Source organism: Salipiger sp. 1_MG-2023, assembly GCF_030547555.1.
In the GTDB taxonomy this organism is placed as follows: domain Bacteria; phylum Pseudomonadota; class Alphaproteobacteria; order Rhodobacterales; family Rhodobacteraceae; genus Salipiger.
Map to the genome: position 1 here is coordinate 1 of NZ_JAUOQN010000041.1, position 42,658 is coordinate 42,658.

The following is a 42,658-nucleotide window of genomic DNA, read 5'->3' on the forward strand; positions in this document are numbered from 1 at the left end:
CCAGACATCCCACATTGCAGGCGCTCCGGGGAGACGTTCCGCGAACGGGGACGTCCTACCGGGAAAGATAAGAGGGGACGTCCGTTCACACCCTGATGTGTGCAGCAGAGCCGCTTAGCTGCCTGGGGCTTAGCTGCGCGGTGCTAGTGGCCGGAGACGACATGCTCAACGGCATAGCGGCGCTGATGATGGGGCTTCTGATTGCCAGCGTGGGCATGGATTACACCACCGGCTATCCGCGTTTTACCTTCGGATCCTGGGCGCTTCTCGAGGGCATCTCCTTCATCCCGGCGCTGATCGGTATGTTCGCGCTGCCCGAAATCCTGCGGTTGCTGTCGCAGAAGGACTGCGCGCGCAGGCTTCCCGACGCCGCGCCCGGGTCTGCGATTTCGAAGATCGCGGCGGCAGGCCGGCGCCACTGGTGGCCTGCGCTGCGCGGATCGGTGATGGGAACAGGGCTCGGGGCGTTGCCCGGCGCCGGGGCGGATATTGCCGCGTGGATTTCGGTTGCGGTGACGCGGCGGGCCACGCGCGAGCCCGAACGTTGGGGCAAGGGCCATATCGAGCCGATCGTGGCCGGTGGAGCGGCCAACAATGCCGCTCTCGCCGGGGCGTGGATCCCGGCGCTGGTGTTTGCCATTCCGGGCGATACGATCACGGCGATCGCCATCGGCGTACTATATCTCAAGGGGGTCAACCCCGGCCCAATGGTTTTCATCAAGAACGGCCAGATGGTCTACGCGGTGTTCCTTGTGTTCTTCCTCGCCAACCTGATGTTGATCCCCTTTGGCTGGCTTGGCATCCGCATGGCGGGGCTGGTTCTGCGGGTTCCGACCGGGATCATTGCACCAAGTCTGCTGATCCTTGCCTGTCTAAGAGCTTTTGCCATCAACAATGACATGTCCGGTCTGCTGGTGATGCTGGGGCTTGGCGTGCTGGCGACGATCATGAATGTCGCTGGCGCCGGTGGTTCTGGGCATCGTCATGGGCAAGATCGTCGAACAGACGCTGATGCAATCGCTGATCAGCACGCAGGGCGATCTTCTGGCCTTTTTCGACCGCCCCGCGTCGATGGTGCTGGGCTGCCTGACACTGGCGCTGTGGGGGGGTGCTGATCAAGGCGGCGCTGCGGTTGTGGGTGAGGGCGGCGCCGCGTCAGGCGCAGTGATCCGCTGCCCGGGGGGGATGTGTGCTGCCTTTGACAGAGCGCAGCGGGCAGGCGCCTTGGCGATACGCATGGCATTGCCCCTGATGCAAAGGGCGCGGCGGTTCTGGCCGAATACTCTGGCCAAAGCGCCGTGCCTGGCTAGGATGAAGGTCATGAAATCAATCTCGACCCCCTCGCCCCTCCCTTGGCCTTTGCCGCGCGCCATGCCGGGATGGCTCCCCGGCGGCGGCGGTCAGGACATTGAAGCAGCGGGTTTTTCCAGCGGTGCGGCGCTTATACTGCTGCATCTTGCCTTGCAGGTCGAGGCCTTGCCCGACGCGCTCTTGCGCGAACGCCTGTCCCTGCGCGCGGCGCAGCTTGGGGCCGCGATGACGGGCCGCCGGGAACAGGCAGCAGAGATTCGCGACGAGATCATGCTGCTCAGGCCCGGAGATACGCCCGGCCCGGCAGGCGCGCTTTTGCTGGACTGGCGCCGGGCCACGTCGCGCCCCGTCAGGCTGATGACGCTCGCCAAGCTGCCAACGGATCGGGCCGCACGCGAGGCCACACCGGTGGGCCGGGCCGCCCGGGCGCTCGAGGCGGCGATCGCCGAGGCGCCCAAAGCCGAGACCGCCGCATTGATCCGGGCAGATGCCGAGCTGGCGCGCGCCATGGGCTGGCAGCATGTGGTGCCGATCCTGGGGGCCAGCCTCTCTGGGCGGGCCCTGCGCCAGAGCGGCGCTGATCTTTTGCTGCGCTGCCACATAGCGGTTCGCCAGGGGGCGGGCGAAGCGTACCGGCAGGCGCAGGAGCTCACGCGCGCCGCCCAGGCTCTGCGCGCTGTGGCGCCGAGGCTGCGCTCCCGGGCCTCGGCTCAGGCGGTCGAGCTTTTCCTGTCGCGCGATGCGGTCTCGCCCGGCGGAACCCTTTCGGGCCTGATGAGCGATCGCGCCGCAAGGCGGTTCTGTGATCGTCTCGTCGAGCTTGGCGTTGCCCGCGAGCTGACTGGCCGCAGCACTTTCCGACTCTACGGGATCTGAGCATGCCGAAATCCACAACCGCAGCGTTTGACCGCAATCTCGATGCGCTGCCCGAGGCTTTGCGCTGGCGTGAATGGATGCGCCGGATCGAGGCGGTGCTCTTTGCCTCGGCGTCGCCGGTGCCGCGCGCCGATCTGGCGCGGGTTGTGGGGCAGGGGGTCGCGGTGGATCTGCTGATCGACGATCTTGCCGCCGAGCTCGAAGGGCGTCCCTACGAACTGGCGCGCGTCGCCGATGGCTGGATGTTGCGCACCCGCCCGGCCTATGCCGCGGTGATCCGCGAGGCGGCTGATGTGGCCGCTCAGGAGATTGACCTGCGCGCGTTCGATCTCGCGGTGCTCGCGGCCATCGCCTACCATCAGCCGGTGACCCGGGACGGGCTGAGGGAGATTTTCGGCAAGGAGGTCAGTCGTGATCTGATCGGCCGGCTGCACGACCGGGGGCTGATCGGCACCGGGCCGCGCAGCCCCCAACGCGGCGCGCCCTACACCTATGTGACGACCAACAAGTTCCTGGTGAGCTTCGATCTGGAGACCTTGCGCGATCTGCCGGATATGGAGCAGTTGCAGGATGCCGGTCTGACCGGCGGGGCAGGGGGGGCGTAGAAATCGCCCCGTTGCTCCCCGAGCAACGCCAGAGGCATGGTCGCGCAAGGGGCCTGCCGCCGCGCCGGGCCGCGTTGCAGGGTCGCGCGATCCTTTGCGGCGCGGCGAGGCACTTACCAATTGCGCGTTCAGCGCATAGACCGGCACAAACCGCGTGCATGCGCCTCATATCGCAGGAGCCTCCATTGTCCGATCTCTTCGACGCCGCGCCCGTGCAGGGCCATGTCCCGCTTGCCGCCGCGCTGCGGCCGCAGACGCTGGAAGATGTGATCGGGCAGGGGGCGATCACCGGGCAAGGCTCTATCCTGCGCCGCCGGATCAGCGCTGGCGCCCTTGGGAGCCTGATCCTCTATGGTCCTCCGGGTGTCGGCAAGACCACGATCGCGCGCGCGGTGGGCAACATGCTTGGCAAGGAGTTTCGCCCCCTGCATGCCACCCGCGACGGGGTGAAGGAATTGCGCAAGATCGCCGACGAGGCACGGATTCGCCCGCTGCTGATCTTCGTCGACGAGGTGCATCGGTTTTCGGCCACCCAGGCCGATGACCTGCTGTCGATCTGCGAGGAGGGCACGGCGGATTTTGTCGGCGCCACCACGGGGAATCCCTATCACGCCCTGCCGCCGGCGCTTGTCTCGCGCTCGACGATCCTCAAGCTCGAGCCGATGTCGATCGATGATATGGAGGAGGTGGTGCGGCGCGGCCTTGCCCATCTGCGCAAACAGGGCAGCGATGTCGAGATGTCCGATGCGCATATTCGCCTTGTTGCCGGGCGTTCGGGGGGCGATGCGCGGCGCGCGCTGACAACGCTTGAAAGCCTGTGCCTGGGCCACCCCGGCGGCCGGGTGACGATCACCGAAGCCATGCTCGAGGAAGCCTATGCTTCTGCCGCGGTCAACCATGACCGCTCGGGGGATCAGCACTATGATGTGGTTTCGAGCTTCGTCAAAAGCATGCGCGGCTCGGATGCGGATGCCACGCTCTACTGGCTGGCGCGGCTGATCCACGCCGGGGAGGATCCGCGCTACATCGCGCGCCGCATCATGATCCACGCCTCCGAAGACGTCGGCCTTGCCGACAACAGCGCCTTGCAGACCGCGGTTGCGGCCTCGACGGCCGTGGAGCGGATCGGCTACCCCGAGGCAAGGATCATTCTGGCCCATGCGGCGCTGCACGTGGCGCGCGCGCCAAAGTCCAACTCAGCCTGCCGTGGGATCGGCGCCGCCCTAGAGCTGGTCGAGGGCTCCGCCCCGGTGGTGGTGCCAAAGCATTTGCGCGACACCCATTACGCCGGTGCGGCGAAGCTCGGCCATGAAGGCTACCGCTTCCCGCATGACGACCCGCGGGGCTGGGTCGAGCAGGACTATGTGCCGGGTCTGCGTCCGGGCAGTCTCTACCAGAGCGACGCGCGCGGCAGCGCCAGCTTCGAGGCCCGGGCCGACCGGTTCTGGGAGGAGCTTACCGGGCGCCGCGTGGCGAAGACATTTTCTTGAGGGCTTCGGGCGACAACCCGCAAGCCGCAGCGCTGCCGTCTGGACCGATCCCGACCAGCCCGGCCTTCAGCCGGATCTGGCGGCCTGTCGCGATGAGCCGGCAGAATTTGCACATGGCCACATGGATTGCGCTGCAGCTGTCGGCCCGGACCAAGGCGAGATGACCGGGGCCTGTTGATAGGCTTTGATGCACAAATCGGGTGAAGGACGTTCTTCCTCTTACCCCAGACGGATTGAGCCTACGGGCACAGTGACGAGTATGCCAAGCGCAGTGTCGCGGGGATCGCGCAAATCGGGGTGATGGCGGGGGGAAAATCATCCTCCTCTGGGTCGTGATGGGCCGATGCCGAGCATGGTCGCCCCTGCATTTTCTTCGAACCTGAACGGAGACTTGGGGCCCGTTCTCAGCGGTGGGCCCGCATGACAGGACAAGGTGGGGAATAACCATGCAAGATGTAGGGATCGACGTATCGAAAGCAACGCTGGATGCCTGCTGCTCGACCGAAGGTGAGGCTCATCAGTTTGAGAACGCAGCTGGTGGATTGGCCTCGTTCTTCGGATGGGCCTCTGGCAGCGGCGCGCGGATCGTTTTCGACGCGCCTGGCGCCTGACATTGCGATCTTGAGCGCATGCTGATGCGCCGTGGATCCACCGATCCGAAGGTCAATCCACGGCAGGTCAGGCGGTTCGCTGAGGCGACAGGGCGTGTCGCCTGGACGGATCGCCTAGAGGCCGAGAGGTCGGCCAGGATGGGATGCGCGTTGCAGCTCAAACCCACACAAACGCATTCTGAAGCCCTTGGCGACCTTCGCGAATTGCGCGTGTTCCGCCGGGGTTTGATCAAGGATCGCACCGCGGCCAGGACGAGGATCAAAACGACGCGACAATCGATGCTGCGGCGTCTGCTTCCCCGGCGATTGGGACAGATCGAACGACCGCCGGCAAAGGTGGACGCCGCAATGAAAGCGATCGTGGCCTCTGATCCCGATCTGGCCGAGCGTTCAGAGATCCGGGTCAGCATTCCGGGCCTTTCGACGAGCTCGGCGACGGCATTGCACGCCGACATGCCCGAGCTGGGTGCGCTCAGCGCAAAGCAGGCGGCGGCGCTTGCCGGACTGGCCCTCATCTCGCGCCAATCGGGCCAATGGCACGGGCATGAAAGGATACAGGGCGGCGGGCACTCTGTCCGGCAGGCGCTGTTCATGTCGACGCTTTGCGCGATGCAGCACAACCCGGCAGCGCGCAGCAAATTCGACGACCTGATCCGAGCCGACAAGCCGCGCAAGGTCGCCATTACTGCCGTGATGAGGAAACGTGTCGACCTTGCGAACGCTTTGATCAGAGACGACCGGAAATGGGTTCCGGAACCCTCTTGATCATCACGGATACTCGGCAGATTGCTGCGCAATCGCCTGCCGGGCAATGGGTGGCGACGCCGAACGGCGCGCTGTCGGTCCCCTGAAAGCTGGCCATCGAACCGGGCGCGGCTGTGAAGCTCCGCCCAAGCCCGCCACCAGACCCAAATCCCGCTTCGCAAAACCGGTTTCACAAGCCTGCTCTCATGATCGCTGCCAACTCTTTGTTTCACGGCAAATCATCCGGCGATGCGGGGCGCAGCGTAGTGTAGATGCGCAGGGTAGGAGACGGAACTGAGACGATGGTTGAGCAAGCTCTCATGCGCGGGTTGGGTACCGCATGACCGTGGTTTCGTCCTGAAGCTGCCTTGCTCTAAGGATCGGGCATCGACAGTGTCGGCCCCTAACAGGCGACGAGGGTTCCCCACCTTGTTCCGCCCCCAACCCTGCGCATCGGGCTCGTCAGGGCTAGGTTATTACCTCAGGCCGACACTGTGATCCCTCCTGCCGGTGGAGCTGTCACAGCTTTGGCGATGGCCCAGATGAAGCCCACCATCTCACGCGCGATGGCCGTGATGACCAGGACCTTCGGCTTTCCGGCGGCGACCAGATGACGGTAGCGCTGGCACATCCTGAGCGGCCCCTTCCATGCGATGTCGCAGGCCACCTTCGGCAGTGCCTCCGGTCGGGAATGGAGCTTCGGGTTAACACGCGCCTGCATGCGGTAGCCCACAGGCGCCCTCGACCAGTGCCCTCCGCTCCAGGCTGCTGCCAGCCTTGGTGATTCTGCCGCGCCGGACGCTGGCAGCGCTGGAATGCTCGGATGGCGTCAGACCGAGCTAGGCCCTGAGTTGCCGGGGATTATCAAAGCGCTGAAGTCCCCAACCACGGCCACCACCGTCACCGCGATAATGAACCCGACGCTGCGCATCACACGGATCGCCTCAACAACCGGCGCGAGGCTTCAGGCAGGCAGCAGGTCCGCGATCTGGCCGGTCAGCCGCTCCACCCGCGCTTCGGTGTCCGAAACGGCGTCGATATAGTCTTGAAGGACGATCTGCTGCGTCGGATGCGAAAAGCGCACCATCGCAAGCCAGCGCCGATAGGCTCCCGTGCAACGCTTCTTCCCGGGATAGATCCGGCCATTGTGCAACAGAAACCCTTGAAGGTGCTGGCGCGCCTTGCCCACCACCGGCATGGCCGTCGCTCGCGCCCGGACCAAGTGGCGCATCGCCTCATGCGCTTCGTCAGGCATCCAGACCGCCGTCAGTTCGCCGGCCCGGTGCAGCTTTGCCAGCATCACCGCATCACGGCGGTCGGTCTTTACCCGACCACCGGCCTCGTTAGGTATCAACGATGGGGCCACTACGGTGCAGTCATGACCTATCTCGGACAAGCTGTCGATGGACAGCCATAGCCGCAGGGGCCTGCATTATAGCAAAAATGCAGCCGCGCCCCACCAGCCGCGAGCTTGTCGAGTAGTTTGCGCACATGATCAGACCGATGCAGGTGACGTACCTCGCCGCCGCGTCCTCCTTGCGCCAAGGCAACCGAAATCATTGCCTTATGGCGATCCAGCCCGATGAAAGTGCTACCCTGCTTTTGGTCTCTGCCCCATTCTTGAGGCTCGGCGCCCGCCAACCGGGCGCAACCCTCGAACGGAAAATGCCGCGGGAGAGGCCACTGGACCAGTCAGGCTCATACAGAGATCATGGGGTCTAAAGCGGGGTCAGCAGCGCTGGCGTTGCCTGACGACCCGCTGTCGCACCAATGGTCTAACTCGCCCGCAGCAACGGCACCTGCGCCGTCAGGCCGATGCCGAAACCATCGCCTTTCGCGGCAGCCCGAACGGCGGCGCTCTTGGAACCATGCGGCTTGCTCGGAGCCTTTACGGGCGGTTGAACACACAGGCGGCAATGAGGGGGAGGGGGCCTCCCGACTGCTCGATGGATCATAAGCCTGCTACAGGATGCAAGGCGCGTTGAGGAGACCGCCATGGCGGGCGTCGAGAGAATGGCCCTCACCAATCCTTCGGTCTTGGCCGATGCCTCGATCTGCGAGGCGCTGCGGCACTGGGCGCGCAAAGGGCCGCCTGCGGTGCAGCGGCCCTTCGATCTGTGGAACCGGGAGCCTGCCGCTGCGTCGGTGCAGCAGGCGGGGGGCCTAGATTTCGCCGCTTTCGGTGCGCGGCATGGCTCTCTTGGGCTTGCGGATCAGGATGGCCCAGACGAACAGCGCGGTCAGCGCAAGGAAGAACAGGCTGTCGGGATTGGTCAGGAACACCACCGGGTTGCCATCATTCAGCGACAGGGCGCGCCTGAGATATTCCTCGAGGTCAGGGCCCAGAATGAAGCCCAGCAGCATCGACACGGTGGAATAGTTCTGCTTGCGCATGAAATAGGCCAAAATGCCGAAAAGCACCGCCAGCGACATCTGGAAGATCGAGTAGGTCGCGACATAGCTGCCGACAAGCGCCACCACGGCGATGCCAGTGTAGAGCAGGCCCTTGGGGATCGACACGATCTTGATGAACCACGGCCCGAACAGCCAAAGCGTCAGCGGGATCAGGACCAGCGCCGAGAAGAACAGCGAGCCCAGCATCGGCCCCAGCAGCTCGGCCTGGTTTTCGAGCAGGCGCGGGCCGGGCTGCAGGCCGTTGATCACCAGAACCCCCAGCACGATGGCGGTGGTCGGATCGCCCGGGATGCCGAACATCAGCATAGGCACGAAGGCGCCGCCGCACATCGAATTGTTGGCGGCCTCGGCGGAGGCGATGCCTTCGCGCGAGCCGCTGCCGTACTGCTCCGGGGTCTTGGACGAAGAGCGCGCCATGGCGTAGGACACAAAGGCCGCCATCGAGCCGCCGGCACCGGGCAGTATGCCGATGCCATAGCCGATGAAGGACGCGCGCAGGTAGGCCAGCAGGCCGATCTCGCGGATCTCGGCGCGCGGCGGCAGGAAATCGCGGCGGCGGATCTTCAGGTCTCTGGCCTGTTCCAGTGTCGAGCTGAGGTTGCTCTTCCAGTTTTCCGACTGCATCAGCACTTCGGAGATTGCGAAGGCGCCGATGACGAGAGGCATGATGTCGATGCCCTCGACCAGCGTCTCGGTGCCGAAGCTGAAGCGCGGGATGGGTTGCAGTACGTCGATGCCGACGGTGGCGATCATCACCCCCAGCAGCGTGGCGACAAAGCCCTTGGCGATGTTGCCCTTGTCGACGATCACGATGACCACCAGCGCGAAGAGCACCAGTGAGAACTTGCCCGGCGTGCGGATCAGCAGCGACAGCTCGGCCGCGATCGGCATGAAGGCCATGAGCAACACCGCGCCGATGGCCCCGCCGATCATCGAACCCAGCGCCGCGTGACCCAGCGCGTTGGCGCCGAAGCCTTTCTTCATCAGGGCGTTGCCCTCGATCGCCGTCATCATCGACGAGGGCGCACCGGGGATGTTGATGGTGGTCGCGGTGATCGACCCGGAATACATCCCGGCCATGAAGATCGAGGCGCACATCACCAGCGCCGGCACCACGTCGATGGTGTAGGTGATCGGCAGCAGCAGCGCGATGGCCAGCACCGAGGTCAGGCCGGGCATGGCACCAAAGAAGGTTCCAACAAGGAAGCCGCCGATCATGAAAGCGATGACGTAAGGATCGGCGAGGGCGGACATGCCGCCGAGAATGTCGATGAAGATGTCCATCAGAACACCCCTGCGGTGAGGGTCGGCAAGCGGACCCCGAAGATGCCGGCAAACAGGCCGTAGAACAGCGCCGTCACGGCGATGGCGTAAAACGCGAAGATCAGCGGGCGGCGCAGCTGGAAGTGAAAGATAGCGAACAGCGCCGAGGTGAAGACGAGGGTCGCCAGCCAGTAGCCCAGCGGGCGGAACAGGGCGATGTAGCCGGCGGTCGCCACGATCACCAGAAGCGGGCGCAGCAATTCGCGCACCGGTCCGTCTTGGGTGGGGCTGCGGAACTCGGCGATGAAGACCACCGCGAGGGCGACATACATCAGGCAGGCCATGAGGATCGGCACCGAGCGCGGACTCATCTCGCCGGCCCCCGCGAATTGCGAGCGGATGTCGAACGCGGCGGCAAGGTAGACGGTGGTGACGATCAGGAAAAAGAGGGGCAGCAGGACACCTGTCCTGAGAAGGGGCGCGCGGTCGGCCATCGTGGTCTCCGGGTTGGGGCGGCACCGGAGAATGCTCCGATGCCGCCTGTCATGGCACTGGGATGGTGGGGGCGGTTATTTCGACAGAACGCCGTTTTCGACGAGCATATCCATCTGGGTGAACAGGCCTTGCGCCGTCTCGTCCGCCCAATCGTCAAGCGCATCGCCGGCAAGCCAGTTGGGGGTCACGCCCATGGTGGCGAGCCAGTCCTGAAACTCGTCGGTGTTGTAGGCCTGCTCATAGGCGGCCTCGAGCGCGGCGACCACGTCATCGGGGGTTCCGGCGGGGGCGGCCAGCACGATGAACGAGCCGTTGAGCAGGTCGATGCCGGCTTCCTCGGCGGTGGGCACGTCGTAGGTCGGGTTCTTGGCGTCCGAGAATTCGACGATGCCGCGGGCGCTGCCGTCTTCGATCAGGTTGGCGAAATCGCCCAGCGAGGTCAGCACCACGTTCACCTCGCCGGACAGCAGCGCCTCTTTCTGCGGGGCAGCGCCTCCGGGGTAGGAAACGATGCGGAATTCGGCCCCGGTGATCTGTTGAAGCTGCAGCAGAGTCAGATGCACCCGCCCGCCAAGGTTCTGCACACCGACGCGCAGGTTACCGGGATCGGCCTTGGCGGCGGCGATCAGATCGTCAAGCGACTGGTAGTCGGAATCGGCATCGACGATGATCGCGTCGGCTTCGCTGGTGATGCGGGCGATCAGGTCGAGCTTGTCCATCTTGTAGCTTGGCAGCATGCCCTGCCACGGCACGGTGACGATGCTGTCATAGGTCAGCGCGCCCAGCGTGTAGCCATCGGGTTTTGCGCTCATCAGCTGGCCGACGCCGGTGGCCGAGTTGCCGCCTTCGATGTTCTCGACGTAGATGGTGCCGTCCAGCGCGTCTTCGGCAAGCGTGGTTACCTTGCGCACGATGCCGTCGGTGCCCCCGCCTGCGCCCCACGGCACCACCATACGCACGTCGCGCTCGGGGTATTCGGCCAGTGCGGCAAGCGGCACGAGGGCCGTGGTGATGGCGGCAAGAGTGCCGATGAAGCTGGGTGTCATGATGTGTCTCCTCCTAAGACCGTTCGGAAGCGGCCGCAGGCCGTCCCGTCGTTTTCCGTGTTCTGCTTTCCGGCCCGTGCCACGGCGCTTGCGCGCTCTGTGCTCCCCCTCCGTCGGCCTGGGCCCCACGGGCCGGAATCGCTGGTGGTGCTTGCGCCCCAACCAACTAATACATTACTATATGAATTGACGCGAAGCTGGCAAGCCTCCTTGAGGTTCCCCGGAGAGATCGGGTCAAGTTTCTGAAATAGATGGAGGAACAGAAATGCTTTATGATCACCGGACCTATTGTTGCCGTCCGGGCACCATCAAGAAACACCTCGCGCTTTATGGCGAACACGGGTTCGACGTGCAGCGTCGGCATCTGGGCGATCCCGTGGTTTACGGCGCGGTCGAGACCGGGGACGTGAATTCCTACGTGCATATCTGGTGTTATGCCGATGCCGCCGACCGGGCGGCAAAGCGGGCGGCGCTGGCGGCGGACCCCGAGTGGCAAGCCTATCTGAAGATCAGCGCCGACGCCGGGTACCTTGTCTCGCAGGTCAACCAACTGCTGGGGCCGGTGCCCTTCTTTACGCCGAAGGGCTGAGCGGTGGGCGCGGCCAACGGGCCGCGCCTCTCCCTGCGGGGGCGCGGCGCTCAGCCCTGCGGCAGGTCCATGCGCCCGACAAGAAAGTCGAGCTCGGCAAGGTCGGCCTCGGTCAGCCGTGGCCCCGGCCCGCGCAGCGCATTCGAGCGCAGCGCGCCGCGCCGACGCATCATCTCCTTGCGCAGGGCGATGCCCCATTGTCCTTGCGCCTCGTGTTTCAAAAGCGGCAGGTAGCGGTTGAAGAGGTCATGCGCCTCGGCCCGTTTGCCCGCCGTCATCAGCCCGTACACCCCCGACAGCATTTCGGGATACGAGAACCCCGCCATCGGGCCATCGGCGCCGCGCTCCATCTCCTGCACGAGGAACTGGCCGTTGTTGCCAGTGAGAATCCGCACCGGGCGCGACAGCTCGTTGCGCATCCGGGTGATCTTGGGGAGCGAGGGGAAATCCTCTTCCTTGATCACGCCGATCTGCGGGAAGGCGGTGATCAGCCGGTCGATGGCGGGCACCGACATCACCACGCCCGAGGCGGCGGGGAAATCCTGCAACACCGTGGGCACGTCGCCGATGCGCTCGAACACCGCGTCGAAATAGCGCAAAAGGTCTTCGTCGGTGCGGATGCCAGCGGGCGGGCAGATCATCACCGCGTCGGCGCCCTCGGCGATGACTTCTCTGGTGACCTCGACCAGCGTGGCAAGGTTGGGGTGCGAAACGCCAGCGATGATGCGATGCCCGTCCGCCGCCGCGACGTAATGGGCGGCGACAGCGATGGTTTCGTCCACGGTCAGCTTCTGTGCCTCGCCCGAGACGCCCAGCACGGTCAGCCCCTGCGCACCGTGGCGGTAGTAGAACGCCGACAGCGTGTCGATGCTGGCAAGATCAAGCGCGCCGTCCTCAAGGAACGGCGTCTGCGCGACAACGTGAAGGCCGCAGGTTTCGGCAAGTGCTTTGGACATGAACTCTCCCTTCGCGGGCCGGGGTGGTCCGCGCTGTCTGGTGATGATCCTGCTGAGGCCCTGTCGGGCCGGGTGTCAGGTGAAGTAATCCTCGTGCCGGGCGCGATATTCATCGGCCCAGTCGTCGGGTTTGTGGGTATGGCGGCGGATCTTGCGCACCGCGTCATCGACATCGCCGGATTCGATCGCGGCCACGATGCGTTCGTGCCCTTGCAGGATCAGGTCGAGCCTGTCGCTGGAATGGGTTTGCAGGCGCCGCACCCTGTCCAGATCGCCGGTCTGGGCGCGCAGCAGCGCATGCAGGTTCGGATGCCCGGCACCTTCGAACATGACGTAGTGGAAGAACTCGTCAAGCTCTTGAAAGCGGCGCAGCTTGGTCTTGTCGGGGGCGACGGCGCGCTGCAGGGCGATGACCTCGCGCAGCCGCGCCAAAGTCTCGGGGGGCGGATCGCGCGTGAGCTTTTTCGTCACCTCAGTTTCAAGCGCCTGACGCAGGAACAGGGCCTCGCGGATCTGCGCAAGGTTGATGCGTGTCACCAGCGTCTTGGATTGCGGATAGATCCGGATCAGCCCGTCCTGATCGAGCCGCTGCATCGCATCGCGCAGGGGCGTCTGGCTGACATCGTATTCCCGCGCCAGATCGGCGCGGGTCAGCGCGGTGCCCGGCGGCAGATCCAGCGACAGGATTCGCTGCCGCAGATCGTCATAGATTCGCGACGAGGCCATGGGGCGCCCCATCGGCGTGTCCTGCCGCATCATGTCAAAAGCGAGTGTCATCGTCGGTGTCTTCATGCCGCTCTCCAAGTCTTCTCCCTGCTGACGGACAATTAACCGCATCTGCGGACCGGTTGACCATACTGATAAACTAAAATATTAGTACATGACAAGTCCCGTGACACGGCGGCTGCGGCCCGATTCCGCCCGCGCTTTGCGGTGGCGGCGCGCGAAACAGGCGTGGCAGGGCAGGCCACCCAGCCGCGCAGCAACAGGAGGTTCAGACAATGGACGGCACGACAAACGGCTTTGTTCCGCACGGCAGGCACTTGATCGCAGGAGAGTGGGTTGCGGCAGAGGCAACCTTCCGTTCGGACCCCGCTCAGGGCATGGCGCATGAGTTTGCCATCGGCACACCGGCGCTGGTGAACGCGGCGGTCGAGGCCGCCGAAGCGGCGTTCTGGAGCTATGGCTACAGCGATGTCGAGACCCGCGCCCGTTTCCTTGAGACCATCGCCGAGCAGATCGACGCCCGCGGCGCCGAGATCACCCAGATCGGTACGCAGGAAACCGGCCTGCCCGAAGCGCGGCTTCAGGGCGAGCGTGGCCGTACCACCGGCCAGCTTCGGCTGTTTGCCAGCCATATCCGCGCTGGCGATTGCCTTGACCGTCGCCATGACGCGGCGCTGCCCGACCGTGCGCCGCTGCCGCGCCCCGACATCAAGCTGATGCAGCGCCCGATCGGCCCGGTGGCGGTGTTTGGCGCCTCGAACTTCCCGCTGGCCTTTTCCACCGCCGGGGGTGACACCGCCTCGGCGCTGGCGGCGGGCTGCCCTGTCGTGGTCAAGGGCCACTCGGCCCACCCCGGCACCGGCGAGATCGTGGCCGAGGCGATCAAGGCCGCCATCGAGATCTGCGGCCTGCCGGGCGGCGTCTTCAGCCTTGTGCAGGGCGGCAAACGTGACGTGGGCACCGCGCTGGTGCAGCACCCGCTGATCAAGGCGGTGGGCTTTACCGGCTCGCTCGGCGGAGGGCGCGCGCTGTTCGATCTGTGCGCGCAGCGGCCAGAGCCGATTCCGTTCTTTGGTGAGCTGGGCTCGGTCAATCCGATGTTCATCCTGCCGCAGGCTGCCAAGGCCCGCGGCGCCGAGATCGGCAAGGGCTGGGCGGGCTCGCTGACCATGGGGGCTGGCCAGTTCTGCACCAACCCCGGCATCGCGGTGATCGCAACTGGCCCCGACGGCGACGCCTTTGTTGCTGCGGCGGTCGAGGCGCTGACGGATGCCCCCGCGCAGGTGATGCTGACCGATGGCATCGCCAAGGCTTACCGCGATGGCAAGGCGCGCTTTGACGGGCGCAACACCGTCACGCCGCTGCTCACCACCGCGCAGGACGGGCGCAGCGCCAGACCCAACCTCTATCAGACCGACGCCGCCAGCTACCTGCAGGACCACACGCTTGGCGCGGAAGTCTTTGGCCCGCTTGGACTGGTGATCCGGGTCAGCGGCCCTGAACAGATGGTGGCGCTTGCCAAGGGGTTCGAAGGTCAGCTTACCGCGACGCTGCACATGGACGCGGGCGACAGCGCCGATGCGCGCGCGCTGCTGCCGGTGCTGGAACGCAAGGCGGGCCGGGTGCTGGCCAATGGCTTCCCCACCGGGGTCGAGGTTTGCGACACCATGGTGCACGGCGGGCCCTACCCGGCCTCGACCAATTTCGGCGCCACCTCGGTTGGCACCATGGCGATCCGCCGCTTCCAGCGCCCGGTGAGCTACCAGAACCTGCCGGACGCGCTGATGCCTGCCGGCTGGCAATAGCGGGCCGGGGGCGGCCCTTGCACGGACCCGCCCGGCACCCGCCAGACAAGATCCCGCGACATGCGGACACGACACAAAGAGTGAGGAGACACACACCATGATCGCACCCGACGCGCTGCGCGAGATCATCCGCCACGGGCTTTTGTCCTTTCCGGTGACCCCCTTCGATGCCGAGGACCGCTTTGCGCCCAAGCCGTTTCAGTCGCATCTGGAATGGCTCAAGCCGCATAAGGTGGCCGGGCTGATCGTCGCTGGCGGCACCGGCGAGATGTTCTCGCTCACGCCAGAAGAGATCGTCGACGTGGTGCGCGTTGCCCGCGCGGTTGCCGGGGACGCGCCGGTCATCGCGGGCTGCGGCTACGGGGTGCGCATGGCCTGCGATCTCGCCCGCGAGATCGAGGCTGCCGGGGGCGACGGTATTCTGCTGCTGCCGCATTACCTGACCGAGGGGCCACAGGACGGCGTGGCCAACCGCATCCGCGCGGTCTGCAAATCCACCAACATGGGGGTCATTGTTTACAACCGCGGGCAGGCACAGGTGTCGGCCGAGACGCTGGAACAGCTCGCCGAAGACTGCCCTAACCTCATCGGCTTCAAGGATGGCACCGGCGACATCGACATCGTGCGCCGCGTCACCGTGCGGCTTGGCGACCGGCTGTCCTATATCGGCGGTATGCCGACGCATGAGCTGTTCGCGCAGGCCTATCGCGGCGCGGGCATGCCGACCTATTCCTCGGCGGTGTTCAACTTCGTGCCCGAGACCGCGCTGGAATTCCACGGTGCGTTTCTGGCCGGGGATGACGCGAAATGCGAGCAGCTGCTGCGCGAATTCTACTATCCCTTTGCCGCCATCCGCGACCGCAAGTCGGGCTATGCAGTTTCGGCCATCAAGGCCGGCGTCGCGCTGCGCGGTTTCGAGACCGGCCATGTGCGCGCACCGCTCACCGACCTGAGCGGCGAAGAGGTCGAGATGATGCGCGCGCTGATCAAGGGCCGTAGCTGATGCCAATTGGTCCCGTTGCCCTGTCTAGGCCCGCACGCCCCGACATGCGGGCCCGGACAGAGACGTTCGCTCTGCGGCGCGTCCGTCGCAACGAGGCCGATGACAGGCGCGCGGCACCGGCCCGGCACGATCCGCGCCTTCGCCGAGGGCCTGACCGCATCGCCTTGCCCTGAGAGCAACCAAAACGGCACATTCTGGGAGGACAACCATGACAAAGATCGCAAAGCGCACCGGCGGACAGGTGCTTGTGGACCAGCTGCTGATCCACGGCGCCGACTGCGCCTATTGCGTGCCGGGCGAGAGCTACCTAGAGGTGCTCGACGCGCTGCATGACGTGCGCGAGCGTTTCACGCTGTATAATGCGCGGCACGAGGCAGGCGCCGCCGACATGGCCGAGGCCTATGGCAAGCTCACCGGCACGCCCGGCATCTGCATGGTCACCCGGGGCCCCGGCGCCTGTCAGGCGGCGGTCGGCGTGCATATCGCCTATCAGGATTCGACCCCGATGATCTTGCTGGTGGGGCAGGTCGGGCGCCAAACCATGGACCGCGAAAGCTTTCAGGAAATCGACTATCGCCAGATGTTCGCGCCCGTCGCCAAGTGGGCGGCGCAGATCGACAGCGCCGCGCGCATCCCCGAATACATCGCCCGCGCCTTTCGCGTTGCCACCTCGGGGCGGCCCGGCCCGGTGGTTCTGGCGCTGCCCGAGGACATGCTGACCGATGTGGTCGAGGTGCCCGACGCCCGCCCCTACGCGCCAAGCGTTCCGGCCTTGTCGCCGCAGGACGCCGCCGCCGTGATGGCCGCGCTGTCGCAGGCGCAGCGCCCGTTGCTGCTGGCCGGTGGGTCTGGCTGGAGCGATGCGGGCGCCGCAGCGTTGCAGCGCTTTGCCACGGCCAACAACCTGCCGGTCGCCACAAGCTTTCGGCGGCAGGATCTGATCGACAACCACGCGGGCGCCTATGTCGGCGATTTTGGCACCGGGGTGGCGCCGTCCTTGGTCAAGCGGCTGGCCGAGGCCGACCTGCTGCTGGTCATCGGCGCAAGGCTGGGTGAGATCACCACCAAGACCTATGCCACGCTGTCGGTGCCGACCCCGGCGCAGACGCTGGTGCATATCCACGTCGATGCGAACGAGATTGGCCGGGTCTATTCGCCGACGCTCTCGGCGGTGTCCGGCCCCGATGCCGCGCTTGAGGCGCTGTGTGCGCAGCCGACGGCCCCTTCGGATGCGGATTGGGCGGCGGCGCTGCGGGCGGACTATCTGGCGGATTGCGAACCGCCGCCGCATGACTACCCGCTGGACATGGGGCAAGCCATGGCCGAGATGCGCGAACTGGTCCCCGCCGATGCGGTGATCACGCTGGATGCGGGCAACCACACCGGCTGGGCGCAGCGTTTTCTGCGCTACGCGCGGCCCGGACGGCAGATCGGCTCGACCTGCGGGTCGATGGGCTATGCGGTGCCCGCGGCGGTTGCCGCCTCGTTGCAGGTTCCGGCGCGTCAGGCCATCGCCTTTGTCGGCGACGGCGGCTTCATGATGTCGGGCATGGAGATCGCGACAGCCGTGCAGCATGGCGGGCGGCCCGTCGTGCTGGTGTTCAACAACGGCACCTATGGCACCATCCGCATGCATCAGGAGCGCGAGCACCCGGAGCGGATCTCGGGCACCGACATCGTCACCATGGATATTGGCCGTATCAGCGAAGGTCTGGGCGCGGTGCATATCCGCGTGACGCAAACCGCGCAGTTCAAGCCCGCGCTGCTGCGCGCCTTTGACCATGACGGGCCGACGGTGATCGAGCTGATGACTGATCCCGAACAGATCTCCACCCGCACGACGGTTAGCCGGTTGCGCGGCGATTAGGCGTTACGGAGGGGCCGATGACCAAGGCCTCCGACAGGCGGCGCTCTGCGCGCCGGTGCTGATGGGCGGCTGCGACAAGGCCACGCCCGGCCTTGTCATGGGGGCGATCACCGCCGGGGGGACCGCTGCCGCCCCAGCCGCGCGAGTGGCTCGGCTGATCCAGATCTACCGTGCGGCGGAGCGAAGATTGACAGGTTTGCAGAGGGGCGGTTTCCGGGGTATCACTCCGCGCTGAAACCTGTTGCACGACGGAACGCCTCTGGCCCGTGAGCGTTGCCCTTGCGCAGCCAATTTGCGCAGCCAGAGGTTCATTCATGCAGATCCGCATCGACGTCGACATGCACTACCGCTTTGCCAAGCCCGACACGCTGTTGCTTGCCTTCGAGGCCGCGAAAAGCCCCGGTCAGCGGGTGCTCGAGGCGCATCTTGATCTGGGCGATGCCGAGCTGCACCGGTTCGACGGCGATTCCGGCATTGGCGAGCGGATCTGGGCGCGCATCCCCGGCAAGGACATGACCCTTAGCTACAAGGCGCTGGTTGCGATCGACCGCCCGCCGCTTGATCCATCTGCACTGGAACAGGTGCCGCTGCACCGCATTCCCGGCGATGTCGCGCCCTACCTGCGCCCGTCGCGCTATTGTCAGTCGGACAAATTCACCGCCTTTGTTGCCAAGCGCTTTGGTGACCGTTCGGGCGGTGCCAAGGTGGCGGCGATCCGCGAGTGGATCGAGGCAGAGCTGACCTATGTGCCCGGCGCCTCGGATGCGGACACCAATGTGCTGGAAACCTTTGCCGGGCGCGAGGGCGTGTGCCGGGATTACGCGCATCTGATGTGTTCGATGGTGCGGGCCGCCGGGATTCCGGCGCGGATGGCGGCGGTCTACAGCCCCGGCGTGACGCCTTCGGATTTTCACGCCGTGGCCGAGGTCTGGCTCAGCGACGGCTGGCATCTCGTCGATGCGACCGGCATGGCCTCGGCCGATGATACCGCGCTGATCGCCGTGGGCCGTGACGCTTATGACATCGCCTTCATGGATTCCGTCGGGCCTGCCGAGCTGGTCTCGCTCTCGGTTAAGGTCAAGGCGGCGTAGAAAGACACGCGGCACCCAAAGGCGGGATGTCGCCGAGCGCCGCCTCCGTGAGCGGTGGAATCGTTGACCTGTTAACCATTTCGTCGCAGCATCCAAGGTACGGAATGGCTCGCGCCAGTCTTGGGGTGCAGGTTGCGCCGTGGCGGTGGCCTCTGCATTCGAACCGGGTAGGAGTACAGGCATGTACGGTACCGGGCGCCTGCGTGGTTTTTTTCTAGGTGCCGCAACACGACCGCCGACAACAGGCCCCGCGCCGTGGCGCGCCGGCAAAGAGATCCTTGCGCGATGATGGCGCCGGATCGCGGTCGCTTGCGCAGTGACATTCAGGGGCTACGCGCGCTTGCGGTGGTTCTGGTGGTGCTCGACCATGTCTTCGGCTTTCCGTCCGGTGGGTTTGTCGGCGTCGATGTCTTCTTTGTCATATCGGGATACCTGATCACCGCGCATCTTCTGCGCGAGATCGAGGCGACCGGCACGGTGTCGATCCTTGGCTTTTACGCCAAGCGGGTGCGGCGGATCCTGCCGGTGGCGCTTTTGGTGGCGGCGGTGACGGTGCTGGCGGCCTTCGTGCTGTGGTTTCCGCCGCGCGCCGTGCAGGTGTTGCTGGACGGGCTGAGCGCCATCGGCTTCGTCGCCAATATCCATTTCATGGCGCTGGGGACCGATTACCTGTCGCATGATGCGGCGGTCTCGCCGTTTCAGCATTACTGGTCGCTGTCGATCGAAGAACAGTTCTATGCGCTCTGGCCGATCCTGCTGCTTGGGGTGATGCTGCTGCCGGGCGGGCGGGGCCTGCGCATCGGGCTTGTGGCGCTGTTGGCGGCGGCGAGCCTTGGCTGGGGGCTGTATCGGTCCATCGGCGCGCCCGCCATGGCCTATTTCGACACCGGCGTGCGCGCGTGGGAACTGCTGGCCGGGGCGCTGCTGGCGATGGCCGGGCCGTGGCGGCTTGGCCCGCGCCTGCGTCGCTGGGGGAGGTATTGCGGTCTGGGGCTGATCCTTGGCTCTGCCATCCTGCTCGGCGCATCGTGGATCATCCCGGTGCCGGCGGTGCTGCCGGCGGTGATTGGCGCGGTGCTGGTTCTGGGCGCTGACGCCCCGGCGGGGCCGCGTTCGGTGCTGGGCAACCCGCTGTCGCGCTGGCTGGGCGATATCTCTTACAGCCTGTATCTGTGGCATTTCCCGGTTCTGGTGCTGGCGCAGGCGCAGTTCGGCACGGGGCTGGTCGTGGCGCTGGTCACGCTGCCGCTGATGCTTGGGCTGTCGTGGCTCAGCTATCGCTACGTCGAGCGCGCGGTGCTCGACAGCCGCTTCCTGAGGCCGGGGCAGGGGCGCTGGACGCGCCCCGCCGAGCTGGCGCTGGGGGTCGCGGTGCTGGGAGCCATTGCGGGGCTGTCCATCGTTCAGCTGCAGGGCCACGCCGCTGTGCGCTCGGCGGGGCCGTGGATGAAGCTGCTGGATCGACCGGTCGACTTCGCTACGGTGGACAAGGCGATGTCGCAGGAAGAACGCCAGCAGGATATCGGCGACGCGCTGGCCGCGCAGCGCTGGCCCGGAGGCATCACGCCGCAGCTCGCGCAGCTGTCCGACGCGGATTTCGCCGATGCGATGTTCGCCTGTCGCCAGAACCCGCTGTGGAAGGCACCGCGGCGGGTCTGTCGTTATACCCATGGCGACACCCCCGTGGCGGTGATCGGCGATTCCATCGCCGCCAGCTGGGTGCCGGCGATTTCCGCCATCGGGCAGGACAGGGGCTGGGACGTGGCGGCGCTGGCCTATTCCAATTGCTCGCTGTTTGATACCGACGTGACCGACGCCCACGCGACCCCCGGCTTTCGCGAGGCCTGCAAACAGCGGCGCGCCGAAATGTTCGCCTTTCTCGACGCGCTGAAACCCTCGATCGTCTTCTTGTCGGCCTCGGAATCGGCGCTGACCTTTACGGGGCAGGAACTCGACACCGCCGCCGAACTCTGGAAGCTCGGGGCAGAGCGGACCTTTTCCCGCCTCGCAGAGGTCGAGCAGCTGGTTGTGCTGCAAGACCCGCCCTGGGGCGCCAGCCCCGCCGACTGCGCCACGCGCTTCTCGCCGCCCGAAAGCTGCGTGGTGCCGGTTTCGGCGCGCCACAAGGCCAAGGCAGAGGCGGAATCGGCGGTGGCGGACACCTTCGACAACGTCACCTATGTCCCGACGCGCGACTGGTTCTGCGCGCATGGCAAATGCCCGCTGTTTGCCTCGCGCCAACTGACGCGGGTGGACCGGATGCACCTGACAGCCGCCACGGCCTACGCGCTGTCCGACCTGATCGCAGAGGGGCTGGATCACGATCCGTAAGCAACGGAGCCCCGATCCGGCAGAAGATCGCGCGTTGGAGGCTGGCGAAGATGCTCTGCGGACTGCAGCGCCTGAACGCGACGATCCACCGCGAGACCAAACCGAACGGGTTCGTTGACGAAAGTCTGCCCGGATGTGATGGCTATGACGGGTCGGCGAGCCATCTTGAGGCCGCCAGCCTCGGGGCAGCGCAAGAGCCAAACGCCGAAATTCGACCGCGATGTCCGTCTCCAGTTCCGCCCTGACGACGCTACCCTTCGCCGGGAGTTTAGCACGCGGGAGGGGCTTTGTCGCACAAATCGGGTGAAGGGTGTTCTTTCCCTTTCTTCAGAGGGATTTAGCCCGCGGGCACGGCGACAGCTATGCCAAGCGCAGAATAGCGCTTGAGCGCGGCGATACGGATCTGGATGTCCGCTGCCTAGCGGTTGAAGTCCCGTGCCCTGAGGCGTTATCCCATCCGTTCCCGGCAGAGCCTCCACTGAGGGACTAGGACGCAGGACGCGCATTGCAAAGCAATGTCACGACAGGTTTGGTCTCGACGCGGCTTCGGCGTGGGCATCGGCTCCAACGTCGCCAGAGTGCGCGCCTCAGGTATCGTGAGGCATTGATGGTTTCCTTTCGAGCGATCGCTGCTAATAGGCTGCCACGGCTTGGCAGTCTTGCGCGGCGGAAGGGCCGCGTGAGCGCCGCATGCGCCGATTTCATCATGGCATTTACCGCCTGTCGTCACTGATGAGGTGCGATCTTGGCCAGGAACTCGGGTAACATCGCGGCGTCACAACCGTTGCCCGTTGTGATCTCCCCTATCGGCAGATTTGCCATGCAAATCTCCTGCCGGGCCGTGGACAGCCCGAACCTCAGGCGTTTCTTCATCCGCTCTCGGGACATTCCTTTGGAATACCCTGTCGGGCAGTGGTCAGAAAGCTCTGGATCGCGGCATCGCTGAACTTGCATTGGCGAGCACGCCTGCCGGTCGGCGGCGGTGGCCAAGGTCATCTCAGGCTCAAAGCAACCTCTCACACATGTAAGCAAGTGCTGCCGGTCAAGGGATCGCCAACGAACCGCGCTGCTTCAAGCGGTGATTGCAAGACGCCCACTGCGTGGTTCTGTATGCCGTGAGGGGCCAACGGCTCATGCCTTCCAGCTGTCTTGCTGGCTTCACGCAGTGACTCCCTGACGGGATTTATGCAAAACGGCCAATCTGCCTTCCCACCGGAAGGGCGCTGACAGCCGACTCGACGCGCCGGTCCCACGGGAAGCGGCGGCGAGGCGCTACACAGATCCCGAAGGCGCTGCCCCCCCCCTGAGACCGGCTGCGGCGGAGGCAGGCGCCATCCCTGAACCTGCTCGGGCGGAGATCTGCCCGGGCAGGGGCGGGAATCTGCGATATAGTTTCATTTTCCACCTTCTCCCATCTTGCTCAGAGCCGCCAGCTTGCCCATGGTTCGCGCACGTCGCGTCAGGATCGGTCAGACCTCTGGCGCGCAACTGATGTCTGGGAGGACAACCATGATCAGAACCTTCGGGCTCGGCGCATTGATCGCCGGCAGCCTCGCCGTCACCGCACCCGCTGCGATGGCTACCGAATTTGTCAACGTGCTCACCGGCGGCACCTCGGGCGTGTACTACCCGCTCGGCGTTGCAATTGCCGACATCTATGCCAAGAATATCCCTGACGCGCGCGCGCAGGTGCAATCGACCAAGGCGTCGGTCGAGAACCTGAACCTGCTACAGCAGGGCCGCGGCGAAATCGGCTTCGCGCTCGGCGACTCTGTAAAGGACGCCTATGAGGGCAACGCCGAAGTTGGCTTCTCCAAGCCCCTCGACAAGCTGCGCAGCATCGCCGCGATCTACCCGAACTACATCCAGATCGCTGCCTCGGCCGACGCCGGCGTGATCACCGCGGCGGAACTGGCTGGTAAGTCGGTCTCGGTCGGCGCCGCAAAGTCCGGCACCGAGGTCAACGCCCGCAAGATCCTCGGCGCGCTCGACATGACCTACGACGATCTGGGAAAGGTCGAATACCTGCCCTTCGCGGAATCGGTCGAACTGATGAAGAACCGCCAGCTTGACGCCACCCTGCAAAGCTCGGGCCTCGGCTCGGCGGCTCTGAAGGACCTGTCGTCGACGCAGGACGTCACCTACGTGTCGATCCCCGAGGACGTGGCCGGTAAACTTGGTGCGCCCTACGCGGCAGGCATCATCCCGGCAGGCACCTACCCGGGTCAGGACGAGGACATCTCGACGCTGACGATCACCAACATTCTGGTGACCAGCAGCGACGTGTCCGACGAGCTGGCCTACCAGATGACCAAGCTGCTGTTCGAAAACCTCGACCAGCTCAAGGCGGCGCATGCGGCTGCGGGCGCCATCGACATTCAGAACGCGATCAAGAACTCGCCGATTCCGATGCATCCGGGCGCCGAGAAGTACTACAAGGAACAGGGCCTGCTTTAAGCAGCCCAGTGCGGCGGCCCGGCTTCGGCCGGGCGGCTTGCACGACAGGAGGACGACATGACCGGACAAAATGCGGCTGAGCACGGCCGGGCCGAGGAACTGGCCGAACTGCACGACCCGCTGGCCTCGAGCTTTCCGCAGAGCCTGACCGGGCGCTTTCTCTTCTGGTTGGCAGTGGCCTTCTCACTCTATCAGATTTCCATCGCCGCCCACGTCATCGACCTGCCCAGCCAGGTGATGCGCGCGGTGCACGTCGGCTTCCTGCTGGCGCTCGGCTTCCCGCTGCTGGCGCTCGGCCGCGGCTTTAAGACACCGCTGCGGACGTTTTGCTGGTTGCTCGCCGCCGCCGGTGTCGCCGTCGCCGCCTACCAGTGGATCGAATACACGCCGCTGCTGTTCCGCGCCGGTGACCCCAACACCGCCGACCTCGTCTTTGGCTGTGTTGCGATCTTTACGGTCTTCGTCGCCGCCTGGATGCTCATGGGCCCGGCCCTGCCGATCATCTGCGGCCTGTTCCTAGCCTATGCGCTGTTCGGGCAGTATCTGCCTTCGCCGTTCAACCACCGTGGCTACGCCTTTGAACAGGTGGTGGAACAGATCGCCTATGGCACCGAGGGGATCTACGGCATCCCCACCTATGTCTCGGCGACCTATATCTTTCTCTTCATCCTGTTCGGCTCGTTCCTCGAGAAGGCGGGGATGATCAAGCTTTTCACCGACGTCTCGCTTGGGCTCGTCGGGCACCGCATGGGCGGCGCCGCCAAGGTGTCGGTTCTGTCCTCGGGACTGATGGGCACGATCTCGGGCTCGGGCGTGGCCAACGTCGTCACCACCGGCCAGTTCACCATCCCGCTGATGAAGCGCTTCGGCTACCGATCCGCCTTTGCTGGCGGCGTCGAGGCGACAGCGTCGATGGGCGGACAGATCATGCCGCCGGTGATGGGGGCCGTCGCCTTCATCATGGCCGAGACGCTTGGCGTGCAATACATCGAAGTGGTCAGGGCTGCGCTGGTTCCGGCGATCCTCTACTTCGCCGGTGCCTTCTGGATGGTGCACCTCGAGGCAGGCAAGCGTGACCTGCGCGGTCTCTCGGCCGAAGAGATGCCTTCGGCGCGCAAGGCCCTGAAGGAAGGCTGGTACCTGATCCTACCGCTGGCCGTGCTGGTCTGGCTGCTGTTCTCGGGGTATACGCCGCTCTTTGCGGGCACCATCGGGCTTGCCCTTACCGGCATGCTGATCCTTGGGACGGCCATCGCCATGGGCCTGCCGTCGATGGCGGTGCGGGTGGTCTTCTGGATCGTCCTCGGCCTTTGCGCCTCGGCCTTCTTCAAGTTCGGCATCCACGCCATCCTGCTGGTTGTCGCCCTGCTCATCGCCGCCTGCGCCGCGTTCAAGGGCGGCCGCGCGACGCTTGCGGTCTGCCGCGACAGCCTCGCCGATGGCGCCAAGACGGCTGTGCCGGTCGGCATCGCCTGCGCCCTCGTTGGCGTAATCATCGGCGTCATGACCCTGACCGGCGGGGCCAACGCCTTTGGCCAGTTCATCGTTTCGGTGGGCCAGAACAGCCTGTTCCTGAGCCTCGTGCTGACCATGTTCACCTGCATCATCCTTGGCATGGGCATCCCGACGATCCCGAACTACATCATCACCTCGTCGATCGCCGGCCCGGCGCTGCTGGAACTCGGCGTGCCGCTGATCGTCAGCCACATGTTCGTGTTCTACTTCGGCATTCTCGCCGACCTGACGCCGCCGGTCGCGCTGGCCTGCTTTGCCGCCGCGCCCATTGCCAAGGAAAGCGGGCTCAGGATCAGCTTCGAAGCCATCAAGGTCGCGGCGGCCGGTTTCGTGGTGCCCTTCATGGCGGTCTACACCCCCGCCCTGATGCTGCAGGACGGCGGCGCGCTGGCGGAAGCCATCGGCTACTGGCCTGCGGTTGCCTACATCGTGCTGAAGGCGCTGATCGCGCTTGCGCTCTGGGGTGCCTGCGTCATCGGCTGGCTGGGTCGTCCGCTGGCGATCTGGGAGCGGATCATTGCCGTGGTCGCTGCCTTCACGCTCGTCGCGGCGCTGCCGATCACCGACGAGATCGGCTTTGCCCTTGTGGTGGTCTTCGGACTGCTGCTGTGGCGGCGCAAGGCCCCGGTGTCGGCATGACCGGCTGCCTGATGGCGGGGGCGATGATGCTCGCCCTTGCCGAGGGCAGCAGCTTCACGCTGGAGTGGACCCACTCAGTCGAGCGCGAGCAATGGCGCGAGACATGGGAAGTTACCGAAGACCGTCGCCTCCACCTCACCGAGGCGGCGGTCAAAGGCTCGGGCGCGGGCATGGAGCCCGGCGCAGGCGGCCATTTCGAGAACGGCTGGTGGGTCTGGGCGCCGGATCTGCCGCCGGTGCCGACGCTGAGCCTTGCCGCATCCGGCAAGACCCCCTCGGCATGGACCGTTTGCGCCAAGGAGTGCACCGAACTTGGCGCAAGCCCGAGACAGCCGGTGCAACTTGCCCCTTGCCCTGACGCAGGCTGATGTCCCCGCACCGCGCCCTTTTGCCCCGCATCCGCGCTGTCTGGCGGCTGCGTCTGTTGCTGGTGAGCCTCGGGGCGCTGCTCTGTGGCGCGCTGGCCTGGCAACTGGTGATGGCCGAACTGCGGCACGGGCTGGAACAGGGGCTTCTGGTCAGCCACCGCGCCCTGCAAGCCGAATTCGACCGTTTCCGCTACCTGCCGCGCGTCGCCGGCGAGGATGCACGCATCCACAGCGCCCTCGACAATCCGGCGGACCCGGTGGCGATCGACGCCGCCAACCGCTATCTCGAGAAGATCGCCACGCAGACCGGCTCGGGGCGGCTTTATCTGCTGAACGATGCCGGGGTGACCATCGCCTCGTCGAATTGGAACGAGCCTGACAGCTACGTTGGCCACGACTACAGCTTTCGCCCCTATTTCACCGATGCCCGCGTCACCGGCAATGGCGCTGTCTACGCCATCGGCGTGACGACCGGCGAGCCGGGCTACTTCATCTCGGCCCGCGTCGATGACCCCGGCCTTGGGGTGCAAGGGGTGATGGTGGTGAAGATCGATCTGCGACCGCTGGAACGGGCCTGGGCCGAGACTGGCCAACATATCGCCGTCACCGACAAGGACGAGGTGGTGTTTCTCTCCTCGATCGCGGGCTGGCGCTACAGGCCGCTGAGGCCGCTGCCCGAAGACGCCCTTGCCCGGATCGCATCCTCGCAGCTTTATGTCGCGGCCGATCTCAGGGCTGCCGAGCCACTTCTGCCCAAGGGCTCGGAGCTGCCGATCGACGGCGGGCGCCGCGCCACCACGCTGCGCGGCACGCCGTTCGAGAACGGCTGGCGGCTGCTTGCTGCCACGCCGATCTGGCCGGCGCGCGGGGCCGCCATGGCCACCACTGCGCTGGTGCTGCTGGCCGGGCTGCTCGGACTCGGACTGGCCGAGATGCGACGTCACCGCCAGCGGCTCATCGCGCTGCGCCTGCGCCAGACCGAAGTGATGGAGCGCAAGGTGCGCCAGCGTACCGCTGAGCTTGCGCGCGAGATAGATGCGCGCCGTCAGGTCGAGGACGATCTGCGCGCCACGCAGGCGACGCTGGTGCATTCCGAGAAGATGGCCGCGCTTGGGCGCATGTCCGCCGCCATCGTCCACGAGGTGAGCCAGCCGCTTGCCGCGATGGAGGCGACGCTGACCGCCGCCGAGTTCGGGCTATCACGTGCGCCGGAGCAGACCGCCGCACGGCTGCAATCGGCGCGCGGACTGATCCGCCGGATGCAGCGGATGACCAAGCATCTGAAGAATTTCTCGCGCCGTGAAGCGGCGCCGCTATCGTCGGTTGCGGTGGCCAGTGTCGCCCGCTCGGCGCTGGCGCTGGCCGAGCCGCGCGCCGATGCGGTGGGCGTGCAATTGCGCTTTGTGTCGCCGGGAATCGACCCGGTGGTAAAAGCCGGTCAGGCCCGGCTCGAACAGGTGCTGGTGAATCTGCTGCACAATGCCATCGAGGCTGTCGAGCCGGGCCACGGCGAGGTGACGCTGTCGATCGAGAGCCGCAGCGATGAGGTTGTCCTGCTGGTAAGCGACAACGGCCCCGGCATTGCCCCCGACGTGCTGCCGCGGATCACAGAGCCCTTCTTCTCGACCAAGGTCGGCGGCGAGAAACTCGGCCTCGGGCTTGCGATCAGCTTCGAGGTGGTCCAGCAGTTCGGCGGGCGGCTCGACATCCGCTCGGCCCCCGGCAAGGGAGCCGAGGTGTCGGTGATCCTGCCGCAGCTGGCAAGTGACGACACGCAGGAGGCCGCCGAATGATCCCGCTGATCCACGTGGTCGAGGACGACCGGGACCACCGTCTTGCGCTTTGCGATCTGATCGAGGCCGCCGGCTACCGCGCCGAGCCCTTCGCTGGCGGCAGCGAGGCGCTGGCGGCAACCAGCCGTCCCGACCTTATCCTGACCGACCTGCGCATGCCCGGAATGGATGGCCAAGCGCTGCTTGAGGCGGCGCGCGAGCGCGATCCAGACTGCCCGGTGGTGCTGATCTCGGGTCATGGCGATCTGGCGCAAGCGGTACAGGCGATGCGCGGCGGGGCCGAGGATTTCCTCGAAAAGCCCTATGACGGCATGCACCTTCTGAGCGTGATCGAGCGCAGCCTGCGCAGCCGCGCCGCGCGCGCAGAGATCGGCCGGTTGCAGGACCGCATCGCCCGCCGCGACGAGGGCGGGCTGCTGGGGCAATCGGCTGCGATGTCTGCCCTGCGCGCGCGCATCGCCGCCATCGGCCCTACCGATCTTGACGTGGTGATCACCGGCGAGACCGGCACCGGCAAGGAGCTCGTCGCCCACGCGCTGCACGAGGCCAGCGCCCGCGCCGCCGGACCCTTCGTCGCGGTGAACTGCGCCGCGCTGCCCGAGAGCCTGTTCGAGATCGAGATCTTCGGCCATGTTGCGGGCGCCTTTCCGGGCGCGCAGGACAAGCCGGGCAAGCTCGAGGCAGCCTCGGGCGGGACGCTGATGCTCGACGAGGTCGAGGCCATGCCACCCGCCATCCAGCCCAAGCTGCTGCGCGCGCTGCAGGAGCGCATGGTGGAACGGCTGGGCGAGAACCGGCTGCGCCCGCTCGATCTGCGCATCATCGCCACGTCCAAGGCCGACCTGCGCCCGCTTACCCTTGACGGCAGCTTCCGCGCCGATCTCTTTTACCGCCTCGCCGGGACCGAGATCGCGGTCGAGCCGCTGCGCGCGCTCGGCGACGACATCGTGCTGCTGTTCAGCCATTACGCCGGGCTTGCCGCAGCACGCTACGGGCGCGAGATGCCGCAGCCGTCCTACGCGCTGAAACAGCGCCTGCTGCGCCGTCCCTGGCCCGGCAACGTGCGCGAGCTCAAGGCTTTGGCCGAGCGCTTTGCCCTTGGGATTGACATCCCCGAGGACACCGCCGCCCCGCTCACCGAGCCGGAAGGCCTCGCTGAGCGGGTCGCTGCCTTTGAGGCGCGCGAGATCCGCCTCACGCTCGAGCGCTGCCGCGGCAATACCGAGCGCACCGCAAAGGCGCTCGGTATTGCCCGGCGCACGCTGAACGACAAGATCAGCCGCTACGGGATCCGCGTCTGAGCCCTGCGCGCTGAAGGCTTGCCGTTGGGCCCTTTCATTGGCGCTGCCCGCAGCGTAACCGAATGAGGCTTTCAGCATCGTTTCAAACGCATTGCCACGATATGGCGGGTGTGACCCGGAAAAGACCTGATCACGCACATACCGCAGACAGCGACACGATCTTTCGTTGATAGCAGCGCGAAAGGGTCAATCGCGTCGGTCAAGCTGGTGTAACCTGCGAGATGTCCCGAGGGCAGGATGTGGCGGCTTTCAGGGTCGTCTATCGTCTTACCCATCGCTACGTTTCCCTTGTAGCATGAGCAGGTTTTCACTGGGTCGGTGCACTCAAGCGCTCCTCCAGCTCAGTGCCGCGGCGCTGGTCTGGCCGAACTTGTCGGTGATCAATGGGGTCGCCGTCGCGGCCGGAATGATTTTCGTGATACAGCCAACGGTGGCGCGATAGCCGCGCGCCTTAGCGGGCGATGATCGGTTGGTGTCCGCGCGCGCGCCATCTCTGGATGGCCCGCATGGTCCAGTCCGCGGTTTCGCCCGAACCTGCGAAGATCATCTCATCCGCAAGATCGAGCAGCCTGTCCTGCGCGCGCGCGATATTGGCGAGATAGGCCGCCGGATCCGCCTGCAGCTCCGTATCCGAAACATCGAGCGGGCGCAGGTCCATCCTGCGCACACTGTGACCTTTGTCGCGCAGGGCTTCGAGGGCTGCCGTCTGCCGCTTGAGCGATGCGCAGGCGGTGTTTACGTCAGCGCCCTTCGCCGCGAGCTGCTTTAGCGCGATTCTGTCCATCGTTCCCGGGCTGGCATCGCCAGAATGCGCAGGGTGCGACCCGTCCGGTCGAACCAGCGCGCGGCCAGTTCGACGGTGGCCAGCCGGTCGAATCCCGGCGCATTGGGCGTCAGAATCTCCAGATCACAAGCCTCGGCACCGGGCCGCCGCTTAAGGATCGTGTCCAGCGCCGCGCCGAGATCGACCGCCTCTGTCGCCAGCGGGCCGATGACGCCGATACGCAGCTGCATCCGCCAGCACGGCTGACGCGGGGCGGTCTCATGCAACTGCATCGAGAATGTCAGCGCTTCCTTGACGTTTCGCCTGTCCTTGGCGCGCTGGTCATCGGGCAGTTCGGCAAAGGGCACGATCAGCGGGTGACGCTTGTGCTCGGTGTCGCGCACCGGTGCGTGGCAATAGCCATCTGTTCGGCGCTCCGCGCACCAGCGGCCATGCTCGGCCATCGACAGCGTATCGATCAATTGCGTGTTCCCAAGCACGGCATTGCCCGCCGCAGAGGCCAGCCGCAGCCCTGCAATGCCGGCACCGGGCGGCGGCGCAAGCCCGGCCGCATAGAACAGCTCGATCGCCGAAAGAGCCGCCCGATAGCTGGCGCGGCGCGCCGTCTCGGAAAGGGCAGGCCATGCGTTCTTGGGGCTCGGCACGACATCCGGGGCATTGCGCGAGGTCTCGTGGACGCGGCGCGCCAGATCGTGGTGCAAATGTTCAAGCGCCTTGTCGGCATCGTCAAGGAAACGGCCACCGAACCGTACGATGCCTGCCGTCAGGTCGGAAACCTCTTCCGGAGCGACATGGGCCAGCAACCCGTGCCGCAGGTAGATGGGCGCCCGCAGTCCCAGGCGTTCGATCTGAAGCTGGCGCAGGCGCATCGCGATGCCGACGTTGCAGGTGTCATCGCCGGTCGACACGACGATAGCCGTCAGCGGCGTGTTGCGCTCGACCTCGAACAAGGCATTCGCGACGGCCGCGGCGCAGCATTGCATCGCATCCATTCCGAAAAAGAGAATGCATGGCCCATCAGGGCCGAAATCCGGATTGAGAGGGTCGGGACGTTCAACTCTCAGCCGTGCTTCCGCTCTGGCGGGATCGCAATCGACCACGGTGAGCATCGGCGCCTTTTGCGGCGGGTCGTGACAGCGCAGGACGATCTCTTCGGCAACGGCAAGATTGACGCTTCCCAGTCCGACCAGCACGATATGCACCCGGTCTTGCCCGCGCATCGCCGCCAGCGCCGTCGGCGCCATGCCTGTCACCAGCGAGCGTGCAATGGTTTAAGAGCGGGAAATCAGCGATGCATGGGCCAGATCCGGCGTCAGCAGGCCGAGGTCGCGCGCCACGGATTTGTCCTCGACCCGCAATGTCAGGCGCAGGTTCCTGCGGCGGCGGGCCTTGGTTGTGCCAAGCCAGTTTCGCGCGCGCTCGACATTGATCATCGAATCCCTGTCGCCAAAGACGACCCTGGCAGGTCGCCCCAGGCTCCAGCCCGTCGCTGTTCCCCCACGCATTCCGTCGGGGATGCGCAACACGCGAAGGTCACTGCGGTTTGCGCTTTGTCGTTCCAGCTTCTCCGTCGTGTCGAAGGCCGTCGTGCGCGCAGTATGCGCCGCGTGATCGACGGCAAAATCCGAAACGCCGACGACAACAGTATGAGCGCGCCGGAACCCGGCAAGCATTCGCGTCAGCGTGTCCCTCAGCAGGGTGGCCACGATGGCGAGCAAGGCCGAAATCGTCGCCGCGAGCCCGGTGAACCGGGCCGTCTGGATCCATGGATTATTTGCAGCGGCGTTCGCAGGCCCCGGAAGATAGGACCCGTCTCCGAAGAAGGCGAGAATCGTGTTGTAAAGGACGTGCCCCCACATGGGGGCACCCGCCGCATCCCGGTGAACCCCGCTCCATCCCGCGATCCCGAAAGCGACGGTGAGGAACACCAGAGCCGTCGGCAGCGCGACGGAGAGGCCACGGCGAAATCTCATGACGTCATGATCCGGGCCCACGTCTTTTGCACCGACGCAATGTCATGTTCACTCACCAGGACGGAAACCGCCCGATGTTGCATCTACATCGCGACCCATGCCCCTAATCTTAGTGAAACGGCGGGGCAGCACTAGCCTTTTCTGAGGCCGCCCCGCCCGAGGGTTTTCAGAAGAAATCGGCCCGCACGTCCTCGAGGTCGCTCAGGCTCAGGCCTTCGATCAACACCGAACCATCTTCCCAGAACAACAACACCGAGTCAGCCTGCTCTTCGGCGAGGATATCGCGCGGGTCCATCCAGAATTCCAATTGATCATTCGCAAGCTCGAAACCTGCGATGAGGTCCGCCCCGGACCCGGTCGTGAACACGAAGACATCCGCCCCGCCGCCGCCGTTCAGCGTATCGTCGCCAGTCCCGCCCAGGATCCGGTCGTTGCCGTTGCCACCAGTCAGGCTGTCGTCACCGCCGCCGCCGTTCAGCGTGTCGTTGCCAGCCCCGCCCCAGACTGTATCGGCCCCAAAGGCGCCGCCTTGCGTGGAGTCGGTATACAGATCGTTGCCCGCGCCAAGAAACGCAAGATCGGTGCCATTGCCGCCTTCGATGCGATCATTGCCCCCCTCGCCATATAGCGTATCGCTGCCGCTGCCGCCGAGCAGCATGTCGGAACCCACGCCGCCGCGCAGCACATCGTTGCCGTTGCCGCCGGTCAGGCTGTCGTCACCATTGCCGCCTTCGACGCGATCATTGCCCCCCTCGCCATGCAGGGTATCGCTGCCGTTGCCGCCAACCAGAGTGTCGAGATCCACGCCGCCGCGCAGCAGATCGTCGCCGTCGGCGCCGACAAGGGAATCCCGGCCCGCCTGACCCAGCAGCAGATCGTCGCCGCCGCCGCCGTTGATCGTGTCGTTGCCGTTCCCGCCCCAGACGGTGTCCTGGCCATAAACCCCAGTCTGGGACGTGTCGGTGTAAAGATCATTGCCCTGTCCGAGCCATGCCGTGTCGGTGCCGAAGCCGCCGCGCACGGTGTCATTCCAGCCGCCCGCAATCAGCAGGTCGGCCTCTGATCCCCCTTCCAACAGGTCGGCCCCATCGCCGCCGATCAGCGTATCGGCCCCCGCTTCTCCGTACAGGGCATCGTTGCCGGTTCCGCCATTCAGACTGTCATTTCCAAGCTCGCCGTGGACAAGGTCTACCCCTCCGCCGGTCGAGATGGTGTCATTGCCAGCCCCGCCCCAGACGGTGTCGGCGCCATCAGCGGTGGACTGCTCGGTGTCGGAATAGACATCGTGCCCGGTACCAAGGAACGACCTGTCGCGACCGTCGCCGCCCCAGATCGTGTCATCGCCCTCGTCGCCCCAGATGCGATCATGCGCGCTGCCGCCCGAAAGCGCGTCGGCGCCGAAGCCGCCGCTCAGGCTGTCATTGCCACCGCCGCCGTGCAGCGTGTCGTCTCCGGCTTCGCCCCAGAGCACGTCGCCCTGCGTGCCGCCGTCAAGCATGTCATCGCCGTCGCCACCTTGAAGAGTGTCGCTGTCTTGTCCGCCCGCAATGACATCATTGCCGTCTTCGCCGCGCAGCAGATCGGCGCCGCCAGCACCATTGATGGTATCCGCTCCGTCGCCGCCCCAGACCGTGTCCGCGCCGAATTCACCCTGTTGCGCCGCGTCGGTGAACAGGTCAGCCCCGTTGCCCAGAAAAACGTGATCCCGTCCGTTGCCAGCGTAGACTGTATCGTTGCCGTCACCGCCGAAGATCGTGTCATTCTGCGCGCCGCCGTCAAGCAGGTCATCACCCGATCCGCCCTCAAGGAAGTCATTGCCGGCAAAGCCCGACAACTGGTCGTCGCCGGCGTTTCCGACCAGCACGTTCCTGAAGCCGTCCCCTTCGATGGTGTCATTTCCGGCCCCGCCGGTGACATCCTCGAATCCCGCGATGGTATCGCCTTCCGCTTCGCCGCCCCGCACGACGTTTTCGCGCAAGTCGACGTAAACCCCGGTGCTGTCGGCGCTGTAAACCAGCGCGTCCACCCCGTTGCCGCCGCTCAGGGCATCGCCTCCCTCGCCACCTTCGAGGGTGTCGTTGCCCTCGCCCCCGGTCAGCACGTCATCGCCCCCACGGCCCATAAGCACATCGGAACCGCCGAAGCCCACAAAGGCGTTGTCGTCGTCATTGCCGCCGACCAAATCCGCATATTCGCTGGCCAGCACATCCTCGAGTTCCGACAGGATGTCCCCTTCGGCCAGCCCGCCCGAAGACGTGCCCGCGGCGAAATCGACGTTGATACCTTCGGCAGAGCTATAATAGTCGATCAGATCGCGCCCGTCTGCGCCGGTGATCGTGTCCGCGCCATCGGAGCCGAAGACAGTGTCGTCACCCTCGCCGCCATCAAGACTGTCCGCGCCAGCGCCGCTTGTCATCAGGTCTGCGCCAAGACCGCCGAGCAGGGTGTCGTCACCGTCGCCCCCATCCAGTGTATCCGCACCGTCGCCACCATTCAGGCTGTCATTGCCATCGCCGCCGGACAACGTGTCCATCCCCGCATCGCCATCGAGGCTGTCATCGCCCTGCCCACCAACAAGGCTGTCCGCACCCACGCCGCCATGCAGGGTATCATTGCCGTCCATCCCCAGAAGGGTGTCCGCCCCGAAGTTGCCGCGGATGCTGTCGTTACCGGCACCGCCATCAACGAAGTCGTCGATCAATCGATTGTGGTAGCCGTTTTCCTGCGCGAGGCCCGCGAAACTGTCATCTCCGGCGTGAAGGACAATGTCTCCGTCTCCCGCGATCAGGGTGGACAGGCCGGACAAGTCGATCAGGTCCGAGGCATCTGTCCCCTCAAGGCGCATCAAGGTCGGGCTGGTTGCCATCCATTCGATGCCCTGCTCTGCCGAAAGATCCAGCCAAAAGATCTGGCCGTCGTCCAGATAGATGCTGTCGTTGCCCTCTGAGCCGTAAAAGACACTGTCCTCTGTCAGATGCGCCGTCGAGACATGGAACACATCGTCGCCGGCGCCGCCGGAATAGGTGTCGCCCCCGGCGCTGCTTTCGAACGTATCGTTGCCATTGCCCCCGATCAGCAGATCCGCGCCGCCTTGCCCATTCAGGGAGTCATCTCCGTCTCCGCCTTCCAACGTGTCCTGCCCTGCGCCGCCGGACAGGGCGTCATCCCCGGCGCCAGCAGACAGGAAATCGTCCCCCTCGCCGCCATCAACGCTGTCATCCGCCGATTGCCCCAGAAAGGTGTCATCCCCTGCCAGCAGGGACATCGAGCGCACAGCCACCTGCTGCAGGGCGCTGAAATCGAACAGGTTGTCCGCAGCCGTTCCGTCGATATCGACCGACGAGTGAAGCGCCTCGATCCCCATGGAAGGATCCAGATCCAGCCAGTCGACAGTCAATCGGTCGGACGACCCGTACCCCAGTGACAGGGAGTCGGTGCCATCGCCCCCCTGCAGCACCACGCCTGAGGGCGATCCAACCGATCCGCCGGTCAGATGAATCACATCGTCGCCCGCGCCGCCGTCGAGCGTATCAAGGCCACTGCCGTCATAAAGCTGGTCGCTGCCATCGCCGCCCGCAAGGCTGTCATTCCCCTCGCCGCCATAAAGGACATCGACACCCGCGCCACCCAGCAGCGTGTCGTCGCCATCGTCGCCGAATATCCGATCGAAACCGGCGCCGCCATTAATGCTGTCGTTCCCCGACCCACCGTCAATGCGATCATCAGCGCTACTTGCAAAGAAGGTGTCGTCACCGTCATACAGGTAGACGCTGAGCTCCCCGGCGTTTTCGAACCTGTTGTAGTACCATGTCACCAGATCGCGCACACCGCTGATGTCCAGCATGTCCGATCCTTCGGTGCCATACAGTATATTGGACTCAAAATGCACCGCCTCGATGTCCGTTCCGACACCAAGATCCAACTGCTGCAGCCGGTAATGATCCATTGACAGCGTGTCTTCACCTTCGCCGCCGATGAATAGGCGGGGGCCACCATAGGCAATGGGCCGCTCCGCAATAAGCAGGTCATCACCCGCTCCGCCATCAAGCGTGTCGGCGCCATAACCGCTGGCCAGCGTGTCGTTGCCGCCACCCCCAGACAGGCTGTCATTGCCGGCGCCCCCCTCCAGAAGGTCATCGCCGGTCAGGCCTTGCAAGGTGTCATCACCGGCCAGGCCGAAAAGGCTGTCGTCAAGATCCGAACCCACAATAAGCTCGGCTGCGTCGGTTCCATAAGTGCTAGGCAAAAGGTATTCCTTCAAATTCCTGATCGTGGCGTCGCCTTCACGAGCGATACGTGATGGATGTCACCGAGAAATGACTCGTCATTACTTATGGTTGCCAGATTATGGTCTGGTCAATGTTGCTATTTCCTTACTTGTCTATTTCCTCGTCGCGATGTGGCTTTGACGCGAGATCTGTCATTGCCCGTCGACAGGACGGCGCCAAGGTGCCGTGGAACTCTGGCGATCCCTCGACCGGCAGCACCTGCTTGCATGGGCAAGACGGTAAACTGGTCCGCTGACGAACTTGGACCGGACGAGCAGCGTCTTCCTGAACTCACGCAGGTCTGGATCATTCAGCCGGGGCGATGATCGAGGGCGGTCTCAGGGCAGTTCTGGTCGATAGGGCTGTCTCCCTGACCAGCTGCGCCGGGGCGTGAACCTTCGCCGCCCATGCGCCGCGGGGCACCTCGCAAATCTACGCCAAAAGCTCTCTTGCGGTCCCAGCGCCGGGCCGGGCGGTAGCCGCCACCGTTCCTTGCGCGACTGTTGCCGTGATGACCAACGCCGTCTCACGCTGCGCCATGGGGCAGGCGGCGCCTCCTGTCAGGCTTGTTGGGTGCCGCGCTCTGGACAGACGACAGCAAACCCAACGCGCTTGCTCAGATCAGCACGATGTCGTCGAGCAGGGTCTCGCTAGACGTGAGCCCGCTCAATGTAATCGAGTGACCTTCGTCCAGTCGTAAAACGAGCGTTCCGGACACAGTTTCGGAAAGCGCGTCCAGCCGTGTCTGCGTCAGATCGCCATTCCACAGCTCGCTATCGATCCGAAGTTCGTCGATACCAAGCTGGAAGTCCATGATTGTGTCGGAGTTGATCCGTTCCGAAAAGATGAAAACATCCTGGCCGGCACCGCCGCTCACGGTGTCATTCCCACCGCCCATCCGCAGCGTGTCATTCCCATTGCCGCCAAAGACCACGTCATCCCCGAACGCCACCTGGGCATTGTCGATCCAGATATCATTTCCATTGCCCAACGCGGCCTCGTCAGCGCCATTGCCACCGGTGATCGTATCATTCCCGTTGCCGCCAAACATGGTGTCATTCTGGGCTCCGCCGTCGAGCCGATCATTTCCCGCCCGGCCGAGCAAACGGTCATTCCCTTGCCCGCCAAACGCATGATCGTTGCCGCCGCCGCCGCTGACGGTATCAGCGCCCGCGTTTCCATGGATCGTATCATTTCCGTGCGCAGCAGCTTGTCCGTTGTCCAGGAACAGGTCCGCCCCGCCGCCAAGGTAGACAAGATCTGCGCCATTTCCTCCGACCACCCTGTCGTCTCCGTCGCCACCGCGCAGCGTGTCGTAGCCCGCCCCGCCAAGGATGGTATCGGCCCCTGCATTGCCTTCGATGCTGTCATTGCCGACACCACCATCGAGCCGGTCATTTGCGCCGCGGCCATATATCGTATCATTTCCTTGATTGCCGCGGATATCGTCGTTCCCCTGTCCGCCGTCCAGAAGATCATTGCCACCCAGTCCGGCAATTGTGTCCTCACCCGCCAAAGCGCGGATGATATCCCCGCCATCCGTGCCGGACAGCGAGTCCGCACCTGCGCTCGGTCCTGCTGCGCCATCGTCATTGGTGAACTCGGCCAGGTCCCGGCGCAGACTTTGCGTGAACAGGTCATTCTCGATGTCTAGCAGATAGTCGATGCCACCGTTGTCGAAATCGAGCATGACAGTGCCCGACGCGATGCTCTCATCGGAAAGCAGCCCCGGAATTTGGCTACCCCAGTCGGGGTAGAAAGATGTGATCATCACATCAGAAAAACTGCCGGGGGTGTACATGTCGACCCCGATCACCTTGACGCCATTGTCGCTGGCGTATTGCAGAACACCCCGCGTGGTTGCGCCTGCAGGGCTGACCAGGACATCAACGCCACCGTCGATCATTTCTGCCGCCAGTTCCGCCCCCCGGACAAGATCGTTCCACGCGGTCGGGGTATCGCCCGTCATCTCAATATCGACGATGACAGCCGGGTTCCCCGCTTCGGCTCCGGCTCGGTATGCCTCGGACGCAGCGATCAGCTGAAGTGTAGACATTCCGCCGATAAAGCCGATCCGCCCTGTCTCCGAGGCTTGTGCGGCCAGATATCCCGCTGCCTCGAGCATCGCCGAGAGGTCGAACTGATAGGAGGTTACATTCGTGCCGCTGGCCTGGCCGCCAATCGCGGCGAAGGAGACCGATGGAAATTGCGGAGCAACTTCTTCCACGGCTTCGTCGAAGCCAAAGCCAACCGTTAAGATCCGATCATACCCGCGGTGTGCGAAGCGCGTAAGAATAAGCTCCCTTTGGGCCTCGCTTTGGGTCTCGATGAAAACGTAAGAGCCGCCGGTTTCTTCGGCCCAAGCCGCGGCTGCGCTGTAGACGGCTTCATTGTAGCTTTCGTCAAACCTGCCGCCAAGATCGAAGGCGATTGCTGTATTCGGCATCTACCCAGCCCCTCCAATAAATCTGAAGACACGGGTGTATTCCAACGGAACAGTGGTCAGGGCGACCCATTCCGGCTGGTCTCGTCGACCAGTTGATTTGATGAAAAAAGTCATCTGAACAAAATACCTGCCAGTTACCAACTTGCTGATGCAGTCGCATCTCATGCGGGGGAATGCTACCAAAGCGCCCGATTTCCACCAAGAACGAAAAGCTCTTGGGAGCGGGAGGCCACGGGCGGCGTAAAGTGAATGCAACTGGACGCACAGGTGAGACATGGTGGCATGACCGACGCCCGCCTCTTTTGATGCCGCAGGTTCCTCGCGAACTACAGCCCGAACTTGCCCGTCCAGCGCCGGGCAGCCCTGTAGAAGACGCCGATGCCACGTTCGAGCAGCATCTTCCCGACCTCACGCAGGCTCAAAGCGAACCGCACTATCAGCCAGACCGCAACGGCGGGGTCTATCCGTTGCTCGTGGTCATCCATATTCTCGACGAGCGCTGGGGGGCTGAGGCGGATGCTTCGCGGTGTTTCCCTCGGTGAGCTGACGCGGCTAGCTGGCATAGGCCCGGAACCCTGAGACCATCAGCGTCCCGCCATCAGCAGGACGGCCGCGGCCAGCCCGGCGATGTGGTGCTGCCCCTCGGGCGCCGCTGGCGGATCGGGTGCTGCCCCGCCGCGTTCACGATGCGCCTTCTGGGTCGTCGTCCCAGCGTGGAAGCGGCGTGGCCACCGATGGGACCGGCTTGAGAAAGGCGTCGATTTCCATGGCATCAAGCACCTCCTTGCGCTCCAGCGCCTCGATCAGCGCACGGATCTGCTTTTCGTGGCGAGTGATGATGCCGCTCGCCAGCGCCTCGGCGTCTTTCAGAAGCGTCGTAACGGCCGCATCGACCCGCGCCGCTGTTTCATCCGCATATTCACGCGGCTGGGCAATGGCCTGACCCAGAAACGGGTGGTCCTCGCTCTGGCGAAGATCCACCGGGCCGATGTCCTCGCTCATGCCCCAGCGTGCGACCATGGATCGCGCCAGAGCGGTGGCGCGCTTGATGTCGTCATCGGCCCCGGAACTGGTGCTGCCGACCAGAAGCTTTTCCGCCGCCCGCCCGGCCAGCAGGATGGTCAGCTGGTTTCGCAGGTAATCCTCGGGCAGGGTGTGGTGCTCTTCGCGTTCCAGCATATGCGTGCTGCCAAGGCTGCGCCCACGCGGAATGATGGTCACCTTGTAAAGCGGATCGGCTCCCGGCGTGTAATAGGCCGCCGCCGTATGCCCGGCCTCGTGCACGGCCAGCCGGTGCTTTTCGTCGGGCCGGATCGCCAGGCTTCGCACCGTGCCCATGGTCACCTTGTCGCGCGCTTCCTGAAGATCCGCTTGCGTGATCGATGCGGCGCTGCGCCGCGCCGCCTGAATTGCGGCTTCGTTCAACAGGTTCTTCAGATCCGCCCCGGAAAAGCCGGGGGTGCCATCGGCGATCGCCTCCAGATCCGCCGGGTCGCTCAACGGAAGCGCCTTGGCATGGATCGTCAGGATCGCGTGCCGCGCCCGCCTGTCCGGCAAATTCAGCGTGACGTGCCGGTCAAAGCGACCGGGGCGCAACAGCGCGGCATCAAGGACATCCGGGCGGTTGGTTGCTGCCAGCACGACCACCGCCTCCTTGCCCTCGAAGCCGTCAAGTTCGGCGAGGATCTGGTTGAGCGTCTGTTCGCGCTCGTCATGCCCGCCGCCCAGACCGGTGCCACGGGTGCGCCCGATGCTGTCCAGCTCGTCGATGAAGATCACCGCCGGGGCGGCCTTGCGCGCTGCCTCGAACATCTTGCGAACCCGACCGGCGCCAACACCGACGAACACCTCGATGAACTCGGACCCCGAGGTGGAAAAGAACGGCACCTGCGCCTCGCCCGCCAAAGCCTTTGCCAGCAATGTCTTGCCGGTGCCCGGTGGTCCCATCAAAAGCACCCCGTGCGGCACCTCGGCGCCCACGCGCTGAAACCGTTCCGGATCACACAGGAAGTCGACCAGTTCGGACACCTCTTTCTTGGCCTGATCCTGCCCGGCAACATCGTCGAAGGTGGTACGAGACCGCGAGACGGTCGGCTTCGAGAACCGGCCACTGAACAGCCCGCCCAGACCTGCCGCGCCGGCTCCCCCGCCGATCTGGCCCATCAGCCGCCTCTGTAGCCACAGATACACGCCCAGGATCAGGATCCACGACAGCAGGTAGCTCAGAAGCGAGACGCCCTGCGGCTCTTTTGCCGTGATCTCGACGCCTTGCGCCTCGAGCAGGGGCAACAGTTCGGTATCGCCTTGGGCCGGTGTGACCGCGCGGTATTTCAGGTTCACGCCAGCGACGCCATCCTCGGCTGTCACCGTGATCGCGTGCTCTTCCAGCAGGGCCTGCCCGATCTCGCCATTGCGGATCATCTGTTTCAGGCTGCTGTAAGGAAGGAGCTGAACATCGGAAACCGTGTTGGTCAGGGACGCAAACACCAGCGCCGCAAGAAGCATCGCCCAAAGACCAAAAATGATCTTCTGCTTCTGGTCATCGGCATCTGGCGGCCCGGGGGGCGAAGCGTTTGACATGCGAAATCTTTCCTGAGGCGGCGGGCAGTGCGGTGCGGGGCTAGTCCCAGAGTTCCTGAACCGATTTGCGCATGGCGTGCTTGACCTGCTCGAACTCGCCCCATGATACATGTCGGCGCAGCAGGTCGATGACCGCCGCCACGGCCCGGTCGGGATCCTCCAGCGGCTCCTTGTGGAACCGCAAGGCGACCCGCGCGATCAGATCGCTCTTGTTGCGGGGCTTGACCGGTGTCTTCGAAGGGTTCCAGCCCTCGAAATACACGCCGCGCACCAGAACCGGCAGCTGCGCCGCCAGATCTGCGGCCTCATCGACGGTCAGAAAATCGCGGATGGCGTGCAGGGTCTCGTGCAGCAGCATATAGGCGCGCGGCTTCGGAAAGCCGAGATCATCGCAAAGTTCGTTCAGCCATTCGGCGAAAATCTGCGGCGCATGATCGAGCGTGGCGATACCGGTCGTGGACATGAGACACCTGTTGCTTGACTATCACTCTGGGCCATCATGGACGCTAACGTGACATGTCGCATTGATGACGATCAATTCCGCGACCGGGCTGAGCAGCCGGCCTGCCACTGAACGTTCATCCCGCGGCGCTTTGAGCCCTGTTCGTGTTCACCCCAACCGGCTCGGGTCGAGCAATCGCCCGACGCGCGAAGCTTTCATCTCGCGCAGCGGGGCGGGCGACGGTCCAGCCCTGAGCGCGAGCCAGTTGCGCTCAGGAACGCCTGATGATGTCCGGAATGCTATTTTGACGCGATGTTTGCGTCCATCAAATTTGACGACTTTGCAACTTTAGCTTGTAGCAGAAGCTCATCAAGAGCCAGCGGTCGCTTGGATGCCTCGCACCGGTGAGATCGCCGCCGGACCACGCCCGACTGGAGCCAACCGCCCGCCAGAACCGAGTGGCAGAGGATGTAGAGATGGCCGGTGACGAAGTTGCAGGACGCTACGGTGTCCTCGAACACGGGGCAGACATGCCACTCTGCATACAGGTCAGTCGCGGCCTCCTTCGAGCCCTTCAGGACGGTCATTTCCGCCATCGAAAGATCCCCGCAACACGGCAACTCTCCCAGCTTCTGAACCTTGGGATAAACACGATTTCACCCTTCTATCAAGAGCTTGACTCCCAAGCTGTGATCTATTCGGCGCAACGCTCGGGATGGTTCGTCAACGAGCAATTCAGCACTTTGCAGCTCGAAGAGGGCGCGCAGGCGGCCCATGTGCCGGGCGTGCGATGATGATGTCCCAACTGATGGTGTAGCTCACGACGGGCCTCGCGCTCACCGGCGGGCCGAGCTTGTCAGTCGCGCTG

Annotated in this window: 29 protein-coding genes and 2 pseudogenes; 17 read left to right on the top strand and 14 right to left on the bottom strand. The window is 65.0% G+C overall.

Translation table 11 applies throughout. The features are described from left to right. Positions 1 to 161: 161 nt before the first annotated feature. The 5 genes from Q4543_RS17105 (at position 162) to Q4543_RS17125 (ending at position 5,658) form a co-directional block, all read left to right on the top strand. Positions 162 to 1,115, top strand: a complete 954-nt coding sequence (locus Q4543_RS17105) for a tripartite tricarboxylate transporter permease (RefSeq protein WP_303440273.1) — start codon at positions 162 to 164, stop codon at positions 1,113 to 1,115. Between the two features lie 205 nt (positions 1,116 to 1,320). Then, the gene (locus tag Q4543_RS17110; RefSeq protein ID WP_303440276.1) at positions 1,321 to 2,187 is read left to right on the top strand and encodes a DUF1403 family protein; all 867 of its coding nucleotides are present in this window, start codon (positions 1,321 to 1,323) and stop codon (positions 2,185 to 2,187) included. A 2-nt stretch (positions 2,188 to 2,189) separates the two neighbouring features. Next, on the top strand, positions 2,190 to 2,792 hold the full coding sequence (locus tag Q4543_RS17115) for an SMC-Scp complex subunit ScpB (RefSeq protein WP_303440279.1): 603 nt from the start codon (positions 2,190 to 2,192) through the stop codon (positions 2,790 to 2,792). A 185-nt stretch (positions 2,793 to 2,977) separates the two neighbouring features. Next, a complete protein-coding gene (locus Q4543_RS17120) occupies positions 2,978 to 4,282 on the top strand; it encodes a replication-associated recombination protein A (protein WP_303440282.1) in 1,305 nt (434 codons plus the stop codon). Positions 4,283 to 4,917: 635 nt separating this feature from the next. After that, complete coding sequence (locus Q4543_RS17125) at positions 4,918 to 5,658, top strand: transposase (RefSeq protein WP_303440344.1); 741 nt, start codon at positions 4,918 to 4,920, stop codon at positions 5,656 to 5,658. 460 nt (positions 5,659 to 6,118) lie between these two features. Here Q4543_RS17125 and Q4543_RS17130 read toward each other — a convergent pair. From Q4543_RS17130 to Q4543_RS17145, 4 genes and pseudogenes are all read right to left on the bottom strand, one after another. Continuing rightward, a pseudogene (locus Q4543_RS17130) lies at positions 6,119 to 7,197 on the bottom strand (IS110 family transposase). 603 nt (positions 7,198 to 7,800) lie between these two features. Further along, entirely contained in the window at positions 7,801 to 9,336 is a 1,536-nt protein-coding gene (locus tag Q4543_RS17135; protein WP_303440285.1) for a tripartite tricarboxylate transporter permease, read from the bottom strand. Further along, positions 9,336 to 9,809 carry a tripartite tricarboxylate transporter TctB family protein gene (locus Q4543_RS17140; protein ID WP_303440287.1) on the bottom strand — a complete coding sequence of 158 codons (474 nt, stop codon included), beginning with the start codon at positions 9,807 to 9,809 and terminating at the stop codon, positions 9,336 to 9,338. The genes Q4543_RS17135 and Q4543_RS17140 overlap by 1 nt, the downstream gene beginning before the upstream one ends. Before the next feature lie 75 nt (positions 9,810 to 9,884). Next, the gene (locus Q4543_RS17145) at positions 9,885 to 10,856 is read right to left on the bottom strand and encodes a tripartite tricarboxylate transporter substrate binding protein (RefSeq protein ID WP_303440290.1); all 972 of its coding nucleotides are present in this window, start codon (positions 10,854 to 10,856) and stop codon (positions 9,885 to 9,887) included. A gap of 265 nt (positions 10,857 to 11,121) precedes the next feature. On the opposite strand from Q4543_RS17145, the gene Q4543_RS17150 reads away from it, so the two are divergent. Further along, on the top strand, positions 11,122 to 11,445 hold the full coding sequence (locus Q4543_RS17150) for an NIPSNAP family protein (protein ID WP_303440291.1): 324 nt from the start codon (positions 11,122 to 11,124) through the stop codon (positions 11,443 to 11,445). 50 nt (positions 11,446 to 11,495) lie between these two features. On the opposite strand, the gene Q4543_RS17155 is transcribed toward Q4543_RS17150, so the two are convergent. Next, positions 11,496 to 12,401: a dihydrodipicolinate synthase family protein gene (locus tag Q4543_RS17155; protein WP_303440294.1), complete on the bottom strand. Its 906-nt coding sequence runs from the start codon at positions 12,399 to 12,401 to the stop codon at positions 11,496 to 11,498. 75 nt (positions 12,402 to 12,476) lie between these two features. Then, a complete protein-coding gene (locus tag Q4543_RS17160) occupies positions 12,477 to 13,178 on the bottom strand; it encodes a GntR family transcriptional regulator (RefSeq protein WP_303440296.1) in 702 nt (233 codons plus the stop codon). A gap of 224 nt (positions 13,179 to 13,402) precedes the next feature. Here Q4543_RS17160 and Q4543_RS17165 point away from each other — a divergent pair, with 224 nt between their 5' ends. The 5 genes from Q4543_RS17165 to Q4543_RS17185 all read left to right on the top strand — a co-directional run bounded on the left by Q4543_RS17165 (position 13,403) and on the right by Q4543_RS17185 (position 21,224). Beyond that, complete coding sequence (locus Q4543_RS17165) at positions 13,403 to 14,932, top strand: aldehyde dehydrogenase (NADP(+)) (RefSeq protein WP_303440298.1); 1,530 nt, start codon at positions 13,403 to 13,405, stop codon at positions 14,930 to 14,932. 97 nt (positions 14,933 to 15,029) lie between these two features. Next, complete coding sequence (locus tag Q4543_RS17170) at positions 15,030 to 15,935, top strand: 5-dehydro-4-deoxyglucarate dehydratase (RefSeq protein ID WP_303440299.1); 906 nt, start codon at positions 15,030 to 15,032, stop codon at positions 15,933 to 15,935. Positions 15,936 to 16,143: 208 nt separating this feature from the next. After that, positions 16,144 to 17,802, top strand: a complete 1,659-nt coding sequence (locus Q4543_RS17175) for a thiamine pyrophosphate-dependent enzyme (protein ID WP_303440302.1) — start codon at positions 16,144 to 16,146, stop codon at positions 17,800 to 17,802. 314 nt (positions 17,803 to 18,116) lie between these two features. Further along, on the top strand, positions 18,117 to 18,893 hold the full coding sequence (locus Q4543_RS17180; RefSeq protein WP_303440305.1) for a transglutaminase family protein: 777 nt from the start codon (positions 18,117 to 18,119) through the stop codon (positions 18,891 to 18,893). 285 nt (positions 18,894 to 19,178) lie between these two features. Continuing rightward, positions 19,179 to 21,224, top strand: coding sequence for an acyltransferase family protein (locus Q4543_RS17185; protein WP_303440308.1), 2,046 nt, complete (start codon positions 19,179 to 19,181; stop codon positions 21,222 to 21,224). 337 nt (positions 21,225 to 21,561) lie between these two features. Here the strand turns inward: Q4543_RS17185 and Q4543_RS17190 are convergent. Next, a pseudogene (locus Q4543_RS17190) lies at positions 21,562 to 22,359 on the bottom strand (hypothetical protein). 374 nt (positions 22,360 to 22,733) lie between these two features. On the opposite strand from Q4543_RS17190, the gene Q4543_RS17195 reads away from it, so the two are divergent. The 5 genes from Q4543_RS17195 to Q4543_RS17215 are packed head-to-tail and all read left to right on the top strand — an operon-like array spanning position 22,734 to position 29,297. Next, complete coding sequence (locus tag Q4543_RS17195) at positions 22,734 to 23,681, top strand: TAXI family TRAP transporter solute-binding subunit (RefSeq protein ID WP_303440310.1); 948 nt, start codon at positions 22,734 to 22,736, stop codon at positions 23,679 to 23,681. Between the two features lie 57 nt (positions 23,682 to 23,738). Then, entirely contained in the window at positions 23,739 to 25,835 is a 2,097-nt protein-coding gene (locus Q4543_RS17200) for a TRAP transporter permease (protein ID WP_216003297.1), read from the top strand. Beyond that, positions 25,832 to 26,203: a DUF1850 domain-containing protein gene (locus Q4543_RS17205; protein ID WP_303440315.1), complete on the top strand. Its 372-nt coding sequence runs from the start codon at positions 25,832 to 25,834 to the stop codon at positions 26,201 to 26,203. Before Q4543_RS17200 ends, Q4543_RS17205 begins: the two co-directional genes overlap by 4 nt. After that, positions 26,203 to 27,996: an ATP-binding protein gene (locus tag Q4543_RS17210; protein ID WP_303440318.1), complete on the top strand. Its 1,794-nt coding sequence runs from the start codon at positions 26,203 to 26,205 to the stop codon at positions 27,994 to 27,996. The genes Q4543_RS17205 and Q4543_RS17210 overlap by 1 nt, the downstream gene beginning before the upstream one ends. Beyond that, a complete protein-coding gene (locus tag Q4543_RS17215) occupies positions 27,993 to 29,297 on the top strand; it encodes a sigma-54 dependent transcriptional regulator (protein WP_303440321.1) in 1,305 nt (434 codons plus the stop codon). The genes Q4543_RS17210 and Q4543_RS17215 overlap by 4 nt, the downstream gene beginning before the upstream one ends. A gap of 451 nt (positions 29,298 to 29,748) precedes the next feature. On the opposite strand, the gene Q4543_RS17220 is transcribed toward Q4543_RS17215, so the two are convergent. The 7 genes from Q4543_RS17220 to Q4543_RS17250 form a co-directional block, all read right to left on the bottom strand. After that, the gene (locus tag Q4543_RS17220; RefSeq protein ID WP_303440324.1) at positions 29,749 to 30,081 is read right to left on the bottom strand and encodes a hypothetical protein; all 333 of its coding nucleotides are present in this window, start codon (positions 30,079 to 30,081) and stop codon (positions 29,749 to 29,751) included. Then, on the bottom strand, positions 30,063 to 31,325 hold the full coding sequence (locus Q4543_RS17225) for a RyR domain-containing protein (protein ID WP_303440327.1): 1,263 nt from the start codon (positions 31,323 to 31,325) through the stop codon (positions 30,063 to 30,065). The genes Q4543_RS17220 and Q4543_RS17225 overlap by 19 nt, the downstream gene beginning before the upstream one ends. 27 nt (positions 31,326 to 31,352) lie before the next feature. After that, a complete protein-coding gene (locus Q4543_RS17230) occupies positions 31,353 to 32,054 on the bottom strand; it encodes a hypothetical protein (protein WP_303440329.1) in 702 nt (233 codons plus the stop codon). 166 nt (positions 32,055 to 32,220) lie between these two features. After that, positions 32,221 to 36,300 (bottom strand): calcium-binding protein, encoded by a 4,080-nt coding sequence (locus Q4543_RS17235; protein ID WP_303440332.1) that lies wholly within the window; start codon positions 36,298 to 36,300, stop codon positions 32,221 to 32,223. 638 nt (positions 36,301 to 36,938) lie between these two features. Further along, positions 36,939 to 38,768, bottom strand: coding sequence for a BMP family ABC transporter substrate-binding protein (locus Q4543_RS17240; RefSeq protein WP_303440335.1), 1,830 nt, complete (start codon positions 38,766 to 38,768; stop codon positions 36,939 to 36,941). Between the two features lie 681 nt (positions 38,769 to 39,449). After that, on the bottom strand, positions 39,450 to 41,348 hold the full coding sequence (gene ftsH / locus Q4543_RS17245) for an ATP-dependent zinc metalloprotease FtsH (RefSeq protein WP_303440339.1): 1,899 nt from the start codon (positions 41,346 to 41,348) through the stop codon (positions 39,450 to 39,452). 40 nt (positions 41,349 to 41,388) lie between these two features. After that, on the bottom strand, positions 41,389 to 41,811 hold the full coding sequence (locus tag Q4543_RS17250) for a DUF2267 domain-containing protein (RefSeq protein WP_303440340.1): 423 nt from the start codon (positions 41,809 to 41,811) through the stop codon (positions 41,389 to 41,391). A 455-nt stretch (positions 41,812 to 42,266) separates the two neighbouring features. On the opposite strand from Q4543_RS17250, the gene Q4543_RS17255 reads away from it, so the two are divergent. Continuing rightward, positions 42,267 to 42,584, top strand: coding sequence for a hypothetical protein (locus Q4543_RS17255; protein WP_303440342.1), 318 nt, complete (start codon positions 42,267 to 42,269; stop codon positions 42,582 to 42,584). Positions 42,585 to 42,658 lie beyond the last annotated feature (74 nt).

Coding starts and splice junctions, on each gene's coding strand:
- Q4543_RS17105 (WP_303440273.1), top strand. CDS start 162: ATGCTCAACGGCATAGCGGCGCTGATGATGGGGCTTCTGATTGCCAGC.
- Q4543_RS17110 (WP_303440276.1), top strand. CDS start 1,321: ATGAAATCAATCTCGACCCCCTCGCCCCTCCCTTGGCCTTTGCCGCGC.
- Q4543_RS17115 (WP_303440279.1), top strand. CDS start 2,190: ATGCCGAAATCCACAACCGCAGCGTTTGACCGCAATCTCGATGCGCTG.
- Q4543_RS17125 (WP_303440344.1), top strand. CDS start 4,918: ATGCGCCGTGGATCCACCGATCCGAAGGTCAATCCACGGCAGGTCAGG.
- Q4543_RS17135 (WP_303440285.1), bottom strand. CDS start 9,336: ATGGACATCTTCATCGACATTCTCGGCGGCATGTCCGCCCTCGCCGAT.
- Q4543_RS17140 (WP_303440287.1), bottom strand. CDS start 9,809: ATGGCCGACCGCGCGCCCCTTCTCAGGACAGGTGTCCTGCTGCCCCTC.
- Q4543_RS17145 (WP_303440290.1), bottom strand. CDS start 10,856: ATGACACCCAGCTTCATCGGCACTCTTGCCGCCATCACCACGGCCCTC.
- Q4543_RS17150 (WP_303440291.1), top strand. CDS start 11,122: ATGCTTTATGATCACCGGACCTATTGTTGCCGTCCGGGCACCATCAAG.
- Q4543_RS17155 (WP_303440294.1), bottom strand. CDS start 12,401: ATGTCCAAAGCACTTGCCGAAACCTGCGGCCTTCACGTTGTCGCGCAG.
- Q4543_RS17160 (WP_303440296.1), bottom strand. CDS start 13,178: ATGACACTCGCTTTTGACATGATGCGGCAGGACACGCCGATGGGGCGC.
- Q4543_RS17165 (WP_303440298.1), top strand. CDS start 13,403: ATGGACGGCACGACAAACGGCTTTGTTCCGCACGGCAGGCACTTGATC.
- Q4543_RS17170 (WP_303440299.1), top strand. CDS start 15,030: ATGATCGCACCCGACGCGCTGCGCGAGATCATCCGCCACGGGCTTTTG.
- Q4543_RS17175 (WP_303440302.1), top strand. CDS start 16,144: ATGACAAAGATCGCAAAGCGCACCGGCGGACAGGTGCTTGTGGACCAG.
- Q4543_RS17180 (WP_303440305.1), top strand. CDS start 18,117: ATGCAGATCCGCATCGACGTCGACATGCACTACCGCTTTGCCAAGCCC.
- Q4543_RS17185 (WP_303440308.1), top strand. CDS start 19,179: ATGATGGCGCCGGATCGCGGTCGCTTGCGCAGTGACATTCAGGGGCTA.
- Q4543_RS17195 (WP_303440310.1), top strand. CDS start 22,734: ATGATCAGAACCTTCGGGCTCGGCGCATTGATCGCCGGCAGCCTCGCC.
- Q4543_RS17200 (WP_216003297.1), top strand. CDS start 23,739: ATGACCGGACAAAATGCGGCTGAGCACGGCCGGGCCGAGGAACTGGCC.
- Q4543_RS17205 (WP_303440315.1), top strand. CDS start 25,832: ATGACCGGCTGCCTGATGGCGGGGGCGATGATGCTCGCCCTTGCCGAG.
- Q4543_RS17210 (WP_303440318.1), top strand. CDS start 26,203: ATGTCCCCGCACCGCGCCCTTTTGCCCCGCATCCGCGCTGTCTGGCGG.
- Q4543_RS17215 (WP_303440321.1), top strand. CDS start 27,993: ATGATCCCGCTGATCCACGTGGTCGAGGACGACCGGGACCACCGTCTT.
- Q4543_RS17220 (WP_303440324.1), bottom strand. CDS start 30,081: ATGGACAGAATCGCGCTAAAGCAGCTCGCGGCGAAGGGCGCTGACGTA.
- Q4543_RS17225 (WP_303440327.1), bottom strand. CDS start 31,325: ATGGCGCCGACGGCGCTGGCGGCGATGCGCGGGCAAGACCGGGTGCAT.
- Q4543_RS17230 (WP_303440329.1), bottom strand. CDS start 32,054: ATGAGATTTCGCCGTGGCCTCTCCGTCGCGCTGCCGACGGCTCTGGTG.
- Q4543_RS17240 (WP_303440335.1), bottom strand. CDS start 38,768: ATGCCGAATACAGCAATCGCCTTCGATCTTGGCGGCAGGTTTGACGAA.
- ftsH (WP_303440339.1), bottom strand. CDS start 41,348: ATGTCAAACGCTTCGCCCCCCGGGCCGCCAGATGCCGATGACCAGAAG.
- Q4543_RS17250 (WP_303440340.1), bottom strand. CDS start 41,811: ATGTCCACGACCGGTATCGCCACGCTCGATCATGCGCCGCAGATTTTC.
- Q4543_RS17255 (WP_303440342.1), top strand. CDS start 42,267: ATGGCCGGTGACGAAGTTGCAGGACGCTACGGTGTCCTCGAACACGGG.